Source organism: Chryseobacterium gregarium DSM 19109 (assembly GCF_000430845.1).
Lineage (GTDB): Bacteria > Bacteroidota > Bacteroidia > Flavobacteriales > Weeksellaceae > Chryseobacterium > Chryseobacterium gregarium.
Window position 1 is genome coordinate 57,672 of record NZ_AUMU01000014.1, and the last position, 57,671, is coordinate 115,342.

Sequence of the window (57,671 nt, forward strand, 5' to 3'; positions counted from 1 at the left end):
TTCCGGGACATTCTCCGGGAAGCGTGGTGTATCACAATGAAAAACAGAAATTCATGATTTCAGGTGATGTCCTGTTTGAAGGCAGCATCGGAAGAACCGATCTTTATAAAGGGAATTATGAACAGCTTATAGAAGGAATTAAAACCAAACTGTTTATCCTGGATGAAGAGACCAGGGTATTTTCAGGACACGGAAATCCTACGACGATCGGATTTGAGAAACAGTACAATCCTTTCTTTAAATAAAAACCAATTCATTTCATTGCATCAATAAAAAAGCCGTCAGTTTCATGACGGCTTCTGTTTTTTATCATTTAAGGATTATTTCCATTTGATATTGCATCCCATGCTCGGTCTCTGAATTTCTTCCTGCGGCTCACCCAGCAAAAGATTTTCAAAGGCGATGATCAGATCTTCACCGGTTACGTCTTTATGATTCCCCGGTCTGGAGTCATCCATCTGCCCTCTATAGATCAGATCCAGTTTTTCATCAAAGAAAAAGAAATCCGGGGTACAGGCAGCATCGTACGCTTTGGCAATAGCCTGGCTTTCGTCATACAGATACGGAAAATCAAAATTTCTTTCAATCTGGAACTCGATCATTTTCTCCGGAGCATCTTCAGGATATTTTTCAACATCGTTAGCGTTGATTGCGATAAATTCAATCCCTCTTTCATTATAATCTTCATACAGCTCATTTAACTTGTCAATCACATGAAGCACAAACGGACAATGGTTGCATATAAAAATCACCAAAGTTCCTTTCTCTCCTTTCAGGTCGTCCAATGACTGGATTTCGTTGCTTTTTGACGGGTTGGGAAGTTCAAAAAACGGCGCTTTCGTACCTAAATCGATCATCTTTGAGGGCGTATTCATAACTTTTTTATTTATGTACAAAGATAGAAATTTCTTTTATTAATAGCCGGTCTGAGACTTTATAAACTTCCGTTAAATGTTAAATATCAAAATTGGTTTGGAAGTTATACTTAAAAGTTTGTAGTTTTGCTAACACTGTTAGTAAAAGATATCATGGGCCTACACGAACGCCGTCAGCGAGAAAAAGAATCCATCCGTGCCAATATTCTGGATGCGGCCTTTTCGCTGGCCAAAACTGAGGGCTGGGCTTCACTTTCGATAAGAAAGATTGCCGATGCCATTGAATACAGTGCTCCCGTGGTGTATGACTATTTCGAAAACAAGGAAGCGATCCTGTTTGAAATTTCCCTGAACGGTTTCCACCAGCTGCATATCGAATTGCTGAAAGCCCAGAAAAAACATGACAGCCCGGAAGACCAGCTTGTGGCTATTGTAGATGGTTACTGGAAATTTGCTTTTAATAATAAAGAATATTATCAGCTGATGTTCGGCCTGGGGATGCAGTGCAGCGGAAAAGGAATGATGAAAGAGGAATTCTCTTCGTTTCAGGATATGCTGTATGACTGTACGTATGAAATTATCAAAAAGAAAGGTTCAAATCCTGATAATGCCTGCCACTCTTCTCATGCGTTGTTTTCAGCAGTGCATGGTTTAATCTCCATTATGATGATGCGTAATGACGATATTCCGTCAACAATGAACAAGACAACACTAGATGAAACCGTTTCTGCTTTCATTAAATCTTTATAAATTTTTTTTGAACTTAAAATTAACACTGTTAGGAAATATAACGTTCAATTAACTTAATTATCATTTTGACCGCATACCTAAACCCTATTAGAAAATTTAACTTACAATTTAGCCATTTCTTTATACTCTAAAATTTAAATACCCCTCAATTATGAAAACAACAATCTGATTAATATTATACTCAATTTTTTAATTTAAAATTAACACTGTTAGTAAAATTAACGTTACGTTAATTAAAAACGTCATTATCTAATTTAACACTTCAATTTACTTCATTAAAAACTTAAACTCAAAATGAAAATATCCGGAAAAATAAGGTTTATCCTACTGATCTCAAGTATGATCCTTTTACAAAACTGCACCAAGGCCGCCGAAGGATCAAATATGGCGCCTCCTGCTCCCGAACTTCCCGTATACACTGTGACTACGTCTCCGGCAACCACTTATCAGGAATTCCCAACCGCTTTGGAAGGAAAAAGCAATGTGGAAATCAGATCCCAGGTAGACGGTTATCTGGACCGGATCTATGTGGAAGAAGGGGCGTATGTAAGGGCCGGCCAGCCTTTATTCAAAATAGACTCAAGGGCCTACGGCGAGCAGATGAATATGGCACAGGCGAATTTACAGGTTGCCAATGCCAACATCCAGAAAGCAAAAGTTGAAGTCGACAGGCTACAGCCTCTGGTTGCGGCAAAGGTGGTCTCCGATGTACAGCTGAGAACAGCAAAAGCCAATTATGCAGCCGTAGTGGCCGCCGCTTCACAGGCAAAAGCGTCTGTCGGCGGAGCCAGGATCAATGTTGGGTTTACAACCATCACCGCCCCGGTAAGCGGATACATCGGAAGAATCCCTTACAAGAAAGGAAGCCTGATTTCAAGAACAGACCCTAATCCACTGACTTTACTTTCAGACATCAGCGAAATTTACGCCTACTTTTCTTTAAGCGAGCTTGATTTTATTGCCTTTCAGAACAAATATCAGGGCGCCACTTTAGAAGAGAAACTGAAAGATATGCCGATGGTAGAACTGGTAATCGCAGACAACAGCACTTATCCCCAAAAAGGCAAAATGACCATTGTTGACGGACAGTTTGATAAAACCACAGGCGCCATCAGTGTCCGTGCAGTTTTCCCGAATACCAACGGGACCTTGAGAACCGGAAACACAGGACGCGTCCGTATGCCTCAGCTATTTTCCCATGCATTGGTTGTTCCACAGGAATCTACATTTGAAATTCAGGATAAAACGTACGTGTATGTGGTTGGAAAAGATCAGAAAGTAACCAGCAGGCCTATCAAAATTTCAGGGAAAACGGAAAGCTATTACTTTATTTCTGAAGGTTTACAGCCGGGAGAAAAAATCGTGTATGTAGGATTGGGCGGCTTAAAAGACGGTGCTTCCATCAAAGCTAAACTTATTTCTTCTGACAGCCTGCTGAGAGCTAAACCGTTGTAACTGTTTAAACTTAAATTCATTTTCCTCAAAGGTTTTTAAACACTTTGTTGGATTAAGTTATCATCATTCTGCTTAATAAGAACACATAGGTTTTTGAAAATCTTTGATTTTCATCCAGGTAAATTTTATAATTCCATTTAAAAGCCACAAGAAACTTAAGTGTTTAAAATTTAAGCTAAAAGTTTAAGCAACATTAAAAAATAAACTTCTTATGTTAAAACAATTTATAGAAAGACCGGTACTTTCAACGGTTATTTCCATTATACTCTTATTATTGGGGGCCTTATCCCTCTTTAATTTACCCATTGCCCTCTTTCCGGATATTGCACCGCCGAGTGTCCAGGTGACGGCTTTTTACCCGGGAGCAAATGCAGAAGTGGTAGCCCGTTCGGTAGCCACTCCGATTGAAGAAGCCGTAAACGGTGTTGAGAACATGACTTACATGACCTCAAACTCCAGTAATGACGGAACCATGACCCTGAGCGTATTTTTCAAACAGGGATCCGATGCAGATAATGCAGCCGTAAACGTTCAGAACCGTGTATCAAAGGCCATGAGCCAGCTCCCACAGGAAGTTGTCCAGGCAGGGATTTCGACGCAGAAAGTTCAGAACAGTATGATTATGTTTATGGGATTGTCAAGTGATGACCCTAAGCAATACGACGAACTTTTCCTTCAGAATTATTTAAAAATTAACGTTATTCCTCAGATCCAGCGGATTCCGGGAGTTGCCCAGGCACAGGTTTTCGGAACGAGGGACTATTCCATGAGACTCTGGCTGAAGCCGGACCGACTGGCTGCCAACAACCTTTCTCCTCAGGAAGTATTAAATGCTGTGAAAGACCACAACTTGGAAGCCGCTCCGGGACGTCTCGGACAGGGAAGCAAGGAAACATATGAATATATTCTAAAGTATAAAGGTAAATTAAACAAAAACGAAGACTACGAAAATATTGCCATCAAATCGAACAGCGACGGTTCATTCTTAAGGCTTAAAGATGTGGCAAGGGTAGAATTCGGTTCCTATACCTACACCGCAGCCAACAGGGTGGACGGCAAACCTGTTGCCGGATTTGCCATCCTTCAGACGGCAGGTTCCAACGCTAATGAAATTTTAACGGAGATTGAAAGCCAGGTGGATGAGCTTAAAACGAATTTACCTAAAGGGGTTGAGCCGATCATCATGTACAATTCCAAGGATTTCCTGGATGCGTCGATCCATCAGGTAGTTGAAACATTGGTGATTGCATTTGTGCTTGTATTTCTTGTGGTGTATATTTTCCTCCAGGATTTCAGGTCGACCTTAATTCCTGCGATTGCCGTTCCGGTAGCGATTATCGGTACGTTCTTCTTCCTTCAGCTGTTTGGATTCAGTATTAATATGCTGACCTTGTTTGCATTAGTTCTCGCCATCGGTATTGTGGTGGATGACGCGATTGTGGTGGTGGAAGCGGTCCATTCCAAAATGGAGCATACGGGAATGCCAGTGGAACAGGCCACGGTGCACTCGATGAGTGAAATTTCCGGTGCGATTATTTCCATTACCTTAGTGATGTGTGCCGTATTTATCCCGGTAGGTTTCATGCAGGGCCCGGCGGGGGTTTTCTACAGGCAGTTTGCCTTTACCCTGGTCATTGCGATTATGATCTCTGCCGTTAATGCCTTGACATTAAGTCCGGCTTTATGTGCCATGTTTTTAAATGATCCTCACGGAGAACACGATAAAAAAACAGGTTTTGGAGCAAGATTTTTCAACGCATTCAATGCAAGCTTCAATAATATGACCAGAAAATACATCTACAGCCTTAAATTTTTAATCAAAAATAAATGGGTTGCGATCGGTGGTCTGGCCGTTCTGATTGCGGCAAGTGTTTTCTTAATCAATAAAGCGCCGTCAGGATTTATTCCGACAGAAGACCAGGGTTTCGTTTTATATGCGGTGAATACGCCTCCGGGAAGCTCACTGGAAAGAACGCATAAAGCAACGGAACAGATTGATAAAATCATCAACGGTGAAAAAGCAAAAAACCACCTTTGGGTAGCCGACGGAATGAACTTCATCAGTAATTCCAATGCTTCTCCATATGCGGCAGGTTTCATTAAACTGAAAGATTACGAAGACCGCGGCGAAATGAAAGATCCGGATCAGATTGCAGCCGCATTAACAGGAAAAGTAGCGCAGGTGAAGGATGCCAATGCCTTCTTCTTCAACTTCCCTACGGTGCAGGGATTCGGTAACGTTTCCGGTTTCGAATTTATGCTTCAGGATAAAAACAACGGTTCTTTTGAGCAATTGGGAACCACCACCCAGGCATTTATCGGAGAACTGATGAAACGCCCAGAAATTGCATTTGCCTTTACCACCTACGCAGCCGGGAATCCGCAGTATACCATTGATGTGGATTCTGATAAAGCTAATCAACTGGGCGTTTCCATCACGGAACTGATGCAGACCATGCAGATTTACTACGGAAGCAGTTTCGTATCGGATTTCAACAGATTCGGGAAATATTACAGAGTAATGGCGCAGGCAGATATTCCTTACCGTACCGATGCGAATTCCCTGGAAGGAATTTATGTTAAAAATAAATCAGGCGAAATGGTTCCGGTAAAAACACTGGTAACCTTAAAAAGGACTTTCGGCCCTGAAACAGTGACCAGAAACAACTTGTTCAATGCAGTTACCATCAACGGAACCCCTAAGCCAGGCTACAGTACCGGAGATGCAATTAAAGCAGTGGAAGAAACTGCTGAGAAATCACTGCCGAGAGGTTTCGGGTATGAATGGACCGGGATTACCCGTGAGGAAATCAAAACAGGAGGACAAACCACTTTCATCTTCGCATTAAGTATCCTGTTTGTGTATTTCCTGCTGGCAGCGCAATATGAAAGTTACATCCTTCCGTTTGCCGTTATCTTGACGATACCGACAGGTATTTTCGGAGTATTCGCCTTCACGGGATTAGCCGGAATCGACAACAATATTTATGTTCAGGTCGGATTGATCATGCTCGTCGGATTGCTGGCGAAAAATGCCATCCTGATTGTAGAATTTGCCGTCCAGAGAAGGAAAGCGGGAAAATCATTGATCGAATCTGCACTTCAGGCTTCAAGATTACGTTTAAGACCGATTCTGATGACGTCGTTTGCCTTTATCGTGGGAATGCTTCCTTTGGTGTGGTCCCAGGGGGCAGCCGCAAAGGGTAACCACTCTATCGGAATCAGTACGGTGGGAGGAATGTTCACAGGCGTTGTCTTCGGAATCTTCATCATTCCGGTAATGTTTGTCATCTTCCAACATTTACATGAAAAAATGCCGAGCAGAAAAAAGAAAAGACTTCAGAAACAAAAACTGGAAGCCGAACTTTTGCCAACTGCCCATTAATATAAAGTGATTTACAAAACTCTGAGAAAATTAAGTAGGATTTTAAATGCAAAGAATTAAGAAACATCCTGTGTATTAAAGGAAGCAAAGAAAAGCGACAAGTCGCAGATGAAGCAGAGTAATAATGATCAGCTTCTAACCATTAATTTAAAATTGATTAAAACTTTACTCCCTAAAAATATCAAGAATTAAAATAAAACTTTGCGTTAAAAAATTAAAAATAGTTAAGCAAGCGATGTTAGCTGTTAAAGACTTATCTGCTAAACAACTTTCTCAAAGTTTTGTAATCCATTAAAAGTCATATTAAAAAATTATGAAATCGATTTGGTTTGAAAAAAGTAAACCTAATGAAGATATCGCGATTGCCCATGACCTTTAAAAAAAATAAATATCTACCTATGAAAAAAATTAAAAATATCATCATCGCATTTTCACTGGCTTTAGGTTCGGTCTCCTGTGTGTCAAAACTGGCATTCAAAGAACCGGAACCGGTACTTCCGGAACAGTTCCGGTATACCGCAACTGCCGATACCGCGAGTGTTGCCAGCCTGGAATGGAAACAGTTTTTCAGCGATCCGATTTTACAAAATTTAATCGAAAAAGGGATTAAGAACAATTACGACCTGCAGATTGCTTTAAAACAGGTTGCTTCATCACAGGAAAAACTGAAACAGGCAAAATACCTTCAGTATCCGGATGTCGGTTTCGGAGTTTCCGCACAGATTTCAAGACCTTCGAAAAACAGCATGAACGGGCAGAGCTTAAATTTATTTTTAGGACAGAACCATGTGGAAGATTACAATGCTGCATTCAACCTTTCTTGGGAAGCGGATATCTGGGGTAAAATAAAAAACCAGCAGGAAATGTCAAGGATGCAGTACCTGCAGACGTATGAAGCGACAAAAGCCATCCAGACCCAGGTGGTGGCAGCCATCGCCCAGGGATATTACAATTTACTGATGCTGGACAAACAGTTACAGATTGCAAAATCCAATTTGGAACTGAGCACAAATACCTTATCGATTACTGAGAAAATGTGGCAGAGCGGTGACACGACTTCGCTGGGGGTTCAGCAGGCCACTGCACAAAAACAGTCGACAGAACTTCTGATCACCCAACTGGAACAGAATATTGCCATTGAAGAAAATGCATTGAGCATTCTGGTGGGCGAAAATCCCAATAAAGTAGACAGGACTATCGAAATGTCCGATACTTCTTTGCCACAGGATATTTCTGCTGGGCTTCCGGCAGCCATGGTGAGCCGCCGTCCCGATGTCCGCCAGCAGGAACTGGTATTGCTGGAATCCAATGCAGCAGTCGGGATTGCCCAGGCCAGCATGTATCCGGCTCTGAGAATTACAGCCAACGGCGGCGTCAATTCATTTAAAATCGATAACTGGTTCCAGATTCCGGCATCTCTGTTCGGTTCTGTTTTAGGAGGTCTGACGCAGCCTATTTTTCAGAAAAGACAATTGAAAACGGATCTGAATGTGGCCAAAATCCAAAGGGAGAAAAATGTATTGGCATTCCGTCAGTCGGTTCTGAATGCAGTGGGTGAAGTTTCTGATGCCTTGGTATCCAATGAAAGTTTGAAAGTTCAGGAACAAAAAGCCAACGAACAGGTAGCTACCTTAAAAAACGGAATTAAAAGTGCCGAAATGCTGTATAAAGGTGGCATGGCAAATTACTTGGAAGTGATTACCGCTCAGGGGAATTCTCTTCAGGCCGAACTGAATCTTGCGTCCGTAAAAAGGCAGAGGCTCAGCAGCATTGTAGATTTGTACCGGGCTTTAGGCGGCGGCTGGAAGTAGTTAATTTAATTATATTGTTAATGAAGTGCGGTCTTCCGGGATCGCATTTTTTTATTTTAACACTAAAAACTTATTCAGATAACCGTCCGCATTGTCATTCAGAGTGAAATGCAGTGGAGCGTGGAACTTAAGCTGTATTTGTTAGAAAATCACCATCGGATTTCTACGGAATAATAAAAAAGGGAAACTTATTCTAACGCAAAGTTTTGACATAAAAAATTATTATTCATTCAGCAAAGAAAAACGACAAAGCTATTGATAAAGACAGTTTTGTAAGAATCAATAAAATGGATTCAATTCTTTACTCCTTTAAAAATATCCAGGATTAAAAATACATCTTTGCGCTAAAAAACTTACAGTTATTTTAAAGTTTCTTCATTGATATATTTAATTAAACCCTTAAAATCCTCTTCAGAATATCCCAACTGCAAATAATGAATATCATCCGCCTTCCGATACCAGGTCAATTGACGTTTTGCATACCTCCGGCTGTTTTTCTTAATCTCGGAAACGGCAAAATCCAAGTCCCATTCTCCTTCAAAATATTTGAACAACTCAACGTAGCCCACTGTTTTCAGTGCCGTCAGGTCTTTAAACGGTTCAAGATTTTTTGCTTCATCCAGCAAACCTTTCTCCATCATTATATCCACTCTCCTATTGATCCGGTTGTACAATTCTTCTCTCGGTGCTTCGATTCCGATCCGTATGACGTTGAACTCCCGGGAATCCTGCGAAACCGCAATCTGTTCGGAATATTTTTTATCCGTCTGCCAGATTACGTCAATCGCCCGCAAAAGCCTCCTATGATTGTGGATATCCACCGCTTCAAAATATTCGGGATCGAGCTCCTTCAGCAATTCCTGAAGTTTTTCTATGCCTTCATTTTCGAGAATTTCCTGTAACTTTTTCTGGTTGTCCTCGTCAGCTTCCGGCAAATCATTCAGACCTTCAATGACCGCTTTTTCATACATCATGCTTCCTCCAACCAAAATAACAGTATTATATTTTTTAAAAAGTTCATTGAGTTTCCGCAAGGCATCTTCTTCATACTGCCCTATCGAATAATATTCCTGAATCGAAAGATGGCCGATGAAATGATGTGGCGCTTCTGCCAGTTCCTCTACTGAAGGTGCTGCAGTACCGATTTCCATCCCTTTAAAAAACTGCCGGGAGTCGCAGGAAACAATCTCCGTACTAAAATAGTTGGCCAGGTCAATGGCCAGCCGTGTTTTCCCTATTCCGGTGGGTCCGACAACAGAAATCAAATTTTTCTTTTTCACTGCGCTAATTTACGAAATTGAGCGTATTTGAATTTTTAATTTTCAACCACAAAAGCACATAAAGTTTAACGTGAACCGTTAATAATATTTACATTGTAAAGATTCATTGAGAAGATCCATCTGATTTTCAAGCATTTTGCCAAAGGTAAAGCTTATCTTAATATTGTTATCCTCTTAATTAAAATTTAACGGTCCAGAATAAATTAAAACTGAATCATCAGAAAAGAGAATGTTGAAATTTCATCTTATCGCACTATAGACTTAAATGTTTATCTTTGTATAACAATAGAAAACTATGATTTTATCAATGACCGGATTCGGCAGGGCCGAGGATGTTTTTGAAGGGAAAAAGATTACCATCGATATCAAATCACTGAACTCTAAGAGTTTTGATTTAAATATTAAAATACCTTTACGCTATAAAGAAAAAGAATTCGAGATCAGAAAAATTCTTAACGACAGAATCATCCGCGGAAAAGTGGACTGCTATGTCAACATAGAGAATCTTGAGGAAACCAATGATGTAAAGATCAATAAAAGCTTGATTGACTCCTATATCAATGAACTTCGGAGCATTGCATCAGACGCCCCGGATTTCGAATACCTGAAAATGGCGGTACGACTTCCGGATGCCATCACGTCAAGACCAGATGAATTGTCGGAAGGGGAATGGGAAGCGCTGGCAAAAATCGTTCATGCTGCGGTAAACCGTTTTGAAGAATTCAGAAAGACAGAAGGAAAAATCCTGCATGAGGAACTGAAAAGGAACCTCCAGAATATTGAAAAATATCTTGGTGCGGTCATTCCTTTTGAAGAAGTCAGAATCCAGAGCGTGAAAGAACGTTATCAAAAGTCACTGAAAGAATTTGAAAATGTTGATGAAACCCGTTTTTATCAGGAAATGGCTTATTTTACCGAAAAACTGGATATTTCAGAAGAGAAAGTAAGGCTTGCCCAGCATCTGAAATATTACAAGGAAGTTATGGACAATGAAGATTTCAACGGAAAAAAACTCGGGTTTATTTCTCAGGAAATCGGAAGAGAAATCAATACCTTAGGATCAAAAGCCAATCACGCCGAAATCCAGAAACTGGTGGTGGTGATGAAGGATGACCTTGAAAAAATTAAAGAACAGACATTAAACGTATTATAGACATAGACCTATAGATTGGAGATATTAGACTGAATTCCCATCTCTTCAATCTAAAAATCTTTAATCTGCATGGATAAAGTTATCATATTTTCAGCGCCGTCCGGAAGCGGTAAAACGACCCTAGTAAAGCATGCTCTGGAAGTATTCAGTGAGCTTCAGTTTTCCATTTCGTGTACAACAAGACAACCGAGGGGCAACGAACAGCATACAGTAGACTATCATTTTCTGACCCCTGACGAATTCAGGCAGAAAATCACTGAGGAGGCATTCGTGGAATTCGAGGAAGTTTATGCCGATAAGTATTACGGAACATTAAAATCCGAAGTTGAAAAAATCTGGGAACAGGGGAAAGTGGTAATTTTCGATGTGGATGTCAAAGGCGGAATCTCTTTAAAAAAGTATTTCGGGGATAAGGCGATGTCGGTTTTCATTGAACCGCCTTCGGTTGAAGAACTGGAACGGAGATTGATCTTAAGGAATACGGATGATGCGGAAACCATCAGGATCCGCGTCGAAAAGGCAGAAGAAGAAATGTCTCATGCAAAGGAATTTGATAAAATCGTCATCAATACGGATCTGAACGAAGCCAAACAAGAAATAGAAAGTTTAATAAAAAAATTTATAGAAAGTTAAAGGCTGGATGTTGCAAGTCGGAAGCTTGAGGTTTAATACAATAACGTCAAAATTCTAATTTCTAACTTCTAACTTCTAATTTCTAATTGTAAAATTGGGGTTGATATGAGTACCGAAACATTAGAAAAAGCGAAATCTGCAATTCCTGTAAGGGGATTCCTGGATATAAAAGATCTAATCATTCCTGAAGGGGAAGAATTGGTAAAAGCCATTCTTCAGCTGAAAGAAGAAAAAAACGCAGTGATTTTAGCGCATTATTACCAACCCGGCGAGATCCAGGATATTGCTGATTTCCTGGGAGATTCGCTTCAGCTGGCCAGACAGGCGAAGGATACCGATGCGGATATGATTGTGTTCTGCGGCGTACATTTTATGGCAGAAGCGGCAAAGATCCTGAATCCGACTAAAAAAGTAGTCCTTCCTGATACAATGGCAGGATGTTCCCTGGCTGACGGATGTTCGGGCGAAGGCCTGAGGAAAATGCGTGAACAGCACCCGAATGCCCTGATTGCAACATACATCAACTGTAATGCTGAAACCAAAGCTGAAAGTGACATCATCGTCACCAGCTCAAATGCTGAAACGGTTATCGAAGCTCTTCCTAAAGACCGCCCGATTATTTTTGCTCCAGATAAAAACCTAGGAAGGTACCTGTCACAGAAAACCGGACGCGATATGATCCTTTGGGACGGAAGCTGCATCGTGCATGAAGCATTCTCCATGGAAAGAATTGCGAAACAATTAGCTGATAACCCGGACGCCAAGTTAATTGCACACCCTGAAAGTGAAGAAGCCGTTTTAAAACTGGCCCATTTTATCGGTTCTACCTCTGCCCTGCTGAATTTCGTGGAACAGGATGACTGCCAGAAATTTATTATCGCAACCGAAGAGGGAATCCTGCACGAAATGAGAAAACGTGCCCCCCATAAAGAATTGATTCCGGCTTTGGTTTTTGACGAAAGCTGTAATTGTTCGGAATGTTTCTATATGAAGCGCAATACGATGGAAAAACTGTACTTATGTATGAAGTATGAACTTCCGGAAATTCTTATCGACGAAGAATTAAGGCTGAGAGCTCTGAAACCGATCGAAGCGATGCTCAATCTTTCGAAAAGCATAAAATAAATGAAAGGCTATCTGTTGAGGATAGCCTTTCTCATGTTATTATTTAAAGCAATCTGCCTCTTTAGTTTTTAAGGATATTCACTTTCTAATCAGGCGAACATTCGTAACTCAATAAAACCTTTGGTTTACAGCATGCAGGAAGTGCATCGTAATCCTGACATGATTTTGGAAATCCTGGTCCGTATGGTCCGGGCGGACATACATAATTACAGGTAGCCCCTCCATTTATTTCCTTTAGTTTTTCTCTTTTGATTTTTTTCAGGTTTTCTTTCATATGATTATCTTTTTTTTGGACATAAAAAAACTATTGTGGAACAGAGTCAACACAAAGGCTGCTTACAAAGACACAGTTTTTACAGCGGCTGGGCAACACGTTATAATCTTCACAGGAATGGTCAAAACCATTGGATGTCCCTCCCGGTCCATATCCTCCTGCAGGACAGCCGTTACAGCTAAGCGCTGCACCGTTTATTTGCCCCAGATATTCTCTCTTTAATTTTTTCAGATTTTTCATATTGATTTAATTTTTTGATTTGACCTATTAAATATATCACTTTTACTATATGCCACAATACTTATTATAAATTATTTCTTGTTATAGTGAATTCATGCATTCTGAATCTCAGGAAAGCAAATCGGATCGTTTTTATACATACATATGCTTTGGTTACTGAACATCTTGCAAAATGCACAACCATAAACTCCGCAATCCGAATCTTGCCGGCATGCATATACTACGCCCCCGCTGATTATTTTTAAATTTTCCCTGCTTAATTTTTTTAGGTTTTTCATAATTAATTAATTTTTGTTTGACTTATTTAAATATATTACTTTTGTTACATATATTAAGTTCATGAGCAAAATATTTCTCGAAAATGTGAAAATATACGCCTATCACGGTGTCCTTCCGGAAGAAAACAGTATTGGCACCTATTATATTCTGAATGCGGAACTTCACACCGATTTATGGAAAGCCGCAGCATCCGACGATCTTTCTGATACAATAAGTTATGCAGACATTAATGAAATCATCCATTATGAAATGAAGATCAAATCTAAACTGCTGGAACATGTGGCAGGAAGAATTATTTCTAAAATTCATGAAAAATTTTCTCAGATTGATTATATTAAAGTAAAGATCACCAAAACCGCTCCTCCGATGAAGGGCGAAATGCAAGGCGCCAGCATTGAGCTGGAAAAAAGTTTTAAGCCCGAAAATTAACTATTGCTTACTTTTGTTTTTTAAATGAACCCATTGAGAATCCTAATCCTATTATTTCTGACAACGTTTGTACATATGTATGGGCAGACAACGGCAGGCAGCCCGTCCGGTTCCTACAATTTCCCAAAAGTGAAATCCAGTATCACCATGCCGGTGACAATTCCGCTTTCAGAGATCGGAAATATGGTTAATGCTTCGGTAAAAGAGCTTATTTATCAGGATGATTCTTATACTGACAATAATAATGACCAGTTTAAGGTAAAGGTCTGGAAAACCCGTCCGATACGGCTTGTAGGGGGTACCAGTCAGAACCTTTTGATTGAAGTTCCTTTAAAGATCTGGGCAGAAAAAGGCATCGGCACCTTAGGGATCTATACCTATCAGAACACGACTTTTGAAACGGTCATGTCCTTCAATACCTCCCTTAATTTTAAAAATAACTGGACGGTTACAATGGTGACAAAGCCCAATGGCTTCAGATGGGTTGCCAAACCGACTCTGGATTTCGGAAGAATCCATATCCCCATTACTCCTTTGGTTGAAAAAAGCCTAAAAGAGCAACAGGAAAAATTCTGTAAAACCATAGATCAGCAAATGGCCGCCCAACTTAATTTTCAACCCTATGCAGTGATGGCCCTGAATGCCTTCTCCAATCCGTTTCCTATTTCAGAAGAATTTAATACGTGGCTGAAAGTTACGCCGATCAGCGTACATATGACCCCGTTAAAATTCTACGGCAACCAGATCGATACCAACCTGGGCATTGATGTATATTCCGAGACTTTTACAGGTAGCAGGCCGGAATCCTCACTACCCGTAAAAACTGCTCCTGGCTTTACTTTAGTGCCTGCTGTGGCAGATCAGTTTCTCATTCAGACCACTGCCAATATCCCGTTTACGGAAGCGACCCATATTGCCCAAAATATGTTTCTAAATAAAGAATATGACTTAAGAGGATCTGCCGTAAAAATTAAAGATATAAAGGTTTACGGCGTTGATGACCGGGTGATAATTGAAGCGGAGACGGAAGGATATGTTAACGGGAAAGCTTTCATTTCAGGAATTCCGGTTTATGATGAGGCAAAAAAGAAAATTGTTCTTTCCAACACAAAATTTAATTTAAAGACTTCAAATATATTACAGAAAACAGCTACTTTACTGTTCCGGGGGAAGATTGTAAAAATGATAGAGGATGAATACGGGATTCCCACCCAGGATCTGGAAAACACATCAAAAAGGAGTATAGAGGAAGCTTTTAATAAAGAATACTATAAAGGTCTTAAAATGAGCGGAAAGGTTTTCAGCCTTAAGCCGGGCACTATTTTTATGAACCCCTCAGGAATCACTGCTGTTATTGATACGAAAGCGACCTTAAAACTTACACTTAACGGAATTTAAAATATAAAACTGATTTCAATCAACAACCATGAGAAAATATTTACGATTAGTTGACCAGCATAAAGCGTCATCAGGAAAAAGGCTGGCCAATTTCTTTCTTGACAGAATCTTTATACAGATCATTTTTTATGTTATTGTTTTTATCATAGCATTTGCATACGCTGTCTTCTATGGTAGAGAACTGAATACGGATGATACAGCAGTAAGCTTTGTATTTATCGGAATATATGTGTTGTTATCATTCTTTTACTTTTTTGGTATGGAATATTTTACAGGGAAAACCTTTGCAAAATTCATCACCGCAACAGAAGTAATCAGCATAGACGGTAATAAACCCACTTCAAAACAAATTGCCGTACGCACTATTTCACGCGCTGTTCCGTTTGACCAGCTTTCTTTCTTAGGAAATAATGGCTGGCATGACAACTGGAGCGATACCCGTGTTATCAATATTAAAAATTATGAGGCTGAAAGACAGGCCAAAAGCGAAATAGAAAACATCGGCATGAAAGAAAATGTCTGAAAATTTTTATTGAATAATATATTTTGCTATATTTGCACACCTGAAAATGGTAAAGACATGGTACTTTGGCCGAGCGGCTAGGCAGTGGTCTGCAACACCATCTACAGCGGTTCGAATCCGCTAGGTACCTCATAAAAAATCCCTCAGCTATTACCCGCTGAGGGATTATTATTTTATGTTAACTTTACTATATTCCAACAGATTAATTTTATAAAAACGGCTCAAGCGATAATTATTGAATCTGATGGCTGTATCACATTACCTTATTACCTTCTCAATCCGGGCCTTGGCACATTGGAAAGCCTCTTCAGCTTCTTCATAAAAAATTTTCAGGGATATTTCAAATCCGCTTGCCATAAAAAAGGTAACATTCCCTTCCATATTAAAGCTCAGGAAACCAATCTGGTTTACATTAATAATTAAAGGCTTACCAAGGACCTTGGCACCTTCAATTGAGTTGGGTTTGTTTACATGAATCACATGAGATGCCTTTAGATAGATCAACCCATCAGATGTTGCTTTAACTATATATGACACAGCTAATTTTTTGTGTAAATATACAATTTTATACACTGCACGAAAAATCCCCGGCCAAAGCAGAGGATTAAATGAAAAAATTAATATGTAAGTGATGGTGTTTTGCTTTTTTAAGATATTCCCAATATCCCCAGGAATACGTAAAAGTCATTATAAATAGTTGTTATCAGTTATTCAAGTATTATGCCATGAATGGTATATTCATTATTTTTCAGCAGATCAGGAACATCATATTTCAGTCATAAAGACGGGGAAGTATTATTACATAAACCTTATGACAATACCTCTTAGCGAGGCGTAAACTATTAGGGCATCTCAACATGTCTTCAATATTGTAAAGCAATAATGAATTGTAAAAAAATTGATCATTGAAACCAATAAAAAAATCCCCGTATTGCTACAGGGATTAAAAACTAATAACCATGAAAACTCAAATTAAACATGAGTGTGACTGCAAATGTATAAAATATGTCGTTTTATAGCAGTGGGTTGAAGCTATATATTTAATTAGTTAACAAATTTTATAAGATCTTAAAAAATATTTAATACAATGAATAAATAGTATAATTAGTGAAATAACACTTAGGAACTATCTTTCAATATTTTATAGTTAAACATGATAAAATACTGTCTCCAATGATATTTTAAATTATGTTAAAAAAAATAAGCCTCCATTTTTGAAGGCTTATTTTACAGTTAATTATCAATTAATTATTATTCCTTAATAAATTTTTTCTGGGCCGTACCCTGAACATCTTCAATGTCGATGACGTACATGCCGCTAATCAGCGTGTGTACATCTACCTTGTTATTTAAGATGATGCCTGATGATATGAGCTGCCCTGTAGCATTATAGATCTTATAATTGGCTCTTTTACTGACATTCTTCACATTCAGTACCGTCTTTACCGGATTTGGATAAATCAATATCTCAGTCTGGTTAACCGGGTTCTCAATTGTTTGCTTGGAAATCCTTATTGTATAATCTTCCACCTCACCATTCGGGAAGCTTGTACAGTTTACAGGAATTCCGTCTTTCTGCATTGCTATCCTCATCACCACATATTTGAAATCAGACATGCTGATAAATGCATCAGAAGGTACAGAGAATGTTCCGCTTACCGTCTCAGCATTATTCGGTCCTGAAACCAGTATTCTTTCATCAATATCAAAATATCCGTTTCTGTTGAAATCAATCCATACGGCAACTCCAGCATTTGTACTCCCTGATAATTTCTTCTCTATAGTGATCTTATTGTTCGCAGAACCTTGAATCAACTCGATGAATTTACTGGCATCACCGGTATAGTCCGTATAATTTGATCCTAAAGACGGATTCTGTTTTTCAGGCTTTCCATTTGGAGTTACCGTCACTTTTGAAATATACTCAGCAGCTGAAACCGTTGACGCCATCTGACAATATGTAATGGTAGGCGTGGTAAACAGATAAGGCTGGGTATAGGTTCCCGGTGTTCCGCTGCAGATATTCGCCACCTGCATTTCATACTGAGTCAACTCTATAAGGCCTGTTAAGGTAACCGTATTTGTATTAGAGGTAACCTGTGTCCAACTTGGGATGCCTATTTTTCTGTATCTTAAGAGATAAGTAGCCCCCGGGAACGGTTCCCATGTTACCGTGGCTGTAGTTGTTGTAAGGCTTGTAATCGTCAATCCCGGAGGAGCAATATCACATGTTCTTTCCGTAGTGAATACTTTAGGGTTTGACCAGGTATTTAATGTAGTTTCATTATTACACATATTGGCTATCTGAACTTCATAAGTAGTATAGACATCCAGACCGCTTAACAGATATGTATTGGCAGGAGCCAGAGGCAAAGGAATGTTTGCGCTCCACCCGGCGTTACCACTTCCTACGATTCTGTATCTTAAGAAATAATGCGAACTTGCTGCCAACGGTGCCCAGGTAACCAGTGCTGATGTTGTAGTAATATTGCCGATGGTCACATTCGGAGGAGTCGGGTCACATTTCGTCAAAAAAGTACTGTGAGAATAAATGCCTGTATTTCCATTACAAATAGCAGCCACTTCAACTTCATATTGGGTTGCCGACAGAAGCCCCGTCAATGTTGTCGTATTGGTGGTTGCAGGTGGTGGCGCTGCACCTACACTGACAGTCTGCCAGGCGGTAGAACCAACAGGCCTGTAGCGGATCGTATAAATGGCACCGCCAATATCCTGGTTCCACGTTAATACTACCGAATTATAAGTAGGTGTACCCACTGTTACAACAGGAGTGGCATTGCTGCAGATCCGTACATTAATATTGTCAATTGCTGCAGGAGGCTGTGTCCCGCCGCCTGAGTCATTTGTCCATTCAAATATAAGACGCATGGTCTGTCCGGCAAAGCTGCTGATATCTAAAGCAGGATTAAGAAAAGTCTGCCATTCAGCCTCCTGGTTATAATTATTACCTATCTGGATCCTTCCTGTTCCTGCGTTAATCTGAGCACCAGGAGCAGGCATAAATGTGGAGGGCACCAACCATACTCTTAAGAAATCCCAGTTGGACTCTCCTTCCCCTTTCCAGTCAAAAGAGAAAGTAGCGTTGGTTGTCGTTGCCGGAACAAGAATATCCCTGTAAGCATGAACGATAGTTGATGATCCGGTATCGTAGGCATTCGTAGTTCCGTTTGTATTGGAAATATAAAGGGAATTTCCAGTATTTCCGGTAGCATTTCCATAGGTCCACTTGTTCACCTGAGTGCCGTTAGTATACCCTAAGTCACTTCCTGTATTGAACTGCTGAATATAAGGAATGGTAGCCGGAATCTGAGTCGTTGTAAAAGTTGGGCCTGCGATCCAGAAGCTTCTGTCTGATCCCGCACACACAGAGCGTACCCAGAAATAATATGTAGTATTGGGTGTCAGGGGAGACAATGTAGCCGTAGTTCCTACAGAAGTTGAAGTCGGTAAACTTGCCGATGTAGGCGCAGTATTTGTAGTTGACAGATAAATCTGATACCCTCCTACCGGAGCAGGCGCCGGAGCTGTCCAGCTGATGGTAGCATTGTTTGATCCTACAGTCGTTACCTGTACATTCAAAGGAACCTTACAGGTTGGAATACTTAAATTAATATTGTCAATAGCGGCAGGAGGCTGCGTCCCGCCCGATGTATCATTTGTCCATTCAAATACAAGACGCATGGTCTGTCCGGCAAAACTGCTTAAGTCTAATCCTGTATTGAAATAATTTTGCCATGTTGCCTGCTGGTTGAAATTATCGCCAATCTGGATTATTCCGCCTCCGGCAGTAATTTGGGTTCCTGCAGTAGGCACATAGCTGACAGGTACCATCCAGACTCTCAAAAAGTCCCAACTGGACTCACCTTCTCCTTTCCAGTCAAATGACAACGTTGCGTCGGTAGTCCCTCCGGGAACAATAATATCCCTGTATGCATGAACAATGTTTGAGACTGACGGGCTGGTATCATAAGCATTCGATACCCCGTTGTCATCAGAAATATAAAGTGAATTTGCAGGATTTCCCGCTGCAGAGCCATAGGACCATTTGTTGGTCATATCACCGTTAGCAAGCTGAAGATCGTTTCCTGTCGTAAAATCCTGTATGTAAGGAATAGTAGTCGGCACCTGAGTAGTAGAAAAGCTTGGACCGGCTATCCATACACTGTTATCAGTACTGCTGCATACGGAACGCACCCACCAATAATAAGTGGTGGAAGTAGTCAAACCTCCGGGATTCGCTGTAGTTCCGGTATTAGCTGTTCCCGGAGTTGAAGCCGTAGGTGCTGTATTGGTTGTACTTAAATAATATTCATAACCAGCTCCTGGAGCAGGAGTCGGAGGGGTCCACGTTAAAGTAGCCGTATTGATTCCTACTGCAGGCACCGCCAGAGCAGATGGTGTAATACATGTTGGAATACTGATATTAATATTATCTACTGCAATAGGAGGCTGATTTCCAGCGCTTGTATCGTTGGTCCATTCAAACACAAGTCTCATGGTGTCTCCGGCATAAGCACTGATGTCTAATGCAACAGTAGTATAGGTCTGCCATGAGGTTTCCTGATTAAACTGTCCAATCTGGACTCTGTCTGTTCCGGAAGTGATGTTATTACCGGCAGTCGGTGTATAGGTAGCCGGAACGAGCCAGACCCTCAGAAAATCCCAGCTAGACTCTCCATCCCCTTTCCAGTCAAATGAAAAGTTTGCAATTGTAGATCCCCCGGGAATGGTAAAATCCCTGTATGCATGAACAATGCTTTCTGAACTTTCATTATAAGCATTGTTTACCCCGTTATTATTCGAGATATAAATAGAACTGCCTGTATTCCCGGTAGCAGAACCATAAAACCACTTGTTCGTCAGTGTTCCGTTAACAAGCGTAAAATCATTCGCTGCGGTAAAGTTCTGTGAATACGGTAACGTAGCGGGTGCCTGTCCGTAAGCGTTGGGAATAGCGCCTAAGTTTAACAAACACAGAAGAAGTACTAGAAAAGTAGAAATTTTCTTCATAAGTTATCATTTAATATTAATTCGTGCAAATCTAATTCGTTTTTTAATAATATATAGTATAAAACAGGATGTTTTTTTATAGAAATTTCGCAATTTAAGACAGAATTATCATTGAAATATAAATGTCTTTGCATTAGAATAAACGTCTATTCTCTGATTTTATTATTTGTTCTGAAAATATAAGTTAATGGCATTGCCTGGCAAATGAATTTAGAACCTGAACTTATCCAGTAATGACAGTACCATTTTTCTCTTTAGATTGGTATTGAAAAAATAAGGCCTCCTTTTACAAGGAGGCCTTAAAAAAACACAAATGATGAAAAAAAATTTGTACAATCAATTAATTTAATTATTTCTTAAAAATACACCTAAAATCTTATCTGATTTATGAGTTAGATCATATGCGGCAGATTATTATAAACGACTCGTTTTGGTTTGTTTTTATAATTCTTTAAGCAATAAGGATAAGGTGATAATGAAGCAGAATTAAGTCTAATCTCTGTATATAATTTATTTTATAAAGCAAAACTCCTCATTTCTGAGGAGTTTTAAAAAAGGGTATAGGGTTTAAAAAAGTGTTCTTGTCTTATCTCGTTGTATTACTTCCTGTACTTGAAGTACTATTACCCGTACCAGTAGTCCCGGTACCTGAGTTATTTCCGGTACCTGTTGTTCCAGTACCTGAAGAATTCGGTGTACTTCCGCTGTTGGATCCGTTAGAACCTGAAGGTACTGTCTGATTGGTTGTTCCGGTTCCTGTACCGGTTCCTTGATTCATTGCACTGTCGCGGACACTGGCTGTCGTATCCATTTCGGTTCCGGTTCCGGACATGTCTCCTGACATAGTGCCCGACGTGGAAGCAGAGTCACCCGTCGTGTTATTTTCATTTTGCGTTTCCTGCTTTTTACAGCTTAATGCAACAAGGCTTAATCCGAGCATTAATAGCATTACTTTTTTCATATAAAATTTTTTGGCGTTTAATTCCTCAAAATTAGAGACTTAAAGTACATTATTATATGAGTATAATCATATAAGGTTAAATAATTCTTCTATATAAAAGAGTTTTAAAAGGCATTCGTAAAAAGCATACATAATCAAGAACCGGTATTGTCTTTAATATAATATATAAAAAGTTAAAAATAATCAGCATACATCAATCTCCACTATCAGTAAACGAAAATAACGTAAAGTTGAAATTATTCTTCCCAGGCAATAGGAACATAAACGGTAACGTAGCCGTCCTGCCCCACCTGAGCATCAGAAACAACTCCGGTTACAGAGCCATATCCTACCCAGCCTCCCTGGCCCTGCATGGCGGTAAATGTATAAGTACCCGCCGGAATTCCCTCGCTATATTGAGGAAGTGACTGAAATCCGCTCCCTGCATAGGTTTCAAAAGATTCTCCGGTAACTGTATTGGTCGCCACGAAGCTGCCGATATCATAACTTCCGGAAAGCATCTTTGTCACGTCCTGTGAAAGAAGACCGTAACGAATGATATACATTTTTGTTTTCGATGCTTCTTTTGCAGCGGTCTGATCCTGAACATCAGTATTTATTAAATCTTCATCGGAAGAGCACCCGATAAGAATGCTCATGAGCCCTGCGGTAAGCAGGAACTTAAAAATTGAATTTTTCATATAATATAATTTGGTTTATCGAAGTTAATTAATTCACACCGATTTGACAAAAATAAAGAATTAAGTAAAAGTTAATTCTCCAATTCGATTTAGGCAGGCTATTAATTAGAGTATTATTGGAGCAATTAAATATCATTGGAAATGGCCTAATAACAGTTTTATCCTGGCTTTTGAATATTTAACATTACTTAACTGTATTTTGGCTCCATAATTGAAAGAATATGGTATCAAAGTTATGCTTTTAGCATCTTATTAAATTAAAATTTGAATTATGAAAAGTATAGTGGTAACAGGTCTACTGTCGGTTTTTTTACTGACTGCCTGTAAAAAAGACGATCAGATTGCCGAGAAATCTCTTGAACAGCAAAAAGTTGAATTCCAGATGAGACAACTCGAAATTGAGAAGCAGAAATTAGCTATTGAAAAAGAGAAAATGGCCTATGAAGCTCAGAAAAAAGCAGACAGCATCACAGAAGTTCAGAAAGCAAGAACGGCAGCTGCCAATGCAAAACCGCAGGTAATCAGAGAAACCCGTACGGTATATAGAGACAGACCAAGTTCCAGCAGCAATAACGGGACTTATGCCAATAACGGAAACAGTTCTTCCCAGGGTACTACTCAGAAAAAAGGGATGAGTAAAGCAGCAAAAGGTACTATTATCGGTACTGTAGGTGGAGCTGCGGCAGGAGCGATCATTGCTAAGAAAAACAGAGGTCTGGGAGCCGTAATCGGCGGTGTGGTCGGTGGTGCTACAGGATATACCATCGGTAGAGCCGGTGACAGAAAAGACGGCAGGGTACAGCCGAGATAAACAATATAATTTTACACTACTATAGAAAGGTTGCTTATTTTTTAAGCAACCTTTTTTTGAGCTTCAAGTATGCAATTTAAAAACATAATCTATTCCTGGTAAAGATAATGACACATTAAAGGGAAGCTCATAACTTCTTTTTATTAAAGGCATTACAGAAAATATTTTAAGAATTTGAATCAGTTCTCATATGAAATGGTTGCCATATTCTGATCCGGGAAACCGGAATTTTTCTTTTTGGTTACTATATAAATATAGAAGAGTCAAACCTCATATAACTTATGATACACTCTATCAACAATACATATCAACAGAACAAATGGAGCAGCCTTTACATCTGAAGAAAAAGCCGTAAATTTACCTCATGTTAAATACTCTGGGCAATTTATTAAGCCTTACAACATTCGGAGAGAGCCATGGACTGGCCTATGGCGGAATTATTAACAATTTTCCGGCTGGTTTAACAGTTGATTTTGAAGCCGTTCAAAACGAACTGGACCGCAGGAAACCTGGGCAATCCGCTATTGTAACACAAAGAAAGGAAAGTGATACCGTAAAATTTCTTTCAGGGATCTTTGAAGGAAAAACAACAGGCACGCCTATTGGCTTTATGATAGAAAATGAAAATCAGAAATCCAAAGATTATGACCATATCGCAGAATCATATCGCCCTAGCCATGCAGATTTTACCTATGACCGGAAATTCGGGTTAAGGGATTATCGCGGCGGTGGGAAATCCTCTGCAAGGGAAACTATCAACTGGGTAGTGGCAGGCGCTTTGGCCAAACAGCTGTTATCAGATATACAAATCAATGCCTACGTGTCTTCCGTAGGAGAAATATTCTGTGAAAAACCTTACCAGGACCTTGATTTTTCAAAAACTGAAAGCAATGAAGTGCGGTGTCCGGATGCGGAAACCGCTGAGAAAATGATTGCCAGAATCAAAGAGATTAAAAAAGAAGGCAATACCATCGGTGGAACAATTACCTGCGTGATCAGAAATGTTCCCGTAGGAATCGGCGAACCTGTTTTCTCAAAACTCCAGGCAGAATTAGGCAAAGCCATGCTGAATATCAATGCGGCCAAAGGATTTGAATACGGAAGCGGATTCTGCGGGGCAAAAATGACCGGCAAAGATCACAATGATCTTTTTAATGAAGATTTCACCACAAAGTCCAATCTTTCAGGAGGGATCCAGGGCGGAATTTCAAACGGAATGGATATCTATTTCCGGGTAGCGTTTAAACCTGTGGCGACTATTCTGAGACCTCAGGAAAGCGTTGATAAACAGGGAAACCCGGTTATTGTAGAAGGAAAAGGGCGCCACGATGCCTGTGTGCTTCCAAGGGCTGTTCCAGTAGTGGAAAGTTTAGCGGCTTTTGTATTGGCCGATTTATTCCTGATCAATAAGACAAGAAATATCAATAATTTTTAAATAATATTTTAGTAATGAAAAATTACTGGGAGAACAGCATCTCTTTCGAAGAGTATGTGGAAACCGGAAAACAGAGACTGGCACATCCTGCAACGCAACAGGAAACCGACTATAAAATATATTACGAATTAGGCCTTCAGAGAATTGAAAGGACCCTTAAAAAATATATTCCGGATGAAGATCAGTTAAAAGAACTTGAAACCAAAGGTTTTGATGGAAAGATCCTGATTGTTTCCGAAGTGTGGTGCGGCGATGCAAGCGCCACGGTTCCGGCTTTGGTTAAATTCTTTGAAGGTAAAAACGAGGTCAGAATCTTTCTCAGGGACGGCGATAAGAGCTTAATCAGTCAATTTTTAACCAACGGCACAGAATCAATCCCGAAAGTAATTATTCTGGATCAGGATTTTAATGTGAAAAATTCATGGGGACCGCGTCCGAAATATGGAAGGGAACTCCTGATGAAACACAAGGCAGATCCTGAAAATTACCCGAAAGAATTTTTTTACAACGACCTTCAGATGTATTATGCTAAAAACAGAGGAAAAGACGCTGTTCAGGAAATTTTAGAATTGCTGTAATTCTTAATTAAAAAATAAAATGAAGAAAAACATAATTTACCTTGTGCTGATGGCCATTATCGGAGTGATTGCTTTTGTTCCGGGTGTGAAAGAAAAATTACAGGATGCTTTCTTCCCGATTGCCACCATTGAAAATGCCGTTCATGTAGGTGATGAGGATTATGATGTTGAGCTTCAGGGAATCAATACCCCCAGCACCAATCTTAAATACTTTAAAAACAAAGCGGTTTTCCTGAATTTCTGGGGAACATGGTGCCCTCCCTGCAGAAAAGAATGGCCGTCTATCCAGAAATTATACGATACCAGAAAAGATCATGTTGATTTTGTCCTGATCGCGATGAATGACCAGGAAGAAGAAGTGAGAAAATTCCTTAAGGATAATAATTATACTGTTCCTGTTTACATTGCACAGAGTCCGATCTCCGAAAAAATCCTGCCCAAAGTTTTTCCTACTACTTATCTTCTGGATAAAAACGGAAGGATCATTATTAAAGAAGATGCTTCAAGAGACTGGAACACAGAATCCGTACATCAGTTTATTGATAATATCATTAAATAATTTTTAACTAAAATTGTGATGAGTTGGTATAGAATTTGAGAAATATACAGCTCAAATGAAATTATTTAATCAAACACCAAAAATGAAGTATTCAAAACTGAATCTGGCGAAAGAAGCAATCAGCCACAGGGGGTTTGTCAAAAAGATCCCTGACATATTCAGAATGGTAAAGATGTGGAGAAAAGGACAGTACCCTATGAAATCCATTGATATCATCCTGCCTTTGTTAGGAATGCTGTATGTGATCTCTCCGATTGATATCCTTCCGGATTTCGCCTTACCGGTTTTAGGAATTATGGATGATCTGGCTATCTTGTATTTAGTGATTCCGAAGCTGGTTAAAGAAGTGGATAAGTTCCTCATGTGGGAAACCGAGAAAAAGTACAGTACAGCCGGTGCGAAAGTAATCGACGCTGAAATCGTAAAATAGTGAAACCATCCTTCGGGATGGTTTTTTGTGAATAGGAGACAGATGATTGCTCCCCTTTTTAATTGAATAACCTCTTTAATTACTGTTGGCTGCCAAGTAAAAACCTACAATTGATGTCTGAGCCTTTCAGTCTTCATATCAAATCCTTAAATTTGCAACATCTAATAATAAATTAATGGAAAGTAAAAAAGAATTCTTCCTTGAATGCTACAAGCTGGGCATTATCAAATTCGGGAGATTTACCCTAAAAAGCGGTATTGAAAGTCCGTTTTATGTAGACTTAAGGCCTTTGGCATCAGATCCTAAAATCCTGAAAAATCTCGCGAATTACCTGTTGGAAATGCTTCCGCTTGATAATTTTGATCTGATCTGCGGGGTTCCCTATGCTGCCCTTCCGATGGCCACGGCTATGTCTCTTGAAAGCTACATTCCGTTAATTATTAAAAGAAAAGAAGCTAAAAACTACGGTACCAAGAAACTGATCGAGGGCATCTACCAGAAAGGACAGAACTGTTTATTGGTGGAAGATGTGATCACATCAGGGAAATCTTTGATTGAAACCATTGCCGAAGTGGAGCAGGAAGACCTTAAAGTCGCTGATATCGTGGTTGTTTTAGACAGGGAACAGGGCGGAAAGCAGCTTCTTGAGAGCAAAGGCTATAAGATTCATACACTTTTCAACATTACGGAGGTCTGCGGAATTCTTAAAGAAACTGGCGAACTGTCGGATGATGAAGTAACGAGGATTCAGGATTTCTTACAGGGAAACCATATTAATTTTGAAGAAAAAGCAAGATTTTCCTATGAACAAAAGCTTACCACCGCACAGCATTCCGTTTCTAAAAGACTGCTGGAAACTGCTTTAGCTAAACAATCCAACCTGATTGCTTCTGCAGATGTAACGACTACTGCGGAATTGCTGGAATTGGCTGAAAAAGTGGGACCTCATATTATTGCACTGAAAACCCATATCGATATTATTTCTGATTTCGAATACAAAAAAACGATCATCCCGTTAAAGGCGTTGGCAGCAAAGCATAATTTCCTCCTGATGGAAGACCGTAAGTTTGCAGACATCGGGAACACCCAGGAACTTCAGTTTACAAGCGGTGTTTTCAAAATCACAGACTGGGCAGACTTCGTGACTTCCCAGGTTATCGGAGGGTTTGAATCATTAGACTGCTTCAGAAACGTAGGAGTGGTGGCCATTATCGGAATGTCTTCAAAAGGAGCTTTAACCACTTCAAGCTATCGGGAAGAAGCATTAAAAGTAGCTTCATCACATCCTAATGTGATCGGAGGCGTTTCCCAAAACCCGCTTCCTGAAGAAATGCTGCTGTTTACTCCGGGAATCAACCTGGCAGATTCAGGCGATGGAAAGGGGCAGCAATACAATACCCCGGAATATGTTTTCACCATGCTTCACACAGACTTTATTATCGTAGGAAGAGGAATTTACAAATCCGAAAACCCGGCTGAGGCTGCCATTACCTACAAAAATGAGGGCTGGAACGCCTATATTAATTCTTTATGAAAAAAAGCAATCCAGAAATAAATGCCGGATTAATTTCTGAAAAATAAGTTATATTTGATACTTTATCAGGAATATTGAAAAAGATTAGCATTTGTCTTATTTTGTTTTTAGGGGTTGCGGAAGTTTCTGCACAGAAAGACAGCATTTATATTGAAGCCAGACTGTCTCCAGATAAGAAAACGCTGGAGGTCAGTGAAGAGCTGGTATATCACAACCATTCAGGAAAGGATTTGCGTACAGTAAAACTTTTAAACTGGATTTCTGCCTATAACAGACGGGGAACTTCGCTGGTCTACAGAAAACTGGAAGACCGGAATACAGATCTCCATTTTGCAGGACAGGAAGAGCTCGGAAAATTGATCAGTTTACAGGTAAAGAATGCTGATCAGGAAATACCCGTGAACCTGATTTCTGATGAAACTCTCCTGCTTCCGTTAAAAGAAGCGTTACCGCCCGGAGAGAAAGTAAAATTTCAGCTGCATTACCTGATTCAGCTTCCTGACCGGAAATTCACCGGATACGGAACTTCTGACAATCATGTCGCCTTAAAATATTTCTTTATTGTTCCGGATCATTTTGATCCGGACAATATTTCCCCGAGAAAATATGTAGATATCGAGGAATCCGTAAATTTCAATACGTTCTGGACGGTAAATTTTGATCTTCCCGTTAATTATTTTATTGAAAGCAATCTGCAGCAGGTCCAGATGAATTCCTTTAAAGGGTACCTCGATTCAGATCCGGAATTTGTGATTTCACAAAATGAATATCCTTCCATCCGGATGAATATCGACGGTGTAAATACCGAAGTGAAATTCGGATACAATTTAAAGCCGGAAGAGAAGCAGAACCTGGAATTTTATCTGCCTTTACAATTAAGATTCATTAAAGATAAAACCGGCCTTATCCCGGAAAGACTTTTTATTTCTGAAAAATTCAGGTCCAAAGAAGATTTTTTCGGCAATAATGACATTTCTTTCTGGAAGTTCAGGTTTAAGCTCTTTTCAGATGCAGAAAAGACCGACCTCGATTATTTCGGAATTATTACCAAAAAGATCCTCGATGAAAACATCATTACGGATAAACAGAATAACCACTGGTTTAAAAACGGTTTGAAATCCTATCTTGAGATCCAGTACATGAAAAAATTCTATCCGAATACCAAACTGTTGGGAACTCTGCCGGAAACCAAACTTTTCGGAGTTAAACCGATAAAACTTTTTCACGCCTCGAATGTAAAACTTACCGAACGCTACGGTTTGGCCTATCAATACATCATGTCGCAGAATTTAGATCAGAAAATTGATGAGAAATATGCCGTCCTGAGTAATTTCAATGACATGGCAATCAGTAATTTCGAGACCGGAACTTTATTCAGTTACTCGGCGGACCACATGGGATATGAAAATTTTGATAATCTGATCCGTAATTTTATTTTAAAAAATACGGATAAACCGACAGATCCCAGAGATTTTTTAAAAGAGCTGGCTGACAAAGACAAAAGGAATGCCTATCTGGAAGATTTTATACAGCATAAAAACAGAGTGAATTTTAAGCTTAAAAGATTTAAAAAAGACGGCGATTCCCTGAATATCAAAATCAATAAAAATACCTTAACCGAGATTCCTGTAAAGTTACAGACGGAGACCAGAAACGGCGAGAAAAAAGAATACTGGATAGATACCGGCAGTGACGATAAAACAAAAACGGTTTCCATTCCTGCGCTGGATGTCTATAAGATTACTTTAAATGACGATTACATTTTTCCGGAAGCGAATTACAGGGATAATTTCCTGTATGCCAAAGGTTTGTTTTCGAACATGAGGAAGATTAAATTAAAACTGATCAAAGACATCCCGAATCCCGAATTCAATGAGATTTATATAAACCCGAGAATACGGTTTAACAATACGTATGATAAATTCCTGATCGGGTTCAACTTTAAAAACCAATCACTTTTTGATCAGAAATTCCTGTATTCCGTTACCCCTACTTACAGTACCGGAACCGGTAAACTGGTGGGGTCAGGATCAGTAGCCTACTCTTTTCTGCCTGCGGAAAGCATGATCAGAAGTTTAACTTTTGGAGTTTCAGGATCTTATTTCCATTATGATTATGATCTGGCCTACCGGAAAGCTTCAGTCTATTCAAATATCAATTTCAGGAAAAATCCCAGGAGCACGGTAAGCCGTGGTATCGGTATTTCTTATAATTATTTTGAACGGGACCTTAATGCCGAAATGATTCTCAAAAACGATTATGACCGGTATAACCTGTGGAGCATCGGATATGGATATTCGGATAACCAGAGCATTCACGAAAAAAGCTTAAGTGTAAGCACTCAGTTAATGGAAGATTTCAACAAAGTAACCGCTGAAGGCTTTTACCGTTGGGAATTTGCCCCGAAACAAAAATTAAGCGTAAGGCTCTTTGCAGGCTATTTCATTAGAAATAATACAAGAAACAATACTTTTAATTACGGAATTTCAAGGGTTTCAGATTATTCCTTTTCTTATAACCTTCTGGGTCAGAGTGCTACAGGCGGTATTTTATCACAGCAGTATGTCCTGGCGGACGGAGGCTTTAAATCTCTTATTCCCGGGACCGTCAATAAATGGATTACTTCTGTCAATCTGGATACAAGCGTTTGGAAGATTTTTCACATCTATGCAGATGCGGGGGTGTACCAGAACAGTAACCGGCCGACTAAATTCATTTGGGACAGCGGCGTCAAGGTAAGGGTAATTCCCGATTTCCTTGAGATCTATTTCCCGGTACAGTCTTCACTGGGATTTGAGCCCGGTTTTAGGGATTACGCAAAACGAATCAGATATACACTGATACTCAATCTGAGTTCTATTATCAATGCAGCGAGAAGAGGCTGGTATTAAATCAAACCGCAATTACTCTCTGACAATCCTCTGTGAGACAGGAGAATTGTTAATCATTCCGGTAACGGTGTATTTTCCTTTCGGTAATTCGTTGAGGTTAAGTCCGTATGACGTTTTCGTTGGCGACTGCATAACCACCTGCCCGAATTCATCATATATCTTTACGTTCTGAACTTCGCCGCCAAAAACGATGTCGTTATTATCTTTAACAAAAGGATTGACGATGAAATTAAATTTTGAGTAATTGAAATCAACATCAGCAATTGCCTGGGCTCCGGCTGTGGAATTAACCGGGTTTACAGGGGCTATAATAAAATCAGCAACATTATCAGCGGTATTTTCAAACACTCTTTTAAATGCGGTTGCCGCTGTAGGAGACAGTGCAGCGTTTGTTCCTGCAAACTGAACGGATGTTCCATAGTTGACCAGGTCTATGACATTAGGATCATCCGCATTTGTAACCTGTAAAGCATTGTCTGCTAATACGATCTTCCCTGAAGCCATATTAAGATCCAGCCCTGCAGAAGAGTTTTGGGAACCGTCAAAAGTCAGAATGTTTCCTGCCATAAAATCGGGAGCCGGAAGATTACTGATTCCTCCTCCGCCTGATCCTTCCTGAATAAGATAACTTTGTCCGGAAGACAAGGCAATATCAGGCAGCGTGTGGTATTGGGTGAAAATTCCATTGGAATCGGCATACTGTAACGTAGCTCCGCGTAAAGAAACAGTTTCAGAACCTGTATTCTTCAAAATGATGTAATCATTTATTAAGGTAGACCCTGCATCTCCGCCGCCTCCATATATTTCACTGATGACAATCTGCGCTTTGGTAAGTACAGCTATTGAAACAATGCCTATTAAAGTAAATATTTTTTTCATAATAATTTGTTTTTAATACCTTAAAAATTACAAAAACAATACCATGATGAAAGAATGTTCCATGGATGAAGACCTGCTTCACATAAATAAAAATCTCCGCTTCAAAAGAGGCGGAGATTATATTGATGGAAACGACGGTTAGTCTTTCAAAATTTTCTGAGAAACGGGTTGGTTGTTTATTACCCCTGTCACAATATAGTTTCCTTTTTGTAATTCAGCAACGTTTAACGATTCATTTTCTTTTACAGAAGCTGTTTTCACCACTTGTCCTGTCATGTTGTAAACTTTTACGTCTTTAACCGGAGCTCCGAAAGAAATCTGTTCAGTGGTAACAAAAGTATTTTTCACAAAATTTCCTTTTTTGGCAGCTAAGTCAGAAACCGCTAAAGTTCCGGCAGCAGTCCAGGAAACATCATCAATTGTTATTTGCCTATTGCCCGAGGCAGTGCCTGTAGGATAAGAGATTTTTATCGTAACAGCACCTGAAACATTTACAGTTGTGTTAGAAGTATATACCGTAGTATCAGCACCCGCAGCACCAAATGCAGGAGTTACCGTTGTCTGTACCCCATTTACAAAAACCGCTAAAACCCTTGTGTTTGTACCTGCTGTAAATGCTTTCCTATACTTGAAAGTAAAAGTTCCGACTCCGTTCGGGATAACAAATTCTACAGAACTCGGCTCATCAGACCTTCTCAGCAAAATTCCTTTACCATTGATTGAATAATTATCAGAGGTTCCTAAACCTTCATCTCTTGAATGTACATAATTTACTGTAACCCCTGAAGTCTGTCCGGCAAAAGAACCGTTTGCATAAGTACTTGTTAAAGCAGTCTGGGCCTGGAAATTTTCGCTTCCCTGTGCGAATGCCGGAGCTGAAAAAACAACAGCTGCCAGCAAAGAATAAATCTTCTTCATAATGTAAGTTTTTAATTATTTGTAATTTGTACCACAAAATTATATCATTTTTTCAAAACAAGATAATAAAGAGATTAATTTTTTGTTAATAGTACTAAAACCCTTTCCGTTAACATTTTTTAGTTATTTTTACGGATTATTTTAAGAGGCTTGCGAAATTATACCCTGATATTCGTGTTGTTTTTTATAGGCATATTTTCAGGTAATGCCCAGGTATTTACATGGAAAAACCCGAACATTCCCGAAGACAGCCTTAAACAGGACAGTATCCATCAGGACAGCATTCTGGCCTCCCGATTTGAACAGGATATTTTTGCAAAAGATACCCTGGACTTTGTAAAAAACAGCAATAAAATTATTGTGGACGAAGCCGTTCTTGCCAGAAATGATAAAAAAAGATTTTTAGGCGAACTGAATTCCAAAGGATCGATCATCCGCGGGATTACTTTCGGAAATAACCAGGGGCAGTCGGTTCAGAGTTCCATGGACCTGCAGATTTCTGGAAGGCTTTCAAAAGACGTTACCATCCTGGCCAGTATTTCAGACCACAACCTTCCGATTCAGGCTGACGGCTACACCCAGACGCTGGAAGAGTTTGACAAGATCTATATGCAGCTCAACATTAAGGATAAATCAATCCTGCGGGCCGGGCATCTCGATCTGGTTGAAGCTAAAAATTATTTTGCCAAATACCAGAGGCGGAGCATGGGGCTTGAGTTCCAGACAGAATTCGGGAAAGAGAACAAGACCTTTGTAGACGTTTCCATGGGCGTAGCACGGAGTGAATTCCACAGAATCCGTTTCCAGGGAGTGGAAGGCAACCAGGGACCTTACCGTTTAACCGGCAAAAACGGCGAACAGTTTATTACGCTGATCTCAGGTTCCGAACAGGTCTTTATTGACGGTATATTAATGAAACGCGGGGAAAACCAGGATTACATCATTAATTATAATACGGGTGAAGTGACGTTTACCAGCTTCCGTCCTATTTTCCAGCAGAATTTCATTACCATTTCCTATAACTATACTAACAGGAATTATTCGAGGTACCTGTTTACCGGAAAGGTGGAACATAAGCGCGAAAAATTAAAACTTGGGTTAAACTGGTTCATGGAAAACGATAACAAAAATGCACCGCTTGCTTTAAATCTGTCTGAAGAAGACCAGCAGATTCTTACCGAAGCAGGAAACAATCCTAACCTAATGTATGCGCCTTCCGCAGTTATCGCAGAATACGATGTCAATAAAATTTTGTACAGACTTGTGCAGAGCCCGGGCGGAAACTATTATGAATTCTCAACGGATGCCACCCAGACATTATACACCGTCTCTTACACCTATTTCGGAGCCAACCTCGGAGAGTATAAAATTACCCAGACCACAAACAACGGACGTGTTTTTGAGTACGTAGGCCCGAATATGGGGGATTACAGAGCCGTAAGAAAACTGCCTTCACCGGAAAAATCCCAGGTTTACTCGTTCAATTCCGAGTACCTGCTGAAAGACGGAAAAATCGGGGCTGACATTTCTTTGAGCAATTATGATGTGAACCTGTTTTCATCAAAGGATTCGGATCAGAATATAGGTTATGCCTGGAGGATTTTCGGAAATAAAACATTTACAAAAAATAACTGGAAAGGAACCCCGAATTTTGAATATCAGTATATCGACAGACAGTTTCATATCCTGGACCGGATCAATGATGTGGAATTCTCAAGAGATTTCAATTTAGCCCAGGAATTCAGTGGCAGGACTCAAAACCGGTTTATTTTCAGCTTTCTGAACAAATGGAACAACAAATCCACTTTAAACTACAGAATCAATTATCTTGATGAGCAGGATACTTATAAAGGAATTAAAAACGATCTTGATTTCGGATGGATCAGCGGCAAGCTTTTTACAAAAGGGAGTCTTTCCTACCTGAACACCAATGCCCTTCTTCAGGACACCAAATTCATCAGAGGCGGTGTTTCCACTGAATACACAGGTAAAAAAGGAAGCTGGGCCGTAGGCGGAAGCATGGAGCACAATGAAAAGAAATACAATGACACCCAACTGATGGATGTCACCAGTTTCAGCTGGAAAGAGGTTTTTGTACAGAAGAAAGTCGGCGACAGTACAAGAACCAAACTGCTGGCAAAAGTATATATGCGTGACAATGACTCCGTCCGTGACAACAGGCTTCAGAGCATGAACAATATTTTAGGCTTTATGGCAGAAAGCCAGCTTATCAAAACTGAAAAGACAACATTAAACGCGCTTCTGCATTATCGAAAATTCTTTTATCAGAATCAGGATGCTGATATGTCCAGAAATAATGATTTTGTAGTAGGAAATATTCTCTATAACCAGCAGCTGTTCAGAAACGGGATGCGCCTTCAGGCATTTTATGAGCTTGGAAACGGACAGGAAGCCCAGCGGGAGTTCCAGTATATCAAAGTAACCGACGGACAGGGTATTTATAAATGGACGGATTATAACGGTGACGGCGTTCAGCAGCTTGATGAATTTGAAATTGCGGAATACTCGGATCTGGCACAATACATAAGAATTTATACCAATTCCGTACGCTACATTCCTTCCAATAAAAACAAAATACAGCTGGCATTATTCGTGAATCCTTCCATTGTATTCAATTCTGAAAATAAGTTTCTGAAACGCTGGAATTTTAATATCTCATTAAATTCCCAGAACTCTTTTTATAAAAAAGACAAGGTACTGGTGCTGAATCCTTTTGCAAAAAGTGATGACCAGATCCTTAAAAATCAGAATATACTGGCATCGGTTCAGTTCAGCCCGACCGATAAATCCGGCTGGAACGGGAACTACCGTTTCATCTCGAATGACAACCTCATCAACGCCAATTTCAGTAACGAAGAGCGCGAACAGATTTCTCACTTTTTAAACGTCGGCTATTGGTTCAATAAAGAATTCAGGATCGACTGGGAAAATTCGGTACACGATATCCGGAACTCGTCCCAACTTTTTGAAACAAGAGATTACCGTTTAAACAATTTTGAAACGAAGCCAAAAGCCACCTATAAATTCACGGATGCCATCCAGGCTGAGCTTTCATCCGCCTTCCGCCAGAAAGACCGCGTGGATGGTGAAGAGCTGCTGAAGGCTTTTGACGTAACCGGAACGATTCAGTGGGAACGGAGGAAAACTTCTATCCGGGGGAATTTTTCATTCATCAACAATAATTTCAACGGCAATAATTTCAGTATTGTCGGAAACCAGATGCTGGATGGACTGAAACCCGGAAAAAACCAGGTATGGAGTGTTTTTATCCAGCAGGCCATTAATTCTTTCCTGCAGCTGAATCTAAATTACGAAGGCAGAAATTCCGGGGAACGCACCATCCATATCGGAAGCATGCAGGTGAAAGCGAGCTTCTGATGGTCAATCTTTTTGAATAATCCCAACCATAATTTTTCACCTTTAACCTCATCCATTACATTAATAGATATTATCATATCCTCAAAGTTTAGAATTTTGTAAATTTGCACCATGATAAAAATTGGCAATATAGAACTGCCGGAATTTCCGCTTTTATTGGCACCGATGGAGGACGTGAGTGATCCGCCGTTCAGAAGACTGTGTAAAATGCATGGCGCAGATATGATGTATTCGGAGTTTATTTCTTCCGAAGGTCTGATTCGTGATGCAATGAAAAGCAGAAAAAAGCTCGATATTTTTGATTATGAAAGGCCTGTAGGAATTCAGATTTTCGGAGGTGATGAAGAAGCGATGGCCATGTCTGCACGAATTGTAGAGACGGTAAATCCTGATCTTGTCGATATCAATTTCGGCTGTCCCGTAAAAAAAGTAGTCTGCAAAGGTGCCGGTGCCGGCGTGCTCAAGGATATTGATTTAATGGTTCGTTTAACGAAAGCCGTAGTAAGCTCGACAAGCCTGCCGGTAACGGTAAAAACACGTTTAGGCTGGGACAGCACTTCCATCAATATTGATGAGGTGGCGGAACGTCTTCAGGAAACCGGAATCAAAGCACTGACCATCCATGCAAGAACCCGTGCACAGATGTACAAAGGGGAAGCCGACTGGGAACATATTTCAAGGATTAAGCAAAATCCGAATATCGAAATTCCGATTTTCGGTAACGGTGACATCGATTCTCCCGAAAAAGCATTGGAATATAAACAGAAATATGCCTGTGACGGCATCATGATCGGGCGTGCTGCCATCGGTTACCCCTGGATTTTTAATGAAATCAAGCATTTCTTTAAAACAGGTGAACATCTGCCTGCTCCAAAAATTGAAGACCGTTTACTGGCTGTAAGGCAACATGCAGAATGGAGTGCAGAATGGAAAGGCGAAAAATTAGGCCTGATTGAAATGAGGCAGCACTACAGCAATTATTTCCGCGGAGTGCCGCACTTCAAAGATTTCAGAAAGAAATTCCTTGAAGTCTTTACTTTAGAGGAAATGGATGCTTTAATCCTGGAAACCCAGGCATTCTATTCAGATTACTTGGCCCAGCAGCAGGCATAAAAAATAAAACCATCAAATTGCTTGATGGTTTATTTTTTTTATCTGATTTATTAATATCCTCTTGATCCAGACTCATCCTTTATTAAGGCCAGTGCTGAGGAAGTCCCTATTCTTTTTACCCCCATGCTGATCATTTTTTCTGCATCTTCCGGAGTCCTTACCCCTCCGGCCGCCTTTACGGAAAGTTTTCCGGCATGATCAATCATGATTTTTATGCCTTCAAATGTTGCTCCGTTGGGCTTTCCGTCTTTTGTCTCATAAAATCCTGTAGATGATTTGACGAATATTTTCGGAAGGTTATTTTCATGGAAACTCTCTTCCGCCCAGTTGGAAATATTCCGGGTAAGGTCAGCGATCTGCTCATCCGTCAGTGCTGCAATTTCAATGATCCATTTGGCCACTTTATGATGCTGTATACACAGCTGCGTACATTTTATAAATTCTTCTTTTACTGTATCCAGGTCTCCTTTCAGATAAGCCGGATAATTGATAACGAAGTCCAGTTCATCTGCTCCGTCGGCAATGGCTCTGGAGGCTTCCGCCAACTTCTCTTCCACAGAATAGGTTCCTTCGTGAAAACCGATCACGGTTCCTACGATGACTTCAGATTCCTTTTCGCGGATATAGTTTTTAATTTCAGCCACATATTCCGGACGGATCATCACGGCAAAAATTCCGTGATCCATCGCTTCCTGGGCAAGATCCTTGTCTTTCTGTAATGTTTCCTGATCTGAAAGCCCCGACTGCTGAGGTGTTTTCAGGTAAGTTGAATCCAAATACTGAGCAATATTCATCATATTATACTTTCAATTGTCTGTAAATTCCCTGTTCCAAAGATATGAAAGTTTCCGTTCTTGTCACGCCTTTCAGCTTCTGAAGTTTGCTCAGAATCTGCATCAGGTGATCATTGTCTTTACAGAGTACTTTTAGGAAAATGGTATAATTCCCTGTAGTATAATGGGCTTCTACCACTTCATTGATATCTTTTAGAGATTTTACCATATCGGGGTAATGGCTTGGCTTATCAAGAAAAACGCCTATGTAAGAAATAACTTTATACCCAATCTTTTTAGGGTTAAGAAATGAAATTGAATTTTCAATGACTCCTGCCTGCTCAAGCTTTTTAATCCGCTGATGCACTGCAGTGGTGGATATTCCGATATTTTTAGAAATGTGGGCTAAAGATGTTTTGGCATTATCCATCAGCATATAAATAATTTCTTTGTCAATTGAGTCTAACTGGTAGCTCGTGTCATCTGAATTTTTCATACTTTATTTATGTTTTTGCATTTTTATTATAAGTCCCTGAACCTTACAAAAACCGGGAAATGATCACTATAGCCGCCCAGGTACCGTGTGCCTGAATAGGTGCGAAAGGGCCGGCCTTCAAACTTCCTGTCACGGCTGCTTATCTTACCGGAACTGAACACTTCCGCATCCTGAAAAGAAAGTACATTATCATTACTGAAAAATGACTTTGACAATATAATCTGATCAAACAACAGTCCTGACCTGTAATGAAAAGTAGAATATCTTTTTGCTGAGAACAACTGCTGAAACGGATTTTCCAATACTTTGTTCTGCAGGTCATCATAAAGAACTTTTACCAAATTTTCATCATCCGGGTTTTCGTTAAAGTCACCACAGAAAATTACATTTTTTTCATTATGACCCATGAGAGTCAAAATTCTTTTCCGTACTTCATTGAGTATAAAAGCCCTTTTCGGGCCATTAATGTTCTTTTCCCGCTGAGAAGGAAGATGAGCAATAAAAACATCAATTTCCTTTCCTTTATATTTTACTTTTGAGTAAAGGACATCTCTGGTAGTATCATAATTTTCTGTGCTTTTGTCTGAAGTTTCAAATAAAAAGGTAATGGCTTCTGAATGTATAATTTCAATCTTACGTTTGTCATACAGCATTGCCACATCAACTTTTCTTTCATCCATAGAGTTGTAATGCACAATCCCATATTCAGAATTAAAAGGTTCCTTCTGTACAAGATCCTCCAATACTTTCCTGCCGGAAACTTCGGACAGGCCTATCATGAATGGCAGTATCCCGTTATCTTCCTTTATTAACTTAAAAACGTGTGCTATCCTGAAGAGTTTATTCTGATATTTTCTCTCATCCCAATTTCTCAGGCCCGAATTTGTAGGGTCCAATTTATGTTTCGGCTTGGGATCAGGTAGAAATAAATTTTCAACGTTGTAAAAACTGAACAGCTCCATTAACACGCTTTGCTAAAATTCATTAAAATTATCATTTGATTCTGTATGTAAATTTATTATTTTATTTAATATTCAATTAATATTTTCATAAAATTTTCAGGTTAATTTTACATTTAAGACAGGAATTTTGAAAGAAAATTTTAAATTAAAATAACCATAAACGATTGACTTTTTTCACTTTTACAAAAGCGAAGAATTTAAAATAAAAGCACAAAATCATATAAATCTTCTTTTTGAAGAAATAATATATTCATATCTAATATTTTAATGGGATATTTTTAAGTATAAGTTAAAATTTTAAGATTATCATCCCGATTTGGTTCATCAGGATATAAAAATTCCAACAACAGGGAAATAAAATATCAGTTATTGCTTTTTACAGTAAATCCGGCCGCTTTTCCTGGGTAATCCTTACAGCTTCATCATGGCGCCATTCTTCTATTTTGGGGAAATTTCCGCTTAAAAGAATCTTGGGAACTTCTAATTCTTTATACACTTCAGGTCTGGTATAGATCGGCGGAGAAAGAAGATCATCCTGGAAACTGTCTGTCAAAGCGCTTTGCTCATCATTCAGAACTCCGGGAAGCAGACGGATCACGGAATCTGCCAGAACACAGGCTGCCAGTTCGCCTCCGGTAAGAACATAATCGCCGATTGAAATTTCTTTCGTAATATGCAGATCTCTTACGCGCTGGTCAATGCCTTTATAGTGTCCGCACAGAAAGATCAGGTTATTTTTAATAGAAAGCGTATTGGCAATCTTCTGATTTAAAGTGATTCCATCCGGTGTCAGGTAAATAATCTCATCATATTCCCTTTGAGACTTCAGCTCCATAATGCATTTATCGATGGGCTCCACCATCATCACCATCCCGGCTCCGCCTCCATAAGGCTCATCATCGATCTGCCTGTGTTTGTTGATGGCCCAATCCCTCAACTGGTGAAAATGCACTTCCGCCAAACCCTTGTCCATAGCTCTTTTTAAAATAGAAGTCCTGAACGGGCTTTCCATCAGTTCAGGAAGCACGCTTATAATATCAATTCTCATTGTAATGTTTCGTTTTTCTTATTCGGCAAAATAATTAATCGCAGAGAGGAATCCTTGTTGAAATAGCTCCACATCCAGTTAAAAAACACAGCCAGCTTATTTCTTACACTTAAGATCAGCATTAAGTGCAGAAACATCCAGAAATACCAGGCGAAGAGCCCCTGAAATTTAATAAACGGTAAATCGACTACGGCCCTGTGTTTCCCGATGGTTGCTAAAGAGCCCCTGTCGTCATATTCATATTCTTCCCAGTCATTGCCGTTTTTCTTTAAAATATTCCTTCCTAAATTCTTTGCCTGATTGATTGCTACATTGGCTACCTGCGGATGCCCCTGCGGGTATTTCGGGGTCTCCATGTAGGCAATATCGCCGATGGCAAAAACATTATCGTACCCTTTTATCTTATTATAACGGTCTGTTATGTACCGGTTTCTGATCAGTTTTTCCTGAGGAAATCCATCCACCACATTTCCCGTTACTCCGGCGGCCCAGATCACATTATTGGAAGGGATGGTTTTTCCGCTCTTCATAAATACTTTATCCCCGTCATAATCCGTTACATATTCCTGACTGAGAAAAAGAACGCCCAAATCTTTCAGGTATTGTTCAGATTTTTCCTGAGCTTCTTTACTCATGACGGCCAGAGGTTTTTCTGTGGAGCTTACCAGAATGATCTGAAGATGATCGAAATTCATATAAGGATAATCCCTGGGAAGGATTTCTTTTTTCATTTCAGAAAAAGCGCCTGCCAGTTCTACGCCGGTCGGGCCGCTTCCTACGATCACAATATTCCAGTTGCCGTCGTCACTCCTGCTTTTCTCAATAATCAGCCTTTCAAAGGTCATCAGCACATGGTTCCTGATGCTGATGGCTTCCTGGGTATTTTTCATTCCGAAAGCACGGCCTTCAAGATCTTTGTTCCCGAAGAAATTGGTTTTGCATCCGGTTGCTATCACCAGTTTGTCATAGCTGAACTCTGCCTCGTCTGTAATGACTTTATTATTGGCAGCATCAATTGACCTGACTTCTGTCAGACGGAACTGGGTATTCCTGGAACGCTGAAAAATTTTCCTGAACGGGAAAGAAATATTGGAAGGCTCGATCCTTCCGCACGCTACCTGATAGAAAAGAGGTTGAAACATATGATGGTTGACCCGGTCTAAAACAAGTACTTTCTTATTCTTGTTATTTAATGTTTTCGCAAGCTGCAGCCCCGCAAAACCTCCTCCTATGATGATGATCTTTTCGCGTGTTTCCATAGTACACAAATTTACTGATTTTATTTAGCATTTAGCAGTGAAAAAAAGTTAGTTTTACAAAACTTTATGCCACAAAAAAAGTACAGCAAAAAGACCGCCAGAAAGATTCATCAGAACCGCCGGAAAACTTACTTTTTCCGGCGTAAAGTGGTATTGGGCCTTCTGATTATTGCCCTCATTGGAACAGGGATATATCTGAAACAGTCGATCAGTTACTATTATGCGCTGTATTTTAATAAATTCACCCACAAAAAGCTCCATAACAGCGAGAATGAAACTCTGAGGATCCAGAGAATTCTTTCAGACAATCTTGATAAGACTTATGGATTCGATATTTCCCATTATCAGAATACAGAAGATATCAGCTGGGACAGCCTGAGCATCGGCAATAAAACCATTCCCCTTGAATTTGTCGTAATGCGCGCCACCATGGGGAACCGCAATGCCGATAAACATTTCAGTGAATTCTGGGAACAGGCGAAAAAGCATAAACTGATCCGCGGAGCATATCATTTTTACCGGGGCGATGAAGATCCCGTTATCCAGGCGAATAACTTTCTTGAAAATGTAAAGCTGGAAAGCGGAGACCTTCCTCCGATTCTTGATATTGAAAAAATACCGAAACGTAAAACCAGTCAGAAATTAATTGAAGACCTGAAAATCTGGTGTAAAATCGTTGAGGAAACATACGGAGAAAAGCCAATTATTTACACTTATTATCACTACTACAAAGATTTCCTGAAAGGTGAATTTGATGACTATCCGCTTTGGCTGGCCAATTACAATGAGGTCCCGGCACCGTCACCTGAGGGCAACTGGAACTTCTGGCAGTTCACGGAGAACGGGATTGTTTACGGGATCAACACCAAAGTTGATCTGGATATTTACAACGGCGGAATCTGGTCTTTAAAAAGTCTGACTCTGGATTAATTTATTTGAACGGTTTTCTCTGAACCCATTCGGTTTTGGGATTGAGAGACGTGAAAATCCGCCCCATAAACCGATTGATAAAAGGATTATGATGTCTGATCAATCCGAAAATCTCTACAGGTTGCGCACCGACCGTAGATTTGATTTCCAAAGCCGTTCTTCCGAAAATAATACGGTTAAATTTTTCATGAATTCCGAATTCTACCATATCCAAAAGCATATTCAGATAAATCTGTTTTTCTTTTTGCAGGTCTTTGTCGTAACCGAGAAAGTAAGTATCGATATCTTGATTGTTGAGAATTAAAGTATAAAAACCGATCAGTTTTTCATCCAGATAATACCCGAAAACCCTGAAATTCCTTTTCAGTGATTCTTTCATACTTTTAAAATGATTTTCTGTAAGGAAAAATGTATTGAAAGGGGCATTTTCCGCAACATTCTGGTACAGCAGATTCATTTCTTTCTGATGCTTTTCAATTTCATCAGGATGCATTTCGGCTTTTGAAATCCCATCGCTTTTTTTCTTTGCGGATTTGGCCCGGGTCCGGTATTTTGTTAAGAAAGCACTGAGATAATCATCAAAAGTCAACCAGTTTCCCTGAAGCTTTAAAATCATATTCGGCTGAACGGAAAATCTGAAAAAAGACTGATGATTTTTACCCTGAAAATGGCTGATAAAACCCGACTGGTAATCTTTATAAATAATGAGCGAGGTTTTTCCTTCCTGTTTCTGCATTTCCTGAACAGCTTCGTCCAATAGTGGAATAACCTGATCAGCGGTGATTTTTGACGCATCAAAATAAAATCCGTTTTGCCCGGTGAGCATATTGTTCCCCAGGATCATCACATTTTTACTGAACTTTTTTGCCACGAAATTTTTCATACCGTAAAAAGCATGGTCTCTCTGAAAAGTTTTATGCCGAATAAAATTTAAATATTGAAACAAGGCACCGCCGATCAATTCACCGGCTAAGAAAAATCCCACATAAAAACATTTCATGTTTTCGGGACCTGAAGTTTCTAAAGCTTCCAAATATTCTTTAGACAACATAATATTATGCTGCCCGATGACATGGTTCCAGTCACCGGGGATTTCTGACGAAGATTTATATTTTTTAAAAGTATAAGACATGAAAAAGACTACAAATGTAGCCTATATTTTAAATAGTTTGAATTTTATTTCGGAGCATGGGAGTAAATCTGTCAATGGCATTTGCATCATAATTTAACGCTTTTTTTATTTTTAAAAATCCCGCTTAATTTCCGTATTTTTGCACCACAAAATTTGGATATCAATGAATTACGTTGCGGCAGAGAATCTTACAAAATCTTTCGGGATAAAAACTTTATTTAAAAACATTTCTTTCAACATCAATGAAGGTGACAAAATTGCTATTGTTGCCAAAAACGGAAGCGGAAAATCTACTCTGCTGAAAATTTTAATGGGTAAAGAAATCGCAGACAGCGGCTCGGTAATCATTAATAAAGATATTCAGGTGGTTTTATTTGATCAGGAAATTGATTTTGAATCTGACCTGACGATTGAAGAATTTATGATGACTTTAGATTCGGCACCGATCAGGGCATTGAAAAATTATCACAAATCCCTGTTGTCAGACGATCATGATTTTATGGAAAAAGCTTTGGCTGAAATGGAAATCCATAAAGCATGGGATCTTGAAAACGAGATGACCCAGATCCTTTCTCAGCTGAAAATCACAGATCTCGAGGCCAAAATGGGAATGCTTTCCGGCGGACAGATCAAACGTGTTGCCCTGGCAAAACTTTTAACCGAAACAAGAGCAGAACACCGCCATACCCTTCTTATCATGGATGAGCCTACCAACCACCTGGATGTGGAAATGGTAGAATGGCTTGAAAATTACCTGAACAAGGCTAAAATCACGCTTCTTCTTGTAACGCACGACCGTTATTTCCTCGATGCAGTGTGTGGAATTATCTGGGAAATGGAAGATCAGAACCTGTATTTCCATAACGGATCTTACGCAACTTATCTTGAGAACAAGATGATTCGCGAAGACAATATGAATTCGACAATCGATAAAGCCAACAACCTCTACAGAAAGGAACTGGAATGGATGCGGAGACAGCCCAAAGCGAGAACGACAAAATCAAAATCGAGGCAGGATGACTTTTACGAAACTGAAAAAATAGCCAAAACCGACACCCGGAAAGAATCTCTTGAGCTCGATTTTGAAATGAAGAGACTGGGCAACAAAATTCTTGAGCTGAAAGATATTTCTAAAAGTTATGGCGATAAATTGTTGCTGAAAGATTTCAGCTATTCATTCCAGCGGGGTGAGAAAGTAGGCATTGTAGGGAAAAACGGGGCAGGAAAATCTACTTTACTGAATATCATTCAAGGATTTGAACCGAAAGATTCCGGGGAAATTGAAACGGGAGAAACCATCAAATTCGGATATTTTTCCCAGAAAGGACTGAAATATAAGGAAGACGAAAGAGTCATTGACTTCATTAAAGAAATTTCTGAGAATTTCCCTCTGGCAAACGGCAGAACCATTTCTGCATCACAATTTTTAAGGTTATTCTTATTTGACGACCAAACGCAGTACTCCCCGATTTCCAAACTTTCGGGCGGTGAAAAAAGAAGGCTGCATCTGATGTACATCTTGTATCAGAATCCAAACTTTTTAATTTTTGATGAGCCTACGAATGATCTGGATCTTCCGACCTTAACAGTTTTGGAAAATTTCTTACTGAACTTTCAGGGGAGCCTGATTATCGTTTCCCACGACAGGTATTTTATGGACAGAATCGTTGATCATATTTTAGCATTTGAGGGCGAAGGGAAAATCAAAGATTTTGTGGGAAATTTTTCGGAATACCGGGAAAATCTGAAGCTGGAAGAAAAGAACCCCAAACCTGTAGCCGCGCCAAAAGCTGAAACGCCTGTTGCTGCTGTTGCTGCACCCATCGTAAAACCACAGGATCCAAAGAGAAAGCTTTCTTTCAAAGAACAGCGTGAACTGGAAACGATTGAAAAAGAGATCCCCGAATTTGAAGCAAAAAGAGCGGCAATATTAGAGCAACTGAACAATGAAGCTGATTATGATAAAATTTCAAAACTTTCTGCAGAACTGGAAAATCTTTCAGAAAAACTGGAAAACCATGAAATGAGGTGGCTGGACCTTCAGGACTAGATATACATTCACAATACAAGCTGTTCAACCTCGTTTGAACAGCTTTTTTTTAAATCAAAACTTAAAACGAAATCATAGCAATTTCAAGCAGATGACCCTCTGTTTAAAATTAATAATGCGTAAAATTTTCCCTTCTGAATTATTATTCCTATGTTTATGTTTAGAACATAATTCTAGCCTTTTGATTTCTTATCTTATCATTTAAAAACTTTAACCTACCATGCTGAAACTTAACTTTAAGCTATTTATTTTTATAATATTCATGACTTTTTCAAAAATATCCGGACAATATTTCATGGTTTGCCAACCCATCGAAATTGAAAAATATCGCGGAAAGAACTTTATTCTTGAGGGGAAAATATTATATAATAACGAAATTAAAAACAATTCCTGGGTTGTTTTATCTGCGCTTTTCGTAGATGAAAAGGGGACAGGAATGAAAAACATATATAATGATGATGCCGAAGTTTATTATAAAAAAGGAGATTGGAGCTCTTATCAGCTTCAGGGAAAGATAGAGAAAAAAGCAAAATATATAGCCGTAGGAATTACTGTTGCCGGATTGGGAAGTTATCATGTTGATGATTTTAAATTATTTGTACAGGATGGAAAGAATAAAATAGAAATTCCTTTAAGAAATGCTGGTTTTGAAGATACTTCATTAACTCCCTGGCAATCACATAATATTGATAAGGATACAAAATTATCTCTTGCGAATGATAAACAGTTTTCGGGGAAACAATCACTGTTCATTGATAATTCTAACGTTAAAACAATACCAAATTTTGGGAATAATGAGGCCGCCGGAAAGTTTATGGATGTGAATGGTGTTAAGCTTTACTATGAAGTGTACGGGGAAGGAGAACCGCTCTTGCTGATTCATGGAAACAATGCATCAATGGGAAGTTTTGACAAACAGCTTGATATTTTGAGCAAAAAATACAGAGTGGTCGGCTTAGACAGCCGCGGCCAGGGAATGTCAACATCTGATGATAAAAAATTAACGTATGAACTGATGGCTGATGATGTGAATGTTTTCTTAGACAAAATGAATCTGAAAAATGTAAATATCCTGGGCTGGAGCGACGGAGGAAATATTGCCGTCATTTTAGCAATGGAACATCCTGATAAGGTAAAAAAAATGGCCATTATGGGGACTGTGCTCTATAATAATAAGACTTCCGTATTTCCTGAAATCAACAAAATACTGAATGACCAGATAAAGGAAATGAAAAAGAACGGAATAGCGGAAAGCGATATGAATTACCGCCTTAAAATTCTTCTCCTCACAGAACCCAATATTAATCCTGATTCTTTAAAGAAAATAAAAGCACCGACTCTGGTAATGGCAGGCGAACATGATGTAATGCCTGAAAAACACACAAAGCTGATCGCTGATAAAATACCCAACAGTAAAATTTTAATTTTTAAAGGGGCGGACCATGAAGCCCCGATGAAAATTTCCGAGAAATTCAATAAAGCTGTTTTAGAGTTTTTTGAATAGTTCTGTTTAGATTTGCTTCGGCATGAAATTAAAGAAGAAGTTAGATACTGAATATCTAACTTTTTCTTATCATTGTAAAAATACTATAAAAAAGAAACGCAATTCCTAATAATAGAAAACCATATTTCAGGTACTTATTATCTTCCACCAATGTGAACCCTATTCCGACAAACAAAAGACCGATGACTACAAAACTTGAACTTCTGTTTTGCATAATCTTTTAATCTAGATTTATAATTTTACCATTCTTTGCACTTTCCAAAGCCGCATCAATAATTTTCATATTCTTAATAATTTCTTCTGCTGGAGAAGGCAGCACGTATCCGAAAACAACGAATTCATATATTTGCTGATAATAATTCATATAATTTCCAGGCTCGCTTGAGATAAGAATTCTTTCGGTCTCTTTCCGGTCGTTTAAGAAATTAAGGATTCCGTCTGCTGTTGCTAATGGCAGCGTCCAGTCCTGTCCGTATGCAGGAACATTTCCTGAGACCAGTTCGTTTTCCTGATTATCCGTTCTCTCTTGTAAAAAACTGCCGTTATCCCCATAAACCGCATAGGCATAATGTGCTTCCTTGGTGAAAACAGAAGACTTTAACCGTACCCTCAGGTTATTGGGATAGTATAAAATAATTTCAAAATAATCATTGGCATACGCCTCTCCTTTCATAGAAAACACATCTGCAAAAAGTTTTTCAGGGAATCCGAAGTACTGTACGGCCTGATCGACCAGATGCGCACCCAAATCATGTAAAGATCCGGAACCCGTAGCTTCAGGATTTTCTTTATGTTCTTTTCCGCTGGCTTCCGTCCTGAATCTGTCGAAACGGATTTCCGCTTCTCTGATTGCTCCAAGATTTCCTTCGCTTATGATTTTCTGCACCTGAATATAATCACGGTCGAATCTTCTGTTCTGGTAAACACTCAGAAACAGGCCTTTTTCTTCGGCAAGCCTCACCAGTTCTTCTGCTTCGGATACATTTACCGTGAAAGGTTTTTCTACAATAACATTCTTCCCTGATTCGAGTGCCATTTTGGTATATTCAAAATGAGTCTGGACCGGAGTGTTGATTACCACCAGCTCTATATCTGCACTCTTCAGCATTTCTTCTACCGAACGATAGATGGCGGCATCAGGATATTTTTCTTTAGAATCTTCCTTGCTTCTCTCTACGATAGCAGATAAAAAAAATCCAGGATGCTCTTTTAAAAACGGTGCGTGAAATACTTTTCCGCTCATTCCGAAGGCACACAGCCCTGTTTTGATCAATTGCATACAATTATTTTTAACAAAGTTATTGATAAAAGCCTGCAATTCAACGACCAAAAGCAAAACAAATCTTTGTATGAGATGATAAATGTCACTTATTAATTTGTATTAATTCTAAATAATAATATACTTTTGCACTTTATTTAAAACTATTCTAAATAACAACAAACTCATGAAAAAACAGCTGGTAACCTTAGGATTATTATTCACAGCCGTATCCTTAGGAGCACAAATGAAAAACATTGATTCTGATACGATTAAAATCCAGATCATTGAAGATGTTAATCTCCATAAAACCGGAAACCCGAATAAAGCAAAGCCGTTATCGACAAAATCAAACCTGACGGTGATGGAAACTCCACAGCCAATCGCCATCGTTACCCATGAAATCATCGAGCAGCAACAAGCCAAGCAGCTGAGTGATGTTATTAAAAATGTCAATGGTATCTATCTTACGTCGGCAAGGGGCGGTTCTCAAGACAGCTTTGGAGGACGTGGTTTTACTTTTGGGAATGACAATATTTTTAAAAATGGAGCAAGGGTAAATAGTGGTGTTTTCCCAGAAGTAACAGGTTTAGAAAGAGTTGAAGTTTTGAAAGGATCAAATGCGATGCTTTATGGAAACGTAGGCCCTGGAGGAATTGTAAATCTAATCACAAAAAAGCCCAAATTTGAATTTGGCGGTGCAGTAGGTTTTAATGCTGGTAGTTGGAATTCATATAAACCTACAGTCGATCTATACGGTCCATTATCAAAAAGCATAGCATTCAGAGTGAATGGGGCTTATGAGTATGCCGAAAGTTTTAGAGATTTAGTACAATCTAAAAAGAATTATTTTAATCCTTCTTTTGTCTTTAATATTAGCAATAATACTCAGTTAATTGTAGAAGGGGATTATTTATATCATACATTTACACCGGATTTTGGAATTGGAAGTGTTACAGACAATGCCACAGGAATTTCAAGACTAGCTACTGAAATCAACAGAAATAAATTCTTAGGAACTAGTTGGCAATACCAAACAAATCAGCAGGCTACAACAGATGTTATTTTAAATCATAAGATAAATAATAACTGGTCTTTAAATGCAGTGGCTTCTTATCAAAATTATACAAAAGACTATTTTTCTACTGAAAGAGTACAATGGAGTTATGATTCTTCAAAAAATAATTTAATTCCTACATGGACCAGACCATTAGGCAGAAGTTATACTGAACAAAATTATACTTCACTACAGATTAATTTAAATGGAGAATTTAATACTGGAGCTGTAAATCATAAACTATTATTTGGTACTGATGGTGATTATGGAATAGCAGATACTTACGCTTATAAAATAGACACCAATACTCCTGTTATATTGTCCCTAAATAATTCTTCAACATGGATAAATGAAGGACAAATGCCAAATACCAATAGAACATCTAGGAATAGAATAAATACAAAGAGATATGGTTTTTATATTCAGGACTTGATTAGTTTAACAAAACAATTCAAAATTCTAGCTGGTATACGTTGGTCAAGTATCCAAAATAATGACACAAAAGTGAAAAATTTCTTAACTAATGAAGAAATCCCTACATCAAATAGTGGTACAAAAGAGACAGCATTTTCTCCAAAAATTGGATTAATTTATAACCCTGATGAAAATCTTTCTGTTTTTGCTACCTATACAAACTCATTTGCCCCAAATGCTGGCTTTGATGAGTCGGGAAGCGCTTTAAAAGCATCTACTGTAGATCAATATGAAATAGGTATTAAAAAAAATCTTTTGAATAATGCTTTAGCCGTAAATCTTACTGCTTATCAAATTAATAATAGAGATACTTACACAGCTCCCTATTTATCAACTGGAGCTGTTGCTCTTTATAGAGTTTATGCAGGAAATATCAGAAGTAGAGGAGTTGAATTAGACATTACTGGAAATCCAATAACCAATTTATCATTAATAGGTGGAGTCTCTTATAATAATGCAGTTTATACTAAAACTCCGGACAATGGTTTTGTAGAAGATCAAAGATTGGTAAGGACGCCAGCATTAACTACTAATTCATCTGCGTTTTATACTTTTACAGATTTTGCTAAAGGATTGAAAATTGGAGCAACAGTATTTTACACCGGCGACAGAAAAGCGGGATGGAATGACGTAAAAGGTCAAAAACAAGTAACCAGAATGATCGATGTGGGAGGATTTACAACTGTAGATTTCAGCGTCGGCTACGAATGGAAAAAATTCATGATCCAGGGAAGAGTAGGAAATTTATTTGATGCAGAGAATTACAATGTTCACGAGAATTATTCCGTAAACCCGATTACGCCAAGAAACTATTATGCTACACTGACCTATAAACTGTAAAAAAACAGAATCAATAATTTCTTCAGTTAAAGTGGAAGTTGCATTTTTGCAGTTTCCACTTTTGAAATTTAAAATAAACAATACGATATGGATAAGATCAAAGATACGAGAACCTTTATGAGAATTACCCACCGCTACCTGGGCTACTTCCTGGCAGGAATTATGGTGGTTTATGCCGTAAGCGGGGTCCTGCTGGTATACCGGGATACCGATTTTCTGAAAAAAGAAAAAAAATATGAAAACACAATCGGTAAAAACCTGTCTGAGAAAGAACTGGGGAAAGAGCTGAAGATAAAAAACTTTGAAGTCCAGAAAACGGACGGCCCTGTTCTGAAATTCAAACAGGGAACCTATAATGCTACAACGGGAGAGGCAAAATATGCAAAAAAAGAGCTTCCTTTTGTATTGGATAAAATGACGAAGCTTCATAAATCCCAGTCAAAAGATACACTTTCGCCTTTAAATACTTTTTTCGGTATTGCTTTATTCTTTTTTGTGATCTCCAGTTTCTGGATGTTTAATCCAAAGACCAAAGCTTTTAAACGCGGAATGATATTCACCGTGGCAGGGCTTGTAGCCGCTATTATCTTACTGTTGGTATAAAATCCCTGTCTTAACCTACCACGGAATTTCATGTAATACGCTTTATTATTAGATTCCCGCTGACAAAGTTCACCATGTTTGGAAGACTATGGCACATTTATTGTTTTTCTGATAGCACAAATAATAAGCATTACATATTAAATTATAAATTATGAAAAAATTAATTTTATCAGGAATATTGGCTGTTGCAGGCCTAACTACAACTGCTAATGCTCAGATTCAGAAAGGTAACTGGATGGTAGGAAGTAGCATTTTATCCAGCAATTTCGGATTGAATACCGGAGCAGGATACGATATCAAACTTCAGCCGAGAGCTGCTTATTTTATTGAAGATAACGTTGCAGTAGGAGGTTATGTTACTTTAGGGTTCTCCAAACCTGGTGCAGGACAATCGACACAATTTGATTATGGTGTAGGTGCTTTAGGTCGGTACTTTATTTCTCCGGGAGAAAAAGGTGTTGACAATTTATTGAATCACGGCAGATGGTTCTTAGAAGGTAATGTAGGTGTAGGTGGATTTAACGTTGAAAACGGTATTTCTACTACAGGTTTAGACTTTGGTGTAGGTCCTGGTTATTCTTATTTTATCACTCCGAACATCGGTGTTGAAGGTTTAGTAAAATACAACGGAGTTACCGGTTTTGGAAATGAAGGATTAACATCAAGAATCAGCTTCAATGTTGGTTTCAGTATTTACCTTCCTACTTCTAAAGGAAAAGACGTTGTAAACGACGTACAAAATTAATCAATCACTTCACACACAACATATCACGTTTTATACGTACATTGAAATCGCCGCAGAACTTCTGCGGCGATTTTCATCAAAATAAAACTAAACTATAAAAAATCAAATAATCATGTATTAGGCTGAGGTGTAAATCTCAGATATGGTTTTATTTCTGTAACTCCCTTAGGAAATATGGCCCTGGCATCTTCTGTGGAAATGGCGGGCGGCACAATAACATCATCACCGTTTTCCCAATTCGCAGGTGTTGCAATTTTATAAGAGTCAGCCAGTTGAAGAGCATCCAGTACCCGTAAAATTTCATTGAAATTTCTTCCGGTAGAAGCAGGATAAGTGATGATTAGCCTTACTTTCTTATCCGGATCAATGATCAGCAGGGAGCGTACTGTTGCAGTAGCAGAAGCATTGGGATGGATAAAATCATACAATTCAGAAACTTTCCTGTCTTTATCTGCAATAATAGGAAACTGCACATCCGTATGCTGTGTCTCATTGATATCCCGGATCCAGTTCTGATGGTCTTCTACCCCATCCACACTTAAAGCCAATACTTTGGTTCCTCTTTTATCAAATTCTGCTGTAAGCTTGGAAGTGTAGCCCAGCTCAGTGGTGCATACCGGCGTATAATCTGCAGGGTGTGAAAACAGAATTCCCCAGGAATCTCCCAGGTATTCATAAAAATTAAGATCTCCCAAAGACGTTTCTGCTTTGAAGTCCGGTGCTGTATCTCCTAGTTTAATTGACATAATATTTTGTTCTTATTAGTCTACAAATTTAGTAGAGTTTTTGAGACTGGCAAAATTTTTGTTGAAAAATTGTACCTTTCAATTAAAAATTTATATTCATGGAGAAAAGAGGCTTAAGTTATATCGATGTTGTATACCATGTGCTTGAAAACTGGTACGTGAAATTTGCGCAGTTTACCCCTAAACTAATTGTCGGTATTGCCGTATTCTCTTTTTTCCTTTTTAGCAGTAAATACTTAAGCCTGTTTGCCGTTAAGCTGTTTCACAAACTATTTCCAAAAAGCAATAAGGAAAGTTCCCTGGTCACGCTGATCAGTATATTCCGGTTCCTGATCATGATTATGGGAAGTTTTATCGCTCTGGAAATCATGGGGCTCAGCGGTTTCCTGTGGAAATTTATCGGAAGTCTGGGAGTTGCCGGGGTGATAGCCGGGGTCGCCCTGAAGGATCTGGTTTCAAGTATCTTTTCAGGAATGCTCATCGGGATCGATAAGGCTTTTAAAGTCGGGGATTATATTTCGATCGGAAACAATTCCGGAACGGTGATGGAAATCGGTTTTTTAACCACCAAAATTATTACGGATGACGGCAAAAAAGTGTACATCCCGAACCAGGTTATTTTTAATGCTCCTTTTTCAAATATCACTGCCTCGCCACAGCGCAGGATTTTTTTAAACTTTGAAATCCCTGCTGATGAAGATATCAATAAAGCCCGTGAAGGCGTGCTGGATGTCCTTAAAGATCTGGATCATGTCGATCGCCTGGACACTGCCGAAGTTATTTTTACCGATTTGAAACAAGGGGTATTCAATCTTCAGGTAAAATTCTGGATGGAAACAGGAGCAAATATGGGATTCTTAAAAAATGATGCTTTCCTCAAAATAAAACAGCGCCTTGATCAGGACGGAATCCAGCTGGTAACACCCACCAGCATCAATATTTCTGAAGGCACTCTAAATACGCTGACCAGCAATAAGGAATGATAAAAGCTGAACACCTTATTTACAATACAGAATCTTTCCTGACAAAAGCATAATAATTTCCGGTCATTTCTTTGAAGACACTTTTTTCAAAGCAACACTGTCACTTTTACGGATTTTCGCCATTGAATCATTTTCAACCATTTCACCCATGATGAAATCCTGATTTTTAAGGGTATCCGTTTCTGTATCCGCTATCTTAACTCCTGTGGTGGTACATGCTTCTTTTTCTTTTGAACAGCCTTTTAAAAACAGGATTAACGGAAATAAAGCTAATAATATCCTGTTATTTTGAAAATTCTGAGGAATATAATTGAAAACCCGAGTTCTGAATTGATCAGGCATACCAGACTTATTTAACTGATGATGATAAAATCTTCCGCAGATTGTTTCATTTTTCCTTTCGAAAAAAATCTGCTGGATTTCCTCCAGACATTTCTCAGTAAAATCTATGACACATTTGCTGCAGGCAGAACAAAACCTGCCTTTTTCACGAGGCGACATGATCTCCCATTTTTCTGAACACGGATCCGGTATCTGAATATTTTTCATCACTGACTATTTAAAAATAAAGTTAGATAAAAAAATATATTACTTCGATTATTTTTAAGATGATTAAAATTCCTGGGAGACCAATCCTCTTATTTTAAAAAATCGTTTGCTTTTAAAGTATTATCTCTTTAAAATTTAATTTTCTAAAATATTAAAGCCTTGTCTTTGTATGGTTAAAATAAAAAAACCGTTCCACAAATGAAACGGTTCGGTGTATATGAATTTTAGTCTTATGCTAAAACCTCTTTTACTTTATTGGCAGCTTCTTCTAAAGTAATTGCTGAATGCACAGGAAGACCTGATTCATCAATTAATATTTTAGCTTCAACAGCATTGGTTCCCTGTAATCTTACGATCAACGGAACCGGAAGGCTTCCCATTGCTTTATAAGCGTCAACAACGCCCTGAGCTACCCTGTCACATCTTACGATACCTCCAAAAATATTGATCAGGATTGCTTTTACGTTAGGATCTCTTAAGATAATTCCGAAAGCAGTCTGTACCCTGGCAGCATCAGCAGTACCTCCTACGTCAAGGAAGTTCGCCGGGTTACCGCCTGATAATTTGATGATATCCATAGTTGCCATCGCAAGACCGGCTCCGTTTACCATGCAGGCCACGTTACCGTCTAATTTTACGAAGTTAAGACCTGCTTCACCTGCTTCAACATCCATCGGATCTTCTTCTCTGGTATCTCTCAATTCAGCCAGATCTTTGTGACGGAACAATGAATTGTCATCCAAAGTTACTTTAGCGTCAACTGCGATAATTTTGTTATCGGAAGTTTTAAGTACCGGGTTGATCTCAAAAAGAGAAGCGTCGATTCCTGTATAAGCATTGTATAAAGATGCGATGAACTTTGTGAATTCTTTAAAAGCATTCCCTTCAAGACCCAGGTTGAAAGCAATTTTTCTTGCCTGGAATCCCTGAAGACCTAAAGCGGGATCAATGATTTCCTTGTGGATCAAATGAGGCGTTACCTCAGCAACGTGCTCAATATCCATCCCTCCTTCAGTAGAATATACGATGGTATTTTTACCTTCAGCTCTGTCTAAAAGGATAGAAACATAAAATTCTTTAGTTTCAGTTTCTCCCGGATAATATACATCCTCTGCAACCAATACCGAATTTACCAATTTACCCTCAGCAGAAGTCTGTGGAGTGATCAACTGCATCCCGATAATATTCTGAGCGTTTTCTTTAAGCTTATCCATGTTTGGAGAGAATTTCACACCGCCTCCTTTACCACGGCCCCCTGCGTGGATCTGTGCTTTTACCACCCATGCCTGAGCTCCGGTTTCAGCAGTCAGTTTTTCAGCAGCCGCTACAGCTTCATCTACGTTGTTTGCTACGAAACCGCGTTGGATAGCCACTCCGTACTTTGATAAAATCTCTTTTGATTGATACTCGTGAAGATTCATATTATTTTTATTATTTTATTTTACTCGTTAAAGGTTGACAAATTTACTAAAAAGACATGGAAGTTCAAGTTTATTCACTTAAAAATTAAAAGTGTCCTGTATTTTACATAACTTCTTTTTAAACCCTGAAGATCAGTGCCCATTTATTTAATGATAAAGCGGTTACTGCTGTTCTTCAGCCAATTTCTCAGACTGGGAACTGATAAACGGAATTTTCGGCGCCAGGAAATATCCGGTCAGGCTTGCAAAAAGAATCGGCACAAAATAAGTAAAACCGGTCAGAGTCCCCAGGATAATGCTGGTGCTCATCGGAGTTCTTGTCACACAGGCATTAATAGCGGCCATACAGCTCACAATCGCCAAAGTGGCATCTACCGCAGGAAAAAGATGATGAATAATCAATCCTAAAGTTGTTCCTACGAAGAATAAGGGAATGATAAAACCGCCTCTCCATCCTGACGTTACGGTAATGGCTATGGCTAAAATTTTGAAGATCAGGATAATCATTAAAAAATTCAGACTGTAGTCCCCGTTGATCAGTTGATTAATTTCGTTATGTCCGAAATACCTGGTCAGCGGAAAATAGAACGCGATAATCCCTAATATAATTCCGCCGGTCAATGTTTTAATATAAATGGGAAACGACCGGTATTCAAAGATCTTTTTAAAAAATTTAACGACAAAAATAAAGATCCATCCGAATAAAGTTCCCACCATTCCAAAAGCTGTTGCATAGGCAAAATCATACACTCCGGTATAGTGATAAGCTTTTAAATCCCAGGTTGCCCCGATTCCCAGATGAATAATTAAGGCAAACATCAGGTAGCTGAAACAGCTTGCCACTAACGCCGGAATAATGGCTTTATAATATTCAACCGCATGTTTGTGATGCAGGATTTCCAATGAAAAAAGGCTTCCCCCAAGCGGGGCTCCGAACAGAGCCGTAAAACCGGATGCCATACCGGCAATGCTCAGAGAGCGCAATTCTTCACCTTTCAGCCTGAAAATTTTTCCCAGCCAGGTTCCTGTAGAACCTGTAACCTGAACCAGAGGCGCTTCCGGGCCCAAACTTCCGCCTGATGCCACACAGAAAAGCGATGACAGGATCATTGAAGGGTTATTTTTCGGCTCCAGCTTCCCTTTATTGAACCTGATATTATTAACGATAAGATGGATCTCTCCCGGATCGCCTATGAAATGGATCACCAAACCCGCCAGAAGACCGGAAACGGCCATCGTAGGAATAACCATCCAGCCCTGGAATTCCGCTAAAAATTCAGTGAAATGTTCAAGAACAATCCAGTACAGTCCGGCAATAATTCCGCCGACCAAGCCTGTAATGGCCCACATGAAAAATGTACGGCTGAATACAAAAGGATTAAATCTGATCGGCTGATCCAAAAGATTGAATGTCCGGATAATTCTCCTTCTTCTCTTGATTTTCATTTTGCATTATTTTAAAATTATCGTCACTGCCATCAGCCTTTTCCTGATCTTAAATCCCGAAAAAGACTGATCACTGAAAACTAAATCCTGTTTTTAGCAAAATAGAAAATCAGCATTCCCCAGCTCAGGATCATAAACAGCCCTCCGAGCGGAGTGATAGGCCCTAAAAACTTAAGGTTCATTCCTAAATAATCCTGCAGGCTCAGGAAATAGATACTGAAAGAAAACAGCATCGTTCCTGCAATCATTAAAATGGAAATCCATTTTTGTGATGAGGTATCAAATTTTAAGATATATCCGACAATCAATAAAAAGAAAGCGGCGTACATCTGGTACCGCACGCCCGTTTCAAAGCTTTCCAGCCTTTCCACAGACAAAATTTTCTTCAGAGCATGTGCTCCGAAAGCTCCTAAAATAACGGACAGCATTCCGTAGACGGCCCCAAAAATCAAAGTAATTGTTTTCATTTTCTCTTAATTTATTCAACAGATTTTAAACAAACCCGCCTTATATATAGTTTAAAATTTTGAATATTAATGATATGATCCCGATTCCTATAAACACCC

The 57,671-nt window shown here is 39.2% G+C and carries 50 protein-coding genes and 1 tRNA gene (1 of these 51 only partly in view); 28 read left to right on the plus strand and 23 right to left on the minus strand.

All coding sequences use genetic code 11. The features are described 5' to 3' along the window. A protein-coding gene (locus H561_RS0115690) for an MBL fold metallo-hydrolase (protein WP_027387880.1) crosses the window boundary here: on the plus strand, positions 1-245 show its 3' portion. It extends 394 nt beyond the left edge of the window; only the last 245 of its 639 coding nucleotides appear in the window; the start codon falls outside the window, past its left edge; its stop codon occupies positions 243-245. A gap of 75 nt (positions 246-320) precedes the next feature. Here H561_RS0115690 and H561_RS0115695 read toward each other — a convergent pair whose 3' ends face one another. Continuing rightward, positions 321-875, minus strand: coding sequence for a thioredoxin family protein (locus H561_RS0115695; protein WP_027387881.1), 555 nt, complete (start codon positions 873-875; stop codon positions 321-323). 126 nt (positions 876-1,001) lie between these two features. Between H561_RS0115695 and H561_RS0115700 the strand changes: the two genes are divergently transcribed. The 4 genes from H561_RS0115700 to H561_RS0115715 all read left to right on the plus strand — a co-directional run bounded on the left by H561_RS0115700 (position 1,002) and on the right by H561_RS0115715 (position 8,276). Continuing rightward, a complete protein-coding gene (locus tag H561_RS0115700) occupies positions 1,002-1,625 on the plus strand; it encodes a TetR/AcrR family transcriptional regulator (RefSeq protein ID WP_228372290.1) in 624 nt (207 codons plus the stop codon). A 294-nt stretch (positions 1,626-1,919) separates the two neighbouring features. Continuing rightward, positions 1,920-3,080, plus strand: coding sequence for an efflux RND transporter periplasmic adaptor subunit (locus H561_RS0115705; RefSeq protein ID WP_027387883.1), 1,161 nt, complete (start codon positions 1,920-1,922; stop codon positions 3,078-3,080). Between the two features lie 211 nt (positions 3,081-3,291). Next, complete coding sequence (locus H561_RS0115710; RefSeq protein WP_027387884.1) at positions 3,292-6,465, plus strand: efflux RND transporter permease subunit; 3,174 nt, start codon at positions 3,292-3,294, stop codon at positions 6,463-6,465. A 398-nt stretch (positions 6,466-6,863) separates the two neighbouring features. After that, the gene (locus H561_RS0115715; protein ID WP_027387885.1) at positions 6,864-8,276 is read left to right on the plus strand and encodes an efflux transporter outer membrane subunit; all 1,413 of its coding nucleotides are present in this window, start codon (positions 6,864-6,866) and stop codon (positions 8,274-8,276) included. Between the two features lie 359 nt (positions 8,277-8,635). On the opposite strand, the gene miaA is transcribed toward H561_RS0115715, so the two are convergent. Then, positions 8,636-9,556: a tRNA (adenosine(37)-N6)-dimethylallyltransferase MiaA gene (gene miaA, locus H561_RS0115720; RefSeq protein WP_027387886.1), complete on the minus strand. Its 921-nt coding sequence runs from the start codon at positions 9,554-9,556 to the stop codon at positions 8,636-8,638. Positions 9,557-9,851: 295 nt separating this feature from the next. Between miaA and H561_RS0115725 the strand changes: the two genes are divergently transcribed. The 3 genes from H561_RS0115725 (at position 9,852) to nadA (ending at position 12,467) form a co-directional block, all read left to right on the plus strand. Beyond that, the gene (locus H561_RS0115725) at positions 9,852-10,709 is read left to right on the plus strand and encodes a YicC family protein (protein ID WP_027387887.1); all 858 of its coding nucleotides are present in this window, start codon (positions 9,852-9,854) and stop codon (positions 10,707-10,709) included. A gap of 69 nt (positions 10,710-10,778) precedes the next feature. Continuing rightward, a complete protein-coding gene (gmk, locus tag H561_RS0115730; protein WP_027387888.1) occupies positions 10,779-11,342 on the plus strand; it encodes a guanylate kinase in 564 nt (187 codons plus the stop codon). A 105-nt stretch (positions 11,343-11,447) separates the two neighbouring features. Further along, positions 11,448-12,467: a quinolinate synthase NadA gene (nadA, locus tag H561_RS0115735; protein WP_027387889.1), complete on the plus strand. Its 1,020-nt coding sequence runs from the start codon at positions 11,448-11,450 to the stop codon at positions 12,465-12,467. An 85-nt stretch (positions 12,468-12,552) separates the two neighbouring features. Here nadA and H561_RS0115740 read toward each other — a convergent pair whose 3' ends face one another. From H561_RS0115740 to H561_RS24565, 3 genes are all read right to left on the minus strand, one after another. After that, on the minus strand, positions 12,553-12,741 hold the full coding sequence (locus H561_RS0115740; RefSeq protein WP_027387890.1) for a hypothetical protein: 189 nt from the start codon (positions 12,739-12,741) through the stop codon (positions 12,553-12,555). A gap of 30 nt (positions 12,742-12,771) precedes the next feature. Then, positions 12,772-12,981: a bacteriocin-like protein gene (locus tag H561_RS0115745; RefSeq protein WP_027387891.1), complete on the minus strand. Its 210-nt coding sequence runs from the start codon at positions 12,979-12,981 to the stop codon at positions 12,772-12,774. Between the two features lie 92 nt (positions 12,982-13,073). Beyond that, on the minus strand, positions 13,074-13,259 hold the full coding sequence (locus H561_RS24565; RefSeq protein ID WP_449384739.1) for a bacteriocin-like protein: 186 nt from the start codon (positions 13,257-13,259) through the stop codon (positions 13,074-13,076). A 61-nt stretch (positions 13,260-13,320) separates the two neighbouring features. On the opposite strand from H561_RS24565, the gene folB reads away from it, so the two are divergent. The 4 genes from folB (at position 13,321) to H561_RS0115765 (ending at position 15,740) form a co-directional block, all read left to right on the plus strand. Next, positions 13,321-13,689 (plus strand): dihydroneopterin aldolase, encoded by a 369-nt coding sequence (folB, locus tag H561_RS0115750; protein ID WP_027387892.1) that lies wholly within the window; start codon positions 13,321-13,323, stop codon positions 13,687-13,689. Positions 13,690-13,722: 33 nt separating this feature from the next. Next, on the plus strand, positions 13,723-15,087 hold the full coding sequence (locus tag H561_RS0115755) for a DUF4403 family protein (protein ID WP_027387893.1): 1,365 nt from the start codon (positions 13,723-13,725) through the stop codon (positions 15,085-15,087). Between the two features lie 28 nt (positions 15,088-15,115). Beyond that, positions 15,116-15,610, plus strand: a complete 495-nt coding sequence (locus H561_RS22615; protein WP_051349407.1) for an RDD family protein — start codon at positions 15,116-15,118, stop codon at positions 15,608-15,610. Positions 15,611-15,669: 59 nt separating this feature from the next. Continuing rightward, positions 15,670-15,740: transfer RNA gene (locus H561_RS0115765), tRNA-Cys, on the plus strand. Between the two features lie 128 nt (positions 15,741-15,868). On the opposite strand, the gene H561_RS0115770 is transcribed toward H561_RS0115765, so the two are convergent. The 4 genes from H561_RS0115770 to H561_RS0115785 all read right to left on the minus strand — a co-directional run bounded on the left by H561_RS0115770 (position 15,869) and on the right by H561_RS0115785 (position 22,282). Continuing rightward, positions 15,869-16,147 (minus strand): hypothetical protein, encoded by a 279-nt coding sequence (locus tag H561_RS0115770; protein WP_155845813.1) that lies wholly within the window; start codon positions 16,145-16,147, stop codon positions 15,869-15,871. 714 nt (positions 16,148-16,861) lie between these two features. Then, on the minus strand, positions 16,862-20,641 hold the full coding sequence (locus H561_RS23390) for a fibronectin type III domain-containing protein (RefSeq protein ID WP_027387895.1): 3,780 nt from the start codon (positions 20,639-20,641) through the stop codon (positions 16,862-16,864). A gap of 586 nt (positions 20,642-21,227) precedes the next feature. Next, entirely contained in the window at positions 21,228-21,602 is a 375-nt protein-coding gene (locus H561_RS22625) for a hypothetical protein (protein WP_155845814.1), read from the minus strand. A gap of 236 nt (positions 21,603-21,838) precedes the next feature. Continuing rightward, a complete protein-coding gene (locus H561_RS0115785) occupies positions 21,839-22,282 on the minus strand; it encodes a hypothetical protein (protein WP_027387897.1) in 444 nt (147 codons plus the stop codon). 271 nt (positions 22,283-22,553) lie between these two features. On the opposite strand from H561_RS0115785, the gene H561_RS0115790 reads away from it, so the two are divergent. The 7 genes from H561_RS0115790 to H561_RS0115820 all read left to right on the plus strand — a co-directional run bounded on the left by H561_RS0115790 (position 22,554) and on the right by H561_RS0115820 (position 30,520). Then, positions 22,554-23,093: a YMGG-like glycine zipper-containing protein gene (locus H561_RS0115790; protein WP_027387898.1), complete on the plus strand. Its 540-nt coding sequence runs from the start codon at positions 22,554-22,556 to the stop codon at positions 23,091-23,093. 364 nt (positions 23,094-23,457) lie between these two features. Next, on the plus strand, positions 23,458-24,528 hold the full coding sequence (gene aroC / locus H561_RS0115795) for a chorismate synthase (RefSeq protein ID WP_027387899.1): 1,071 nt from the start codon (positions 23,458-23,460) through the stop codon (positions 24,526-24,528). Positions 24,529-24,542: 14 nt separating this feature from the next. Continuing rightward, the gene (locus tag H561_RS0115800) at positions 24,543-25,106 is read left to right on the plus strand and encodes a thioredoxin family protein (protein ID WP_027387900.1); all 564 of its coding nucleotides are present in this window, start codon (positions 24,543-24,545) and stop codon (positions 25,104-25,106) included. A 19-nt stretch (positions 25,107-25,125) separates the two neighbouring features. Continuing rightward, positions 25,126-25,665: a TlpA family protein disulfide reductase gene (locus tag H561_RS0115805; protein WP_027387901.1), complete on the plus strand. Its 540-nt coding sequence runs from the start codon at positions 25,126-25,128 to the stop codon at positions 25,663-25,665. An 82-nt stretch (positions 25,666-25,747) separates the two neighbouring features. Next, entirely contained in the window at positions 25,748-26,095 is a 348-nt protein-coding gene (locus H561_RS0115810) for a YkvA family protein (RefSeq protein ID WP_051349412.1), read from the plus strand. 175 nt (positions 26,096-26,270) lie between these two features. Next, positions 26,271-27,629: an orotidine-5'-phosphate decarboxylase gene (pyrF, locus tag H561_RS0115815; RefSeq protein ID WP_027387903.1), complete on the plus strand. Its 1,359-nt coding sequence runs from the start codon at positions 26,271-26,273 to the stop codon at positions 27,627-27,629. 74 nt (positions 27,630-27,703) lie between these two features. Next, positions 27,704-30,520, plus strand: a complete 2,817-nt coding sequence (locus tag H561_RS0115820) for a gluzincin family metallopeptidase (protein WP_027387904.1) — start codon at positions 27,704-27,706, stop codon at positions 30,518-30,520. A gap of 12 nt (positions 30,521-30,532) precedes the next feature. Here the strand turns inward: H561_RS0115820 and H561_RS0115825 are convergent, their stop codons facing one another. Together H561_RS0115825 and H561_RS23395 are read right to left on the minus strand one after the other, a co-directional pair. Continuing rightward, positions 30,533-31,399, minus strand: coding sequence for a lamin tail domain-containing protein (locus H561_RS0115825; RefSeq protein ID WP_027387905.1), 867 nt, complete (start codon positions 31,397-31,399; stop codon positions 30,533-30,535). A gap of 138 nt (positions 31,400-31,537) precedes the next feature. Beyond that, positions 31,538-32,317 carry a T9SS type A sorting domain-containing protein gene (locus H561_RS23395; RefSeq protein WP_051349409.1) on the minus strand — a complete coding sequence of 260 codons (780 nt, stop codon included), beginning with the start codon at positions 32,315-32,317 and terminating at the stop codon, positions 31,538-31,540. Positions 32,318-32,491: 174 nt separating this feature from the next. Here H561_RS23395 and H561_RS0115840 point away from each other — a divergent pair, with 174 nt between their 5' ends. Both H561_RS0115840 and dusB read left to right on the plus strand, forming a co-directional pair. After that, entirely contained in the window at positions 32,492-35,716 is a 3,225-nt protein-coding gene (locus H561_RS0115840) for a hypothetical protein (RefSeq protein WP_228372292.1), read from the plus strand. A gap of 111 nt (positions 35,717-35,827) precedes the next feature. Next, complete coding sequence (gene dusB / locus H561_RS0115845) at positions 35,828-36,829, plus strand: tRNA dihydrouridine synthase DusB (protein WP_027387907.1); 1,002 nt, start codon at positions 35,828-35,830, stop codon at positions 36,827-36,829. 50 nt (positions 36,830-36,879) lie between these two features. Here the strand turns inward: dusB and deoC are convergent, their stop codons facing one another. From deoC to H561_RS0115870, 5 genes are all read right to left on the minus strand, one after another. Beyond that, complete coding sequence (gene deoC / locus H561_RS0115850; RefSeq protein WP_027387908.1) at positions 36,880-37,626, minus strand: deoxyribose-phosphate aldolase; 747 nt, start codon at positions 37,624-37,626, stop codon at positions 36,880-36,882. Between the two features lies 1 nt (position 37,627). Further along, positions 37,628-38,098 carry an Lrp/AsnC ligand binding domain-containing protein gene (locus H561_RS0115855; protein ID WP_027387909.1) on the minus strand — a complete coding sequence of 157 codons (471 nt, stop codon included), beginning with the start codon at positions 38,096-38,098 and terminating at the stop codon, positions 37,628-37,630. Between the two features lie 26 nt (positions 38,099-38,124). Beyond that, a complete protein-coding gene (locus tag H561_RS0115860) occupies positions 38,125-39,060 on the minus strand; it encodes an endonuclease/exonuclease/phosphatase family protein (RefSeq protein WP_027387910.1) in 936 nt (311 codons plus the stop codon). Positions 39,061-39,436: 376 nt separating this feature from the next. Then, positions 39,437-40,108, minus strand: a complete 672-nt coding sequence (gene trmD / locus H561_RS0115865) for a tRNA (guanosine(37)-N1)-methyltransferase TrmD (RefSeq protein ID WP_027387911.1) — start codon at positions 40,106-40,108, stop codon at positions 39,437-39,439. Then, positions 40,105-41,367 carry an NAD(P)/FAD-dependent oxidoreductase gene (locus H561_RS0115870; protein ID WP_027387912.1) on the minus strand — a complete coding sequence of 421 codons (1,263 nt, stop codon included), beginning with the start codon at positions 41,365-41,367 and terminating at the stop codon, positions 40,105-40,107. The genes trmD and H561_RS0115870 overlap by 4 nt, the downstream gene beginning before the upstream one ends. A gap of 66 nt (positions 41,368-41,433) precedes the next feature. Here H561_RS0115870 and H561_RS0115875 point away from each other — a divergent pair, with 66 nt between their 5' ends. Continuing rightward, entirely contained in the window at positions 41,434-42,297 is an 864-nt protein-coding gene (locus tag H561_RS0115875) for a glycoside hydrolase family 25 protein (RefSeq protein WP_027387913.1), read from the plus strand. Between the two features lies 1 nt (position 42,298). Here H561_RS0115875 and H561_RS0115880 read toward each other — a convergent pair whose 3' ends face one another. After that, complete coding sequence (locus H561_RS0115880; protein WP_027387914.1) at positions 42,299-43,429, minus strand: peptidogalycan biosysnthesis protein; 1,131 nt, start codon at positions 43,427-43,429, stop codon at positions 42,299-42,301. Positions 43,430-43,592: 163 nt separating this feature from the next. Between H561_RS0115880 and H561_RS0115885 the strand changes: the two genes are divergently transcribed. Together H561_RS0115885 and H561_RS23400 are read left to right on the plus strand one after the other, a co-directional pair. Further along, entirely contained in the window at positions 43,593-45,479 is a 1,887-nt protein-coding gene (locus H561_RS0115885) for an ABC-F family ATP-binding cassette domain-containing protein (protein WP_027387915.1), read from the plus strand. 262 nt (positions 45,480-45,741) lie between these two features. Beyond that, positions 45,742-46,983: an alpha/beta fold hydrolase gene (locus tag H561_RS23400; protein WP_051349410.1), complete on the plus strand. Its 1,242-nt coding sequence runs from the start codon at positions 45,742-45,744 to the stop codon at positions 46,981-46,983. Between the two features lie 220 nt (positions 46,984-47,203). On the opposite strand, the gene H561_RS0115895 is transcribed toward H561_RS23400, so the two are convergent. After that, positions 47,204-48,262: a Gfo/Idh/MocA family oxidoreductase gene (locus H561_RS0115895; protein ID WP_027387916.1), complete on the minus strand. Its 1,059-nt coding sequence runs from the start codon at positions 48,260-48,262 to the stop codon at positions 47,204-47,206. 166 nt (positions 48,263-48,428) lie between these two features. On the opposite strand from H561_RS0115895, the gene H561_RS0115900 reads away from it, so the two are divergent. The 3 genes from H561_RS0115900 (at position 48,429) to H561_RS0115910 (ending at position 51,960) form a co-directional block, all read left to right on the plus strand. Beyond that, the gene (locus tag H561_RS0115900) at positions 48,429-50,612 is read left to right on the plus strand and encodes a TonB-dependent siderophore receptor (protein ID WP_027387917.1); all 2,184 of its coding nucleotides are present in this window, start codon (positions 48,429-48,431) and stop codon (positions 50,610-50,612) included. 87 nt (positions 50,613-50,699) lie between these two features. Further along, the gene (locus H561_RS0115905; protein WP_027387918.1) at positions 50,700-51,215 is read left to right on the plus strand and encodes a PepSY domain-containing protein; all 516 of its coding nucleotides are present in this window, start codon (positions 50,700-50,702) and stop codon (positions 51,213-51,215) included. 151 nt (positions 51,216-51,366) lie between these two features. Next, positions 51,367-51,960 (plus strand): hypothetical protein, encoded by a 594-nt coding sequence (locus H561_RS0115910; RefSeq protein ID WP_027387919.1) that lies wholly within the window; start codon positions 51,367-51,369, stop codon positions 51,958-51,960. A 110-nt stretch (positions 51,961-52,070) separates the two neighbouring features. Here H561_RS0115910 and H561_RS0115915 read toward each other — a convergent pair whose 3' ends face one another. Beyond that, complete coding sequence (locus H561_RS0115915; protein ID WP_027387920.1) at positions 52,071-52,706, minus strand: peroxiredoxin; 636 nt, start codon at positions 52,704-52,706, stop codon at positions 52,071-52,073. 98 nt (positions 52,707-52,804) lie between these two features. On the opposite strand from H561_RS0115915, the gene H561_RS0115920 reads away from it, so the two are divergent. After that, positions 52,805-53,689, plus strand: a complete 885-nt coding sequence (locus tag H561_RS0115920) for a mechanosensitive ion channel family protein (protein ID WP_027387921.1) — start codon at positions 52,805-52,807, stop codon at positions 53,687-53,689. A gap of 63 nt (positions 53,690-53,752) precedes the next feature. Here H561_RS0115920 and H561_RS0115925 read toward each other — a convergent pair whose 3' ends face one another. The 4 genes from H561_RS0115925 to H561_RS0115940 all read right to left on the minus strand — a co-directional run bounded on the left by H561_RS0115925 (position 53,753) and on the right by H561_RS0115940 (position 57,572). Continuing rightward, entirely contained in the window at positions 53,753-54,238 is a 486-nt protein-coding gene (locus H561_RS0115925) for a hypothetical protein (protein ID WP_027387922.1), read from the minus strand. Positions 54,239-54,468: 230 nt separating this feature from the next. Continuing rightward, a complete protein-coding gene (sucC, locus tag H561_RS0115930) occupies positions 54,469-55,659 on the minus strand; it encodes an ADP-forming succinate--CoA ligase subunit beta (protein ID WP_027387923.1) in 1,191 nt (396 codons plus the stop codon). Positions 55,660-55,821: 162 nt separating this feature from the next. Continuing rightward, on the minus strand, positions 55,822-57,105 hold the full coding sequence (locus H561_RS0115935; protein ID WP_027387924.1) for a chloride channel protein: 1,284 nt from the start codon (positions 57,103-57,105) through the stop codon (positions 55,822-55,824). An 80-nt stretch (positions 57,106-57,185) separates the two neighbouring features. Further along, the gene (locus H561_RS0115940) at positions 57,186-57,572 is read right to left on the minus strand and encodes a DUF423 domain-containing protein (protein WP_027387925.1); all 387 of its coding nucleotides are present in this window, start codon (positions 57,570-57,572) and stop codon (positions 57,186-57,188) included. Positions 57,573-57,671 lie beyond the last annotated feature (99 nt).

Coding starts and splice junctions, on each gene's coding strand:
- H561_RS0115695 (WP_027387881.1), bottom strand. CDS start 875: ATGAATACGCCCTCAAAGATGATCGATTTAGGTACGAAAGCGCCGTTT.
- H561_RS0115705 (WP_027387883.1), top strand. CDS start 1,920: ATGAAAATATCCGGAAAAATAAGGTTTATCCTACTGATCTCAAGTATG.
- H561_RS0115710 (WP_027387884.1), top strand. CDS start 3,292: ATGTTAAAACAATTTATAGAAAGACCGGTACTTTCAACGGTTATTTCC.
- H561_RS0115715 (WP_027387885.1), top strand. CDS start 6,864: ATGAAAAAAATTAAAAATATCATCATCGCATTTTCACTGGCTTTAGGT.
- H561_RS0115725 (WP_027387887.1), top strand. CDS start 9,852: ATGATTTTATCAATGACCGGATTCGGCAGGGCCGAGGATGTTTTTGAA.
- gmk (WP_027387888.1), top strand. CDS start 10,779: ATGGATAAAGTTATCATATTTTCAGCGCCGTCCGGAAGCGGTAAAACG.
- nadA (WP_027387889.1), top strand. CDS start 11,448: ATGAGTACCGAAACATTAGAAAAAGCGAAATCTGCAATTCCTGTAAGG.
- H561_RS0115740 (WP_027387890.1), bottom strand. CDS start 12,741: ATGAAAGAAAACCTGAAAAAAATCAAAAGAGAAAAACTAAAGGAAATA.
- H561_RS0115745 (WP_027387891.1), bottom strand. CDS start 12,981: ATGAAAAATCTGAAAAAATTAAAGAGAGAATATCTGGGGCAAATAAAC.
- H561_RS24565 (WP_449384739.1), bottom strand. CDS start 13,259: ATGAAAAACCTAAAAAAATTAAGCAGGGAAAATTTAAAAATAATCAGC.
- folB (WP_027387892.1), top strand. CDS start 13,321: ATGAGCAAAATATTTCTCGAAAATGTGAAAATATACGCCTATCACGGT.
- H561_RS22615 (WP_051349407.1), top strand. CDS start 15,116: ATGAGAAAATATTTACGATTAGTTGACCAGCATAAAGCGTCATCAGGA.
- H561_RS23390 (WP_027387895.1), bottom strand. CDS start 20,641: ATGAAGAAAATTTCTACTTTTCTAGTACTTCTTCTGTGTTTGTTAAAC.
- H561_RS22625 (WP_155845814.1), bottom strand. CDS start 21,602: ATGAAAAAAGTAATGCTATTAATGCTCGGATTAAGCCTTGTTGCATTA.
- H561_RS0115785 (WP_027387897.1), bottom strand. CDS start 22,282: ATGAAAAATTCAATTTTTAAGTTCCTGCTTACCGCAGGGCTCATGAGC.
- H561_RS0115790 (WP_027387898.1), top strand. CDS start 22,554: ATGAAAAGTATAGTGGTAACAGGTCTACTGTCGGTTTTTTTACTGACT.
- aroC (WP_027387899.1), top strand. CDS start 23,458: ATGTTAAATACTCTGGGCAATTTATTAAGCCTTACAACATTCGGAGAG.
- H561_RS0115800 (WP_027387900.1), top strand. CDS start 24,543: ATGAAAAATTACTGGGAGAACAGCATCTCTTTCGAAGAGTATGTGGAA.
- H561_RS0115805 (WP_027387901.1), top strand. CDS start 25,126: ATGAAGAAAAACATAATTTACCTTGTGCTGATGGCCATTATCGGAGTG.
- H561_RS0115810 (WP_051349412.1), top strand. CDS start 25,748: ATGAAGTATTCAAAACTGAATCTGGCGAAAGAAGCAATCAGCCACAGG.
- pyrF (WP_027387903.1), top strand. CDS start 26,271: ATGGAAAGTAAAAAAGAATTCTTCCTTGAATGCTACAAGCTGGGCATT.
- H561_RS0115825 (WP_027387905.1), bottom strand. CDS start 31,399: ATGAAAAAAATATTTACTTTAATAGGCATTGTTTCAATAGCTGTACTT.
- H561_RS23395 (WP_051349409.1), bottom strand. CDS start 32,317: ATGAAGAAGATTTATTCTTTGCTGGCAGCTGTTGTTTTTTCAGCTCCG.
- dusB (WP_027387907.1), top strand. CDS start 35,828: ATGATAAAAATTGGCAATATAGAACTGCCGGAATTTCCGCTTTTATTG.
- deoC (WP_027387908.1), bottom strand. CDS start 37,626: ATGATGAATATTGCTCAGTATTTGGATTCAACTTACCTGAAAACACCT.
- H561_RS0115855 (WP_027387909.1), bottom strand. CDS start 38,098: ATGAAAAATTCAGATGACACGAGCTACCAGTTAGACTCAATTGACAAA.
- H561_RS0115860 (WP_027387910.1), bottom strand. CDS start 39,060: ATGGAGCTGTTCAGTTTTTACAACGTTGAAAATTTATTTCTACCTGAT.
- trmD (WP_027387911.1), bottom strand. CDS start 40,108: ATGAGAATTGATATTATAAGCGTGCTTCCTGAACTGATGGAAAGCCCG.
- H561_RS0115870 (WP_027387912.1), bottom strand. CDS start 41,367: ATGGAAACACGCGAAAAGATCATCATCATAGGAGGAGGTTTTGCGGGG.
- H561_RS0115875 (WP_027387913.1), top strand. CDS start 41,434: ATGCCACAAAAAAAGTACAGCAAAAAGACCGCCAGAAAGATTCATCAG.
- H561_RS0115880 (WP_027387914.1), bottom strand. CDS start 43,429: ATGTCTTATACTTTTAAAAAATATAAATCTTCGTCAGAAATCCCCGGT.
- H561_RS0115885 (WP_027387915.1), top strand. CDS start 43,593: ATGAATTACGTTGCGGCAGAGAATCTTACAAAATCTTTCGGGATAAAA.
- H561_RS23400 (WP_051349410.1), top strand. CDS start 45,742: ATGACTTTTTCAAAAATATCCGGACAATATTTCATGGTTTGCCAACCC.
- H561_RS0115895 (WP_027387916.1), bottom strand. CDS start 48,262: ATGCAATTGATCAAAACAGGGCTGTGTGCCTTCGGAATGAGCGGAAAA.
- H561_RS0115900 (WP_027387917.1), top strand. CDS start 48,429: ATGAAAAAACAGCTGGTAACCTTAGGATTATTATTCACAGCCGTATCC.
- H561_RS0115905 (WP_027387918.1), top strand. CDS start 50,700: ATGGATAAGATCAAAGATACGAGAACCTTTATGAGAATTACCCACCGC.
- H561_RS0115910 (WP_027387919.1), top strand. CDS start 51,367: ATGAAAAAATTAATTTTATCAGGAATATTGGCTGTTGCAGGCCTAACT.
- H561_RS0115915 (WP_027387920.1), bottom strand. CDS start 52,706: ATGTCAATTAAACTAGGAGATACAGCACCGGACTTCAAAGCAGAAACG.
- H561_RS0115920 (WP_027387921.1), top strand. CDS start 52,805: ATGGAGAAAAGAGGCTTAAGTTATATCGATGTTGTATACCATGTGCTT.
- H561_RS0115925 (WP_027387922.1), bottom strand. CDS start 54,238: ATGAAAAATATTCAGATACCGGATCCGTGTTCAGAAAAATGGGAGATC.
- sucC (WP_027387923.1), bottom strand. CDS start 55,659: ATGAATCTTCACGAGTATCAATCAAAAGAGATTTTATCAAAGTACGGA.
- H561_RS0115935 (WP_027387924.1), bottom strand. CDS start 57,105: ATGAAAATCAAGAGAAGAAGGAGAATTATCCGGACATTCAATCTTTTG.
- H561_RS0115940 (WP_027387925.1), bottom strand. CDS start 57,572: ATGAAAACAATTACTTTGATTTTTGGGGCCGTCTACGGAATGCTGTCC.